The sequence below is a fragment of the Halomonas sp. genome (assembly GCF_014859505.1).
GTDB lineage: Bacteria > Pseudomonadota > Gammaproteobacteria > Pseudomonadales > Halomonadaceae > Halomonas.
Window position 1 is genome coordinate 1 of the sequence record NZ_JACUUD010000017.1, and the last position, 40,841, is coordinate 40,841.

Here is a 40,841-nt window from a genome sequence, read left to right on the forward strand (position 1 = left end):
CTCTGATGGCTACCACAACCCTGGTCCTGCTCCATGGTTTCATGGGTCGCGGCAACGACTGGAACGAGGTCATCAAGCACCTGCCGCCGGCAATCCGCTGCCTCGCCCCCGACCTGCCCGGACACGGCGATGCCCCTCTGGACCCAGCGGATGAACACCTGCCGTTCGACGCCTACTGTGAGCGGGTCTGGGCCGGGCTGACCGAACAATTGCCGGAACACATCGCCCTGGCCGGGTACTCCATGGGCGGGCGCATCGCCGCCTGGCTGGCCGTGAGACATCCCGAAAGGGTCAATGCCCTGATACTGGAAGGTGCCCATCCCGGGCTTGCGTCGAGCGCCGAGCGCCAGGCCCGCCTGGACCATGACGAAGCCTGGGCCCGGCGCCTCGAACAGGGCCCCTGGCCCGATGTCCTGGAGGCGTGGTACCGTCAGCCGGTTTTCGCGTCGCTGGATGACGCCCGTCGCCGGGCCTTCATCGCCGCTCGCGCCTCACAGGATCCACGGCAGCTGGCCCGAGTCCTGCGTGCCGCCAGCCTGGGGCATCAGCCCGCGCTCATCCCCGGGGTGGCGGCGCTGGGTATGCCGTGCCGCTTCATCGCCGGGCGGCGGGATGAAAAATTCTGCGCCCTGGGCGAGCGCTGGTCCCGGGGCTGCCCCGGCCTCGAACTTGTCAAACTGGATGGCCTGGGGCATAACTGCCACGCCGAGGCCCCGAAAACGGTGGCCTACCTCATTCATCGCACCTGCCGCGACACGCAGGCCGTTGCCAAGAGCCGTGACCGTTAATGACTACAGCCACCACCTCCCGGATCATTTCTGCCGCCGACTGGCAGGATCACAGCGGCGCCTTCCAGGATGTGCTCTATCACAAGGCGGAAGGGATCGCCAAGATCACCATCAACCGCCCCCAGGTGCGCAATGCTTTCCGTCCGCTCACCGTCAAGGAGATGCAGCAGGCCCTGGCCGATGCCCGTTTCGACGAGACCATCGGCGTGGTGATTCTCACTGGCCAGGGAGACCTGGCCTTCTGCTCCGGCGGCGACCAGCGGGTACGCGGCGACTCCGGCTACCAGGATGATCAAGGCGTGCATCACCTGAACGTGCTGGATCTGCAGAAAGAGATCCGTTCCTGCCCCAAGCCGGTGATCGCCATGGTGGCCGGTTATGCCATCGGCGGCGGGCATGTGCTGCATCTGATCTGCGATCTGAGCATTGCCGCCGAGAATGCCCGCTTCGGTCAGACCGGTCCCAGGGTAGGCTCCTTCGATGGCGGCTTCGGTGCCAGCTACATGGCCAGCGTGGTGGGCCAGAAGAAGGCCCGCGAGATCTGGTTCCTGTGCCGCCAGTACAACGCCCAGGAGGCCCTGGACATGGGCCTGGTCAACACCGTGGTGCCGCTGGAGCAACTGGAACAGGAGACCGTGGCCTGGTGCCGCCAGATCCTGGAACATTCGCCCATCGCGCTACGCATGCTCAAGTCGGCCTTCAATGCCGGCACCGACGGCCAGGCCGGTATTCAGGAGCTGGCCGGCAATGCCACCATGCTCTTCTACATGACCGGAGAGGGACAGGAAGGGCGCAACGCCTACCTGGAAAAGCGCAAACCCGATTTTGACAAGTTCAAACGCCAGCCCTGATGCCCCTCACGTGGCACAGGACGCCATGATGTCGTGCCAGGTTCCGCTCATCGGACTTACCCTCTGGCGCTATCGGGTTGCCCTGCGCCAACCCCTGTCCCTGGGTCAGTTCACGCTCTTTCATCGAGAGGGCCTGCTTCTGGAATGGCAGGTTGAGGATCAGCGCATCATCTGGTCCGAGGTCAGTCCGCTGCCCGGCTTCAGCACCCATGGCCTCGAGCAATGCAGCCGGCAACTCCAGGATCTCCTCCAGGGGCCTGGCACTCTGGAGCAAAGGCTCGACACGGATCGGCTGGATCGGGCCGAACTCTGCCCCGAGGTACGCTTCGGGCTGGAAAGCGGTCGACTGCAAGGATCGACCCCGCTGGCCCCGGCCCGCGACCTGCCACGCTGCCGGTTGCTGCGCCACGACGCCGACTTGGACACGCTCCCCCGGGACCCCTGCATCAAACTCAAGGTCGGTCGCGCATCAGTGGCGGTGGACGGGCAACGCATCCGGCACTTGACCGGACGCCTGCAAGGCGACCAGCGGTTACGGCTGGATGCCAACCGCAGTTGGACACTCGACCAGGCCCGCAGCCTGAGCGACACGATGGATGCCCGGCGGGTGGAGTTCATCGAGGAGCCCTTGCTGCCCGGCAGCGACTATGCAGGCTGGTTCGCCGCCACTGGCCTGCCCTTCGCCTGGGACGAGACCCTGCGGGAAGCCTCCCCCGAGACCCTGGACAGCCGGCTGGACACCCCCGGACTGGCGGCCCTGGTGATCAAGCCCATGCTCACCGGCCTCGAGCGCAGCCAGGCCTGGGTGTCCGCGGCACGCCGCCGGGGGCTCGTCGTGGTGCTAAGCGCCGCCTACGAGAGCAACCTCACCCTGGACCTCTACGCCCGCCTGGCCGACCACTGGGGGCTGACCGGCCCCCAGGGCCTGGACACCTTCGCCCCCTTTACCCACGCCCTGATCGAACCCATACGCAGCCAGCCCGAACATGCCCGACGGCCAGTGCTGAGGCGTGACGATCTAGATTGTCTGGGACACTGGACATGACCGCAGCACCTAGTGATTTCCTGCCCTGCCTGCTGAGCGAGGCGGCCCGCCGATGGCCCGGGCAAACGGCCCTGATTCGGCCGGGACAAAGCGACCTGAGCTTCGCCCAATGGTCGGATCGGGTCACCGAGCGGGCCCTGTCACTCAGTGAACAGGGCGTGGCACCCAACCAATGGGTCGTTCTCGGCGCGGAGCGCAGCTTGGAGACCCTGGTGGATCTCTTCGCCGTGTTGCGCGCGGGGGCCCGCCTACTGCCGGTGAACCCGGCCATGCCTCCGGCGTCTGTGAAGGCGCTGATGCAGGTTCATGCCATGGCCTGGCGGATCGCCACCCCCGGGGACGCGGTCTTCGCCGGTCCTGGCACCCAAACTGACGCCAACACGCCTGGGCGCCCCTCGGGCCCGGAGCGCACAGGACTTGCACTGCAATTCCCGACGGACGACATCCGCACCGGCGTTCTCACCTCAGGCACCACCGGTCAACCCAAGGTGGCGATGCATAGTTACGCCAACCACGTGCTGAGCGCCAAGGGGGCCAATCGGGCGATCCCCCTGGCCCAGGGGGATCGCTACCTGCTCTCCCTGCCGCTGTTCCACGTGGGCGGGCTCGCCATCCTGTTTCGCTGCCTGCTGGGGGGTGCCTCCCTGGTACTGGGGGAGCGGGCCGAGGACGTAGACCATCTGGCAGCCGCCGGCGTGACCCATCTCTCCCTGGTGGAAACCCAGTTGCAGCGACTGCTGGAGCAGGACTGCGCCCTGCCCCGACTCAAGGCGATCCTGCTGGGCGGCGGTCCGGTGCGCGCCTCCCTGCTGGAGACGGCCCGGTGGCGGGGGCTGCCCTGCTGGATGAGTTATGGCCTCACCGAGATGAGCTCTCAGGTGCTGAGTCAGTCCCCCGAAGGCAGCGTCAAGGTGCTGGACCATCGCACATGCCGGGTGGACGACAACGGCGAGATCCTGGTGCGGGGTGACACCCTGTTCAAGGGCTATCTGCGCAACGGCGAGACGGACCCGGCCACCGACGCCGAGGGGTGGTTCCACACCCGCGACCTGGGCCACTGGAGCGACCACGCCTTCGAGATTACCGGACGACTCGACAACCAGTTCATCAGCGGTGGCGAGAACATCCAGCCCGAGATGGTGGAAAAGACCCTCCATCAGCATCCGCAGGTGGTGCGGGCGATTGTCGTGCCCCGCCCGGACCGGGAATTCGGGCAACGCCCAGTGGCCTTCATTGAGGTGCGGTCAGTCGTGGAAACCGAGGCGCTCAGGAGCTGGTTGCGCGAGCGCCTGCCGCCCTTCATGGTGCCCGTGGCCTTTCAGCCATTGCCCATCCAGACTGGACTCAAGATCAGGCGCCTGGACCTGGCACAGAGGGCCGAGGCCGATGGCGTCGCGGTGCTGTATCCTGACGATCGAACACCCTCTTGAGCGCGCGGCCCATGTGGAAGCGCCCCGTCGACATCGATGCGCTGAATGACGCCAGCCGAGACACCCTGATGCAGTCGCTGGGTATACGCATCACCCAAATCACCGACGACACGGTCTACGGCACCCTGCCCGTGGATAGCAGCACGGCGGGTCAGCGCAGCCAGATCACACTGGCCATGCGGCCGGTGCGGCCGTCGTCGCGGCGGTGGGAGTAGAAGCGCGGCTCGCAGGCGGTGCAGAAGTGGCCGCCGCTGATGTGGGACACGCCCAGGCGCTCGAGGCGCAGGCGCGCCAGGCGATAGAGGTCCGCCATGTAGTGGCCCAGGCGGTAGGGGCTGGGGTCGAAGGCCTCGATGGCCTCGGGGTGCACCCCGACGAAGGCATGATAGACCTCGGGACCCACCTCGAACTGGGCGTTGGAGATCGCCGGCCCCAACCAGGCGAGCTGCTCTTCCGGCGGCACGCCAAGCGCGGCCACCGTGGCTTCCAGCACGCCGCCCGCCAGCCCGCGCCAACCCGCGTGAGCCACCGCCACCCGGGTACCGCGATAGTCGCTGAAGAACACCGGCAGGCAATCGGCGGTGAGCACCACGCAGGCATAGTCGCGGTTGAACGCCACCGCGGCATCGGCCTCGGGCGACGTCGGATCGAAGCGCTGCTGTACCCGCGCGCCATGCACCTGGTTGAGCCACAGCAGCGGCCGTTCTTCATCGACCTGCTTCTGCAGCAGCCGCCGGCACAGGTCCACATGGTCGGCGTTGTCGCCCACGTGGTCCGCCGGATTGAAACAGGCGAAAGCGCCCTGGCTGGGACCCGTCTCGCGGGTGGTGACGAAGGCGCCCACGGAGGTGGGCACCGGCCAATCGGGCAGGATCAGGGAAGGCCGCAGGTCGGGGGCGTCGCTCATCGGCAGGTCCTCGGCGAAGACAGGTCAGCGCATCGTCTCGTGGTCGTGGCGCAGGTAGTCCAGCAGCATCAGAATGTCATCCGGCAGCGGCGAGCGAAAGGTCGCCGGCTCGCCGCTGGCGGGGTGCACGAAGGCCAGCTTGCGGGCGTGCAGCGCCTGGCGGGGAAATTCGCGCAGGATCTCCTTGAGGGGCTCGGCAGCGCCGGGCGGCAGCTTCAGCCGCCCGCCGTAGGTCGCGTCACCCACCAGCGGATAGCGCAGGTGCGCCAGATGCACGCGGATCTGGTGGGTGCGCCCGGTCTCCAGCCGGCAACGCACATGGGTATGGGCGCGGAAGCGCTCCACCACCCGGTAGTGGGTCACCGCCGGCTTGCCGGAGGCCGTCACCGCCTGGCGCTTGCGATCCTTGGGATGGCGACCGATGGGCGCGTCAACCTTGCCACCCGAGGTCATCACCCCCACGCACACCGCGTCATACTCGCGGGAGACGGTGCGCGCCTGCAGCTGCGCCACCAGAGTAGCCTGGGCGGCCAGGGTCTTGGCGACCACCATCAGGCCGGTGGTGTCCTTGTCCAGACGATGTACGATGCCGGCCCGCGGCACGCCGGCAAGCCGGGGAGAGTGGTGCAGCAGCGCATTGAGCAGGGTGCCGTCCGGGTTGCCCGCCGCCGGATGGACCACCAGGCCGGCCGGCTTGTCGATCACCAGTACCTCGTCGTCCTCGAAGACCACGTTCAGCGGGATCTCCTCGGGGGCGAAGCGGGTCTCCTCCTCGATCTCGGTGGCCAGCCGCAGCCACTCCCCCCCGTAGACCTTGTCCTTGGGCCTGGCGGGAGTTCCGTCGAGGGTGAGATCGCCAGCCTTGATCCAGGCCTTGAGGCGTTCGCGGGAGTAGTCGGCGAACAGTTCGGCGGCGGCCTGGTCAAGGCGCAGGCCGGCCATGGCATCGGGAATGCGTTGCTGGGCTTCCAGGGTCTGGGGCATGGTCGATGGGCTGCCAGTCAGCAGGGTGAAGAAAGGGAGGCACCGCCCGGTGACTGCGTTTTGCCGCGCAGTGCTTTATAGTGAGCGAGTCATAGCCGATTCTACCACGGCCCGTCCGCGTTGTTTGCCACGAGGATCACGATGCGCGTTTTCCGACCTACCGCCCGTCTTGCGGCCATGCTGCTCGCCTCCAGCCTGCTGGTGGGCTGCGCCAGCAGCGGTTCCACCGACGAAGAAGAGGACGAGTTCGCCGGCGTTGCCGAGCGCGAACTCTACGAAGAGGCGCGCGACTCCCTGGAGCGGCGCAACTTCACCGCCGCCATCACCCGGCTCGAGGCCCTGGATACCCGTTTTCCCTTCGGCAACCACGCCGAACAGGCGCAGCTGGAGCTGATCTACGCCTACCATGAGAGCGGTGACTGGGAGGCCGCCCGGGCCGCCTCGAGCCGCTTCATCCGCCTGCACCCGAGCCACCCCCAGGCCGACTACGCGCTCTACATGCGCGGCCTGGCCTCCTGGCAGGCGGGGCGTTTCAGCCTCGAGCGTCTGAAGCTGATCGACATCTCCAAGCGCGACCTGGGCGCCTCCCGCGACGCCTACACCGACTTCAGTGAACTGGTGCGCCTTTATCCCAACAGCCAGTATGCCCCGGACGCCCAGCAGCGCATCGTCTACCTGCGCAACCTGATATCCCGCCACGAGCTGCACGTGGCCGACTACTACCTGCGTCGGGGCGCCTACCTGGCCGCCGTGGAGCGTGGCCGCTGGGTGATCGAGAACTATCCCGAGACCGAGGCGTCCCGGGATGCCCTGGCGGTGATGGTCGAGGGTTACCTGGGCCTGGAGATGCGCGACCGCGCCCGGGAAGTGCTCGAGGTGCTGATCGAGAACGCCCCTCGCCACGACCAGCTGCGCGGCCGCACCTTCGAACCCAGGCACGTGCGCGCCCAGTCGCTCTCAGCGTAGTTAGCGCCGAGCAGGATGATGCCGACGTCGTGGCAGGCGTCCACAAGAAACCCCGCCGGGTCTCGACCCGGCGGGGTTTCTGTTTGCGGTCTCGACACCGGCGGCCCATCGCCCACCGGCTTGGCTACACGGCGCTTGCCACCGGGCGCTGCCCGAAGGGCGCTTACTCCCCCGGCTGCCAGCCGTTGACGATGGGGTAGCGGCGGTCGCGGCCAAAACCGCGTCGGGTGACGCGCACACCCACCGGCGCCTGACGGCGCTTGTACTCGCAGCGGTCCACCAGGCGAACAACCTGATAGACCTCCTCACGGTCGAAGCCGGCCTCGATGATCGCCTCGGCGCTCATGTCGCCCTCGATATAGCTCACCAGGATGGCGTCGAGCACGTCGTAGTCGGGCAGCGAGTCGCTGTCCTGCTGGTCGGGCGCCAGCTCCGCCGAGGGCGGGCGCTCGATGACCCGCTCGGGGATCGCCGGTGACTGGGTGTTGCGCCAGCGGGCCAGCCGGTAGACCCAGGTCTTGTAGACGTCCTTGATGGCGTTGTAGCCACCCACCATGTCGCCGTAGAGGGTGGCGTAGCCCACCGCCATCTCGCTCTTGTTGCCGGTGGTCAGCACCATCAGCCCCTTCTTGTTGGAGATCGCCATCAGCAGCACGCCGCGACAGCGCGACTGAAGGTTCTCCTCGGTGGTGTCGCGCTCGGTGCCCTCGAAGGTCTTGGCCAGGGTGCTCATGAAGGCCTCCACCATGGGCTCGATGGGCATCACCTCGTAGGCCACCCCCAGCAGCTCGGCCTGCTGCGCGGCGTCCTCCCTGGAGATGTCGGCGGTGTAGTGGTAGGGCATCATCACCGCGTGTACCCGCTGCGGCCCAAGCGCATCCACCGCGATGGCCAGGGACAGCGCCGAGTCGATGCCGCCGGAGAGGCCCAGCACCACCCCCTCGAAGCCGCTCTTGTTGACGTAGTCACGCAGCCCGGTCACCAACGCGCAGTAGAGGTTCTCCTCGGGCTCCACGTCGGGTTCGGTCTCGCCTGGCTGCGGCACCCACCGGCCCTTCTCCCTGACCAGCTGCACCGGCATCAGGCCCACCTGCCAGTGGGGCGCCTGCACCATCAGCTCACCGGCGGCATCCACGCAGGCGGAACCGCCGTCGAATACCAGCTCGTCCTGACCGCCGATCATGTTGACGTAGACGATGGGCAGCGCCACCTCGGCGGCACGGGCCTCGAGCAGGCGCAGGCGCTCGGCAGGCTTGTCCTGGTGGAAGGGCGAGGCATTGAGGCTGACCAGCAGCTGGGCACCGGCCTCCAGGGCCTGGCGCGCAGGTGCCTCGTCCCACAGGTCCTCGCAGATCATCAGGCCCAGCCTGAGCCCCTTGTGATCGATCACCAGCGGCTGGGTGCCGGCGGCGAAGTAGCGCTGCTCGTCGAACACCTGGTAGTTGGGCAACGCCTGCTTGGCATATTCGCCGAGCCACTCGCCGTTGTAGAGCGCGCCGGCCAGGTTCCAGGTCTGGCCCTCACGGCGTCCCGGGTAGCCGACGATCACCAGCACGTCGCGCACCACCTTCTCGGCCATGCGGGTGCGGGCCACGCGCAGGCGAGTCTCCATGGAGGGGCGCAGCAGAAGGTCCTCCGGCGGATAGCCGGTCAGGAAGAGTTCGGGGAGCACCACGATGTCGGCACCATGCTCGATGCGCGCCTCGCGCACCGACTCGATGGCGCGATCGGTGTTGCCGGGAATATCCCCGACCAGCGGGTCCAGCTGAGCCATCACCAGCGTCAGGTCTTGCATGGGCTTGGAAATCTCTCGAGAATCGACGGATATGCTCATTGTCCCGCAAGGGAAGCCGAGTGGCAAAGCCATCCCGCCCCCACCTGCTAGGTGAATCGACCGGCAACGCCATCCTGCCCCCACAACGCCATCACGCCCCCTACCTGGGAGTCCCGACTGGAATGAATCTATTGATCATCCGCCTGATCATCTTCGCCGTGCTGTTCTTCGCCGGCCTCAAGCTCTACCGCATGTACCGGGAGTGGAAGCTCGACCGCGAGGAATTGCTGGAGAGCGACGACACGCGCCAGGAGGGCGGCCAGATGGTGCGCTGCAGCTGGTGCAAGGTGCATGTCCCCGAGAGCGACGCCCTGCGCGACCAGGGTGAGTGGTTCTGCTCCACCGCCCACCTCGACCGCTACCTTCAGGAGCAGCAGGAGCAGAAACCGGACGAGAAGGAATAGCGCCTCCTACCTAGCCTTCGACAAGCGCCCCTCCAGGGCATAGGGCGCCGGGTCGAGGATCGGCTCGCGGCCCAGCAGCCGATCCACCAGCAGACGCGTCGAGGCCGGCGCCAGCACCAGGCCATTGCGGTAATGGCCGGCGTTGACGTGGAGGTTGTCGATGCCCGGCACCGCGCCGATGAAGGGCACCCCGTCCGGCGAGCCCGGGCGCAGTCCTGCCCAGTGGTGCTCCACCTCGCAGTCGGCCAGGGCCGGAATGATCGCCGTGGCGCTGGCCCACAGCGACTCCCGCGCCTGGGCATCGGTCGTCTTGTCGAAGCCGCACTCCTCCAGAGTGGAGCCGGCCAGCACCCGGCCGTCGGCGCGGGGAATCACATAGCGGCCATCCATCAGCACCACCCGCTGCACCAGTCCCGGCGGCGCCCTGAACAGGATCATCTGCCCCTTCACCGGCCGCACGGGCAGGGCAACCCCTACCGTCTCCAGCAGCCCCGCGGCCCAGGCGCCTCCGCAGACCACCACCTGGCCGCCGGCCAGGTCGCCGCGGGTCGTCTTCACCGCCAGCACCCGCCCCCCGGCCACCTCGAACCCCGTCACCTCGACCTCCTCGCGCAGGGTGACCCGGGGCATCGCCGCCAGCCGCGTCCACAGCGAACGCACCAGCCGCGGGTTGCGGATGCTGCCCAGGGTCGGCATCCACAGCGCCTCCCGGCATCCCGGCGCCGCCTCGGGCTCCCGGGCATAGAGGAAGTCGGCGTCGACGCGCTCGAGCCGCTTGCCCTGCTCTCGGGCCCAGCCCAGGGCGCGCGCCTCATCCTCCACCCTCAGGTAGAGCAGGCCCCGCTGGCGATACTCCGGATCGACACCGGTCTCCTCCCCCAGGCGCTGCGCCAGTTCGGGATAGTACCCCTCCGACCAGCGCGACAGTCGCGAGACCGCCGGGCCGTAGCGCCAGGGATAGAGCGGCGAGACGATGCCGCCCCCCGCCCAGGAGGCCTCCTGGCCGCAGCGGCCACGCTCGACCAGGGTCACCGAGTGGCCCGCATCGGCCAGTTGCAGCGTCGTCATCATGCCGATGACGCCCCCACCCACGACTAGGAATTCGCTCACAGTCATTGTCCGTTTTGTCTGACAGAGGGAACACGGCGCTTGGCTAGGGTGAAGAGACCACCCATGGCTCAGGGGTCCACTCCGGGAGGGCACCATGCGTCTCGTCACGCCTTGCCGTACCATCCGTCACCTGGTCACTTCACGCCGTCGCCAGGCAATGCCTCCCGCGCCGCCCTGGCCGGCACGCCAACAGCAGGGCCTGACGCTGATCGAGCTGATCGTGGCCATCGCCGTGGCGCTTGTGCTGTTTACCACGGCGATTCCCGGCTATCGGCAGTTCACCGCCCGCAACGAGGTGGCTGCCGAGGTGATGCGCATCAAGACGGCCCTGGCGCTGGCCCGCAACACCGCCGTGACGCGACGCCATGTGATCGCCATCTGCCCCGTGGCCAGCCCCGGGGCTACCCACTGCGAGAAGCATGACTGGACGCTGCCCATCGCCATCCTCGACGGCCACGCCACCGCCGGCAACCTCAACGGGGTCAATGTGCTGAGGGTGCTGGAGCCCAGCGGCGGGCCGACCATCACCTTCAACCGTGACTACCCGATCCGCTACCAGTCCACCGGCTGGAGCCGCGGCCACAACGGCACCTTCACCATCTGCGGCCGCCACGGCGATGGCCGGAAGGTGATCGTCAACAACATGGGCAGGGTCCGGGTCGGCAATGACGAGGTCGACGGCCCTGCCCAGTGCTGACGTGGTGCTGCGGCTCAGCTGACCCCCATATAGCGCCCGGGCTTGTGGTTGAGCGCGATGATCAGGTTGAGCGCCACGGCGCCCAGCACCGAGAGCCCTACCCGATCCATGGGCAACAGGGCCAGCGCCACCAGCATGATGACGCCATCGATGCCCAGCTGCACATAGCCGGCACGCCACCCATGGCGGTCCTGCAGGTAGAGCACCAGAATGTTCACCCCGCCTAGGCTCGCCCGGTGGCGAAACAGGATCAGCATGCCGATACCCACCAGACAGCCCCCCATCAGCGAGGCGTAGAGCGGCGCCACCGCCTCGATCAGGATCCAACGGCCGGTCATCTCGGAGAACAGCGACACCAGGCCGATGGCGGCAAAGGTGCGCAGGGTGAAGGACCACCCCATGCGGCGGATGGCCAGCCAGTAGAACGGCAGGTTGATCAGGAAGAACCAGGCGCCGAAGGGCCAGCCGCTGGCGTACTGCAGCAGGAAGGCGATGCCGGCGGTGCTCCCCGTCAGCAGCAGGGCCTGGGTGTAAAGGGTCACGCCCAGGGCCACGAACAGCGTGCCGATCAGCATCGCCATCAGGTCCTCATAGTGGCGATGGGGGTCGGTGGGCCGCTCCTGAAGGTCCATGAAGTGCTCCTTACTGTATGGGTTCGGCGTGCTCGACCATCAGTTGCAGGCTCTCCCGGCCCCGCCAGCGGTTGCGGTTGAGCTTGTAGGCGCAGCGCAGCCGATCACCCACGCCGAAGGCGGGCATCTCGCCGGGGGTCAGCGCCCGGAACCAGATCGCCCGGTGGCTCACCGCGCCCGCCGAGAGCTCCAGCATCAGGTGGATGCCGTCGCCGCCCACCGGGCGCAGCGCCTCCACCACGAAGTCGCCCTGGAACAGCGGCGCCTCGAACTCGCGGCCATATGGGCCCAGCGCCTGAAGCTCGTCCAGGGTCGCCAGGCTCAGCTGCTGCGCCCCCAGCTCGCCGTCGGTGAGGATCTTCGGATAGAGCGCCGCGCCGCCCAACTGCTCGCCCACCGCCTGCAGGAAGGCCGCCTTGAAGACTGCGAGACGCTCCGCGGGCACCCCGACGCCGGCGGCGCCGCGGTGCCCACCGAAGCGCGGCAGCGCCTCCGGGGCCAGCGCATAGGTGCGCTGCAGGGCGTCGCGCAGGTGCAGCCCCTCGATGGAGCGGCCCGAGCCGGTCAGCATGCCCGGCGCCGCGGCCGGGGTCAGCACCAGGGCCGGCCGACCGTAGGCCTGCACCAGCCTGGAGGCGACGATGCCCTGCACGCCGGGGTGGCCGTTCTCCAGAAAGACCACCACGGCAGGCTCGTCGGCGGCCAGGGCCGGCAGCGCCAGCGCCCTCGCCTCCTCGGCCATGTCGGCCTCGATCGCCTTGCGCGACTGGTTATCCTGATCCAGCACATCGAGGTAGCGGCTCGCCACATGATCCTGCTCGGCGAGCATAAAGTGCAGCGCCGCATAGGGGTCGTCGAGCCGCGAGCGGGCGTTGATCCGCGGTCCCATCTGGAAGCCCAGGGTCTCGGCGTCGAAGGGCACGCTGTCGGCCCCCAGGCGCTCGGCCATGGCCCGCCAGCAGGCGGCCTCCATGCGGTTGATCAGCGCCAGGCCGTGGGTCACCACGGCGCGGTTGGCGGGGCTGCCGCCCAGGGAGACGCAGTCCGCCACCGTACCCAGCGCCACATAGGAGAGCCAGGGCGAGAGCTTGGGGGTGGCCTGGGGCAGCACCCCCCACTCGATCAGCACGCCGCGGGCCAGCGACATGACCAGCCAGGCCACCATGCAGCCGGCGATGGTGGGGTCGGGGTAGGCACAGTCATCCCGGGTGGGATTGACACAGGCGTGGGCCGAGGGCGGCGGCCCCTCCACCGGCAGGGCGTGGTGGTCGCTGACCACCACGTCAATGCCCTGGGCGGCCAGGCGCGCGATGCGCGGCTCGTCGCTGCTTCCGCAGTCGGCGGTGATCACCAGGCTCGGACGCGGCGATAGCGCCAGGGTGCGCTCCACCAGCGGCAGGCTGATGCCGTAGCCGTCATGGATGCGGTGGCCGATCAGGCTGTGCAGCTTCGCCTCCGGCACGCCGAAGAGCTCCACCAGGGTGCGCCTTATCACCACGTGGGAGGTAATGCCATCCACGTCATAATCGGTGAGGATGCCGATGTGCTCGCCGTCGATCACCGCCTTGGCAATGCGCTCGGCGGCGCGGCGCCCGTCGGCCAGCTGCTCGGGGTGGGCGAGATGTCGAAGGCTGGGCGACACCAGCGGTGCGATCTCGCCCGTAAAGCCTGCCAGGCGCCCGGCCAGAACCCGCGCCTGCAATTCGGAGAGCCCCTCGCGCTGGGCGCGGGCATAGAGAGCGGCGTCCCGGGGCCGCGGCAGGATCCGCGGCCTCAGGCGCTCACTCAGATCGATGGGATCGATGACGGCGTTCAAGCCTGACTCCTGCAGATAATGCTGGCAGTTGAGAACGCAGAGGCAGCAGCCCGCTCGGGGCTGATCCGGCGACAGGCCTGTTCGGGGGCGCTGTGAATACTTCCCTGTACGCTACTTTTTCCTTCCCTGGAAAAAGACCCCCTCCAGACCTGTCCCCGGCGCCCCTCGCTGCTTGCCGCTTCCGGCTTCAGCGGCGGTTGTCGACCACGAACCGCTGCACCGCGGAGAGCTCCGCCGGCAGCACGGTGTAGCGCTCCTCGCGCTCCAGCAGGTCGTCCATGTGCGGCGGCAGCGGCACACCCGGGAAGCCCGCCTTGACCACCGCCTCGGCGAACTTGGCCGGGTGGGCGGTGGCCAGGGTGATCATCGGCACGCTCGCATCGCCCCGCTCGCGCTCGGCGGCCCGGTAGCCGGTGGCGGTGTGCGGGTCGAGGATCTCCTGGGTACGGTGGTGAGCCTCGCGAATCACCTCGAGGATGGTGGCGTCATCCACGCTGTAGCTGGCGAAGAGCTCTCGCAGCCGGGTCAGGGGCGCATCGGCCAGGGCGGTCGGCTCGGCCTGGAAGCGCTCCAGCAGGGCCGCCACGGCGGCGCCGTCGCGGTCGTAGGCCTCGAACAGCAGCCGTTCGAAGTTGGACGACACCACGATATCCATGGAGGGCGCCAGGGTCGCCTTGAGCTCCTGCTTGGAGAAGTCGTTGGCGGCCAGGGTGCGGTGCAGGATGTCGTTGGCGTTGGTGGCGATCACGAAGCGTTCCACCGGCAGGCCCATGCGGTAGGCCATGTAGCCGGCGAAGACGTTGCCGAAGTTGGCCGAGGGCACGCAGAAGCTCACCTTGCGGTGCGGCGCGCCCAGCGCCACGGCGGAGGCCACGTAGTAGACGATCTGGGCCATGATGCGCGCCCAGTTGATGGAGTTCACCGCCACCAGCCGGGTGCCGTTCAGGAAGGACTGGTCAGCGAAGCTCGCCTTGACCATGGCCTGGGCGTCATCGAAGTTACCCTCGATGGCGACGTTGAAGACGTTGTCGGCCAGCACCGAGGTCATCTGGCGGCGCTGCACCTCCGACACCCGCTGGTAGGGATGGAGGATGAAGATGTCGAGGTTGTCGCAGTGGCGGCAACCTTCGATGGCCGCGGAGCCGGTATCGCCGGAGGTGGCGCCCATGATCACCGCACGCTCGCCGCGCTTATTCAGGAAGTGGTCGAGCAGGCGGCCCAGCAGCTGTAGCGCCACATCCTTGAACGCCAGGGTCGGACCGTGGAACAGCTCGAGCAGGAAGTGGTTGGCGTCGAGCTGGTTGAGCGGGACGACGGCATCGTGGCTGAAGGTGGCGTAGGCCTCCGTCACGAGGCGGCGGAAGGTATCATCATCGATCTCGCCGTTGACGAAGGGCTTCATGACGCGGAAGGCGATCTCGGCATACGACAGGCCGGCCATCTCGGACAGGTCATCGGTCGACAGCTGGGGCACGGTCTCCGGCACGTAGAGGCCGCCGTCGCTGGCCATGCCGGTGAGCACGACCTCCTCGAAGGAGAGCGCGGGCGCCTGCCCGCGGGTGCTGATGTAGCGCATGGGTTATTCCTGCTCGTCCAGGGATTCGACGCGGATCCGCATCACCGGACCGGCGATATCGGCCATGGCCTCGATCTGGCGGATCGCCTCGTTCATCTGCTTCTCGACCGTGCGGTGGGTCATCAGGATGATCGGCACCAGTTCGCCCTCGGTCGCCTCCTTCTGGATCAGCGCCTCGATGGAGATACCCTGCTCGGCCAGGATGGTGGCCACCCGGGCCAGCACGCCGGGACGGTCCACCGCCAGCAGCCGCAGATAGTAGGCGGAGATGATCTCCTCCATGGGCATGATCGGCAGCTGGCTGACGTCCTCGCTGATGCCGCTGAAGGCCAGATAGGGCACCCGGTAGTGGTGGTCGGTGGCGATGTCGCGGGCCACGTCGAGGATATCGGCCACCACCGAGGAAGCGGTGGGCTCGGCGCCGGCGCCGGCGCCGTAGTAGAGGGTCGGCCCTACCGCATCGCCCATGATGGCGATGGCGTTCTTGACGCCGTGCACATTGGCCAGCAGCCGCTCCTTGGGGATCAGCGTCGGGTGTACGCGCAGTTCCAGGCCCTGGTCGGTGCGCTTGGAGATACCCAGGTGCTTGATCACATAACCCAGGTTATCGGCCTGCTCCACATCTTCCGCGGTCACCCGGGAGATGCCCTCGGTGAAGGCCTTCTCGAACTGCAGCGGTACGCCGTAGGCGATGGAGGCGAGGATGGTCAGCTTGTGGGCGGCATCGATGCCCTCCACATCGAAGGTCGGGTCGGCTTCCGCATAGCCCAGCGCCTGTGCCTCGGCCAGCACGTCCTCGAAGGCGCGGCCCTCGTCGCGCATGTGGGTGAGGATATAGTTGCCGGTGCCGTTGATGATGCCGGCCACCCACTCGATGCGGTTGGCACCCAGCCCCTCGCGCAGCGACTTGATGACAGGAATCCCCCCGGCCACCGCGGCCTCGAAGGCCACGATCACGCCCGCCTCATGGGCCGCCGCGAAGATCTCGTTGCCATGCACGGCGATCAGCGCCTTGTTGGCGGTGACCACATGCTTGCCGTTCTGGATGGCGGTAAGAACCAGCTCCCGGGCCACGTCATAGCCGCCGATCAGCTCCACCAGCACGTCGATATCGGGGTTGGTGGCCACCTCGAAGACATCGGCGGTGGTCTGGATGCCGGTGAGGTCGCAGTCGGGGTTGGGCGTGCGATAGGCCACCTGCTCGATGACGATCGGGCGGCCCGCACGCCGGGCAATGTCCTCGGCGTTGCGCGTCAGCACGTTGAAGGTACCGCCACCGACGGTACCCAGCCCACAGATTCCTACTCTCACCGGTTTCAATGTCTCGCTCCTGCTCGCATGATTCTTGAGTGGTCAGGCTTTGTGTTCAGGCCTCCGGGGCGGCCCGGGGGCAGACCCGAGTACCGGCTCCTGGGCCGGCGTCTCTCTGGTATGACTCGTCGGGTCTCAGCCCTCGAGGCCGAGCATGGCGGCCAGTCGCTCCGCCGGCACGTAGCCGGGGACCAGGCGGCCGTCCGGCAGCACGATGGCCGGTGTGCCCTGAACGCCGAGCTCCAGGCCCAGATGATACTGTGCCTCGACCGGATTGTCGCAGTCGGCGGCCCCGGAAAGCGACTCCTGGCGCTTGGCGGTGCTCATCGCCTCGCTGGGGTTAGCGTCGCACCAGATCTGTTGCAGGGTGCGGGCGCCCGGAGCGTTCATGCCGGAGCGCGGGAAGGCCAGGTAGTGCACCTCGATCCCCAACTCGTTGAGCCGCGGCACCTCCTCGTGGAGCTGGCGGCAGTAGGGGCAGGTAGTGTCGGTGAATACCACCACTTCGGCGCGGCTTTCACCGGCGCCGCGGAAGATCACGCGCTCGGCCTCGGGCACCTGGGACAGCCGAGCGGCACGCTCGCCGTTGCGAGCCTGCTCGGTCAGGTTGACCAGCCCCTGGTCGCCGTTCTCGTAGAGGTCGCCGACCAGGAAGTGGCGCCCCTCGGCGTCGCTGTAGAAGCGCTCACCGGTCTCGAGGTGCACCTCGAAGAAGCCCGCCACGGGGGTCTCGCTCACGCTCTGCACAGGCATCGGCTGGCCGTTGACCGCCAGCCGCTCGGCCAGCTGTTCGGCCATGTCCTGGCGGGAGTCGGCCTGGGCCAGCAGCGGAACGGCAAGGGTGGTGGCCAGCAGGCCGCCGAGCAGGGTTCGAAAAGGGATCTTCATCATTCAGCCTCTGGGATGATGGTCGGCATGCAGGCGCTCCAGGCGCGCCTGCGCCACATGGGTATAGATCTGCGTGGTCGAGAGGTCACTGTGACCCAGCAGCAGCTGTACGACACGCAGGTTGGCCCCATGATTCAACAGATGGGTGGCAAAGGCGTGGCGCAGGGTATGCGGCGACAGCGGTCGCTCGATCCCCGCGGTGCGCGCATGAGCCTTGATACGGTACCAGAAGGCCTGGCGGGTCATGCATTGGTCATGCCGCCCCGGGAAGAGTGCCGGCCGGGTGGCATCGCGCATCAGGCCGCCACGCGACCCGCGCAGGTAGCGTGACAGCCACTCTACCGCCTCCTCGCCCAGGGGCACCAGGCGATCCTTGTCGCCCTTGCCGCGCACCCGCACCACCCCCTGACGAAGGTTGACCGCATCGGTGGTCAGGCCGACCAGCTCGGAGACCCGCAGCCCCGCCCCGTAGAGCACCTCAAGCATGGCCCGGTCGCGCAGCCCCAGGTCCGTGGCAACATCCGGCGCGGCGATCAGCCGCTCCACCTCCGCCTCCTCCAGGGTGTTCGGCAGCGCCGGCCGCACCCGCGGCAGGCGCACCTCGGCCAGCGGGTCGCCCTCGATGAGCCCCGACTCCAGCGCCCAGCGGTAGAAACGCCGCAGGCTCGAGAGCAGCCGGGCGTTGCTGGTGAGCCGATAGCCCGCCTCGCGGCGCTCGTCGAGCCAGCCCGGCAGCGCCTCCGGCGCCGGTGCCAGTAGCGCCTCGCCCCGTCCGTCGAGGCGCCCCGCCCAGGCCGAGAGGTCGCGCCGGTAGGCCGACAGGGTGTGCTCGCTGACGCCCTGCTCGAGCCACAGGGCGTCGAGGAAGGCATCGATGCGGGAACCGTTGTCGAGCGAGGTCATGGCAGGTCAGAAACGCACGGCCCAGATGGCACGAGACCCCGCCCCGCGAAGGCGGTGACGGGGTCTCGAAGGGCCGGGCACTGCCCGACCCACCGGCGGTCGAGGCGCAGCCTCAGGCCAGCTTTTCCTTGATGCGGGCGGAACGACCGCTGCGCTCGCGGAGGTAGTACAGCTTGGCCTGGCGCACGTCGCCGCGACGCTTGACGCTGATGGAATCGACCAGCGGGCTGTAGGTCTGGAAGGTACGCTCGACGCCGACGCCGTGGGAGATCTTGCGCACGGTGAAGGCGGAGTTGAGGCCGCGGTTGCGCTTGCCGATGACCACGCCCTCGAAGGCCTGGAGACGCTCGCGGGTGCCTTCCTTGACCTTGACCTGAACGATGACGGTATCGCCGGGGGCGAAGGCCGGAATTTCCTTGCTCATCTGCTCGGTTTCGAGCGCCTGGATCACCTTGTTCTTGCTACTCATGACAACTGACTCCTTGATAACCTGATTCATCAGTCGGCTTGGATGGCCGATGAATCGTGATCCCGGCGCCCGAGCGAGCTCGAGAGCGCGGGAGATGATGGGTGACGCAGGTCCGCGGTGAGGATTGCCCGAAGGCTCGGCCTCTCGCGTCCTGCACCTCCGCCCTGACCTACTCGGTGGACAGGGCGTGTTCCTCGATGAACTCGGCCAGCAACTGGCGCTGCTCCTTGCTCAGCGTCCTGCCCTCCAGCAGGTCGGGGCGGCGAAGCCAGGTGCGACCCAGGGACTGCTTCAACCGCCAGCGCCGGATGGCGCCATGGTCGCCGCTGAGCAGAACCTCCGGCACGCAGTGCCCGTCGATCTCCTCGGGGCGCGTGTAGTGCGGGCAGTCCAGCAGCCCGTCGTTGAACGAGTCCTCGACCGCGGAATCCTGATGACCCAGCACCCCGGGCACCAGCCTTGCCGCGGCGTCGATCAGCACCATGGCCGGCAGCTCACCGCCGCTCAGCACGTAGTCCCCGATCGACCACTCCTCATCGATGTCCGCTTCCACCACGCGCTCATCGATGCCTTCGTATCGCCCGGCCACCACCACCAGGGGGGGACCGGACGCCAGCTCCTGCACGCCAGCCTGGTCGAGTCGCCGCCCCTGGGGCGACAGGTAGACCACCCTCGGGCGCTGCCCGGTGGCCTGCTCGGCCCGCTCACGTGCGGCATGGATGGCCGCACGCAGGGTCTCGACCTTCATCAGCATCCCGGGGCCGCCGCCGTAGGGGCGATCATCCACGGTACGATGCCGGTCGATCGCGTAATCGCGCGGGTTCCAGAACTCCAGCGCGATGCGTTTCTTCTCCACCGCCCGCCCGGTGACGCCGTGGCGGGTGATCGCCTCGAACATCTCCGGGAACAGCGAGACGACGCCGATCCACATGGCCACTGGCTCTTGGGAGCCCTCGACCATCAGAAGTCGGGGTCCCAGTCGACGGTCATCACGCCAGCGTCGAGGTCCACCTCGAGGATCACCTCCTCGGGCAGGTAGGGCAGCAGCCGCTCTCCGCCGTCGACGGCATCCGGGGCCAGGGCACCCTTCACGACCATGACGTCGTTGGCGCCGGTCTCGAAGAGATGGTCGATGCGACCCAGCACGACGCCCTCGCGGGTCACGACCCGCAGGCCCTCGAGCTGGTGCCAGTAGAGTTCATCGGCGTCGAGCTCGGGCAGCTCGGCCTTGGGCAGCAGGATCTCCGCCCCGGCCAGCGCCTCGGCGCCCTCGCGGGTATCACACCCCTCGAGCAGCGCGACCAGGCCCTTGCCGTGACGACGCCCCTGTACCAGGCGCCGACGCTCCAGGCTCTCGCCTGACCTCAACACCCACAGGGGGTAGTCGAGAACGCCCTCCATGGGGCTGGTGTACGAATACACCTTGAGCCAGCCCTTGACACCGAAGGGGCTGGTCAACTTGCCCAGCACCACGTGATCGTCAGCGGGCTGCACGGTAGCGTGTTCGCTCATCGACGACCTCGGCTTTCCTTCGAGCAGGCGGCAAGTCAGGCTCAGGCCTGCTTGCGGGCTTCCTTGACCAGTTCGGCGACACGATCAGAGAGCATGGCGCCCTGGCTCTGCCAGTGGGCAATGCGCTCGAGATCGACGCGCAGGCGCTCTTCCTGACCGCGCGCGATCGGGTTGAAGAAGCCCAGGCGCTCGATGAAGCGGCCGTCGCGGGAATTGCGGGAATCGGTAACGGTCAGGTGGTAGAAAGGACGCTTCTTGGCGCCACCACGAGCCAGACGAATGGTAACCATGGCCTGTTCAGTCCTTCGGTTGTGTTGGATTCGGTCACGACAAGGGCCGCGACGTTCGCGGTCCTGCCAGTGAAGAGGCAGCATTCTACGGAATACAGCCCCGCTTGGGAACCTTTTTCGGGCCTACCGCCTGGGTAACCCGCCGGGGCCACCCATCCCCCCCATGCCGCCGGGGCCACCCGGACCGCCGCCGCCCATCATCCCGGACATGCCGCGCATCATCTTCTGCATGCCACCCTTCTGGCCAGCTTTCTTCATCATCTTCTGCATCTGCTTGTGCTGCTTGAGCAGGCGGTTGAGGTCGGGCACCTGGAGGCCGGCACCGGAGGCGATGCGCCGCTTGCGTGAACCGTTGATGATCTCCGGACGCTGGCGCTCCTGGGGGGTCATGGAGTTGATCAGCGCCTCGAGCTTGCCCAGCTCCTTCTCGGGGCCGGGGCCCTGGGCCATCTCGGCCATCTGGCCCATGCCGGGCAGCTTGCCGAGCAGGCCGCCCATGCCACCCATCTTCTTGAGCTGCTGGAGCTGGTCGCGGAAGTCCTCGAGGTCGAAGCCCTGCCCCTTCTTGACCTTCCGGGCCAGCTGCTCCGCCTTCTTCTTGTCGACGGTGCGCTCGGCCTCCTCGATCAGCGACAGCATGTCGCCCATGCCGAGGATCCGCGAGGCGATGCGGTCCGGGTGGAAGGGCTCCAGGGCGTCGACCTTCTCGCCCATGCCCATGAACTTGATCGGCTTGCCGGTGACGTGGCGCACCGACAGCGCCGCGCCGCCACGGGCGTCGCCGTCGGCCTTGGTGAGGATCACGCCGGTCAGCGGCAGCGCCTCATGGAAGGCCTTGGCGGTGTTCGCCGCGTCCTGGCCGGTCATGGCGTCGACGACGAACAGGGTCTCCTGGGGAGAGACAGCCCGATGCAGCGCCTGGATCTCGGCCATCATCGCCTCGTCGATGGCCAGGCGACCGGCGGTATCCACGATCAGCACATCGTGAAACTGGATCCTGGCGTGCTTCATCGCCGCTTCGGCGATGTCGACGGGCTTCTGGTCGGAGCGCGACGGGAAGAAATCGACCCCGACCTCCTTGGCCAGGGTCTCGAGCTGGTCGATGGCCGCCGGACGGTAGACGTCGGCGGAGACCACCAGCACCTTCTTCTTCTCGCGGTGCTTGAGGTAGCGAGCCAGCTTGGCCACGGAGGTGGTCTTGCCCGCGCCCTGCAGGCCGGCCATCAGCACCACCGCAGGCGAGCCCTTGAGGGTCAGCCCCTCGTTGGCCTCGCCCATGGTCGCCTCGAGCTCCTGCTGGACGATCTTGACGAACTGCTGTCCCGGCGAGAGGCTCTTGGAGACCTCCTGGCCCACCGCACGTTCGCGTACCCGCTCGATGAAGTCCTTGACCACCGGCAGCGCGACATCGGCCTCGAGCAGCGCCCGGCGCACCTCGCGCAGGGTCTCCTTGATGTTCTCTTCGGTCAGGCGCGCCTGACCCTTGATCGACTTGAGTGTCTGCGAAAGACGCTCGCTGAGATTCTGAAACATTGGCCTCTCCAGAGACGACGGCCCGAAAGTGGCGATGATTATACGCGCAGTCGCCACCAGTCTCCATGCGCCGAGCCTCCCGGCGCCCGGCCGCGACGGCAGGGTGACGCATCCGCCGCGCTGTGCGCTGCCCGGGGGATTGGGTATAGTAGCCCCACGCCATGAACACCCACGTCATTCATTCCACCGGCGCACGGAACGCAATCGATGCAGGCGCTCTTACTGGCCACCCTGGCCCTTGTTCTCTATCTTGCCGCCGCCTCCTGGCAGGGCCTGGTGCTGCTGCACAGGGCCTCACCACAGCCGCTGCTGGTGCGCGGCATGGCCCTGCTGGGGCTGCTCTGCCACCTGCCGCTGGCCATCGGCCTGTTCGGTCACGGCGAGCAGGTGCTGCCCGGCCTCTCCACCAGCGTGATCGTGATAAGTGCCGGCGTGGTCGCGATGCTGCTGCTGGTCAGCCTGTTCAAGCCGATCCTCAACGCCGCGGTGGGCATCCTGCCGCTGGCTGGCCTTTCGCTGGTGCTGGCGGCGGGACTCCCTAGCCCCGAGCGCGTCGAGGGGCTGACGCCGGGCATCGCCCTGCATGCCCTGAGCTCGCTGCTGGCCTTTGCCGTGCTGGCCATTGCCGCGGTTCAGGCGGCGCTGCTGGGCCTGCAGAACCGCGCCCTGCGGCAGCACCATATCCGCGGGCTGGTCCAGGCGCTGCCGCCGCTGACCACCATGGAGCGAGTCCTCTTCGAGCTGATCTGGGCCGGCATGGGGCTGCTCACCCTGTCGATCCTCAGCGGCTTCCTGTTCCTCGACAGCATGTTCGCCCAGCACCTGGCCCACAAGACCATCCTCTCCCTGGCGGCCTGGGTGATCTTCTCGGTGCTGCTGTTCAGCCACCACCGGCTGGGCTGGCGCGGCATGCGGGCGGTGCGCTGGACCCTGGGGGGCTACGGCGTGCTGTTGGTCGCCTACTTCGGCAGCAAGTTCGTGCTGGAAGTCCTGCTGGGCCGTGGCTGAGGCCGCGCAGGGCGCCTTGACAGCGCGCGCGCCCCTCCCGTCCAATCGAGCCTGACACGCAACGAGGACCCTTCGACTTGAGCGACGACTTCCCGCTGGGATTGCTGTTCGGCCTGCTGTTCCTGCTCATCTGTCTCTCCGCCTTCTTCTCCAGCTCCGAGACCGGCATGATGTCGATCAACCGCTACCGGTTGAGCCATCAGGCCAACAGTGGCGACTCTCGGGCCCAGCGCGTGGTGCGGCTGCTCGCCAGGCCCGATCGCCTGATCGGCGTGATCCTGATCGGCAACAACTTCGTCAACAACCTGGCGGCCTCCATCGCCACCATCATCGCCATCCACTTCTTCGGCGAGGTCACCGGCCCCGCCGTGGCCACGGCGCTGCTGACCATCACCGTACTGATCTTCGCCGAGGTCACCCCCAAGACCTACGCCGCGGTCAAGCCCGAGCGCATCGCCTTCCCGGCCTCCCGGGTGCTGGAACCGCTGCTCAAGCTGCTCTATCCGCTGGTCTGGCTGGTCAATGCCATCTCCAACGGCCTGCTGCGCGTGATGGGGGTGAAGAACATCGACGGCGGGGCCGACCACCTGACCCGCGACGAGCTGCGCACCGTGGTGCACGAGGCTGGCACCCTGATTCCCCAGCGCCACCAGGCCATGCTGCTCTCGATCCTCGATCTGGAGAACGTCACCGTGAACGACATCATGGTGCCGCGCCACGAGGTGATGGGCATCGACCTGGATGACGACCTGGAAGAGATCCTGACCCAGATTCGCACCAGCCAGCACACCCGGCTGCCGATCTACAAGGGCGATATCAACAACATCATCGGCATGCTGCATCTGCGCAACGCGGCGCGCTTCCTGTCCCGCGGCGAGGTGACCAAGGCAGCCATCGTCCAGGAGGCCCGAGAGCCCTACTTCATTCCCGAGTCCACGCAGCTCCATACTCAACTGCTCAACTTCCAGAAGCAGAAACGTCGCATCGGCATCGTGGTCGACGAATATGGTGACGTTGAGGGACTGGTGACCCTGGAGGACATCCTCGAGGAGATCGTCGGCGAGTTCACCACCGACGTGGCGGGCATGGAGCAGGACATCCACCGCCAGGAGGACGGCAGCCAGCTCATCGAGGGCACCGCCAACATTCGCGATATCAACAAGACCCTCGGCTGGCAGTTGCCCACCGACGGCCCCAAGACCCTCAACGGCCTGATCCTCGAGCACCTGGAGGCCTTTCCCGACGGCCCCACCTGCTTGCAGGTGGGCAACGTGCGCATGGAGATCCTCGAGGTGCGCGACAACCTGGTCACCGCCGCACGCTGCTGGCAGGCCCCGCGCCGCCGCTGAGGGCGGGCCGGAATCAGGGGCGTTCCAGGGCCTCCACCACCCCCGGCTCGGCCCAGCAGTCGGCCTCGGCCTTGAGCTCCCTCACCCGTCGCTCCAGCAGCGCTCGGGTGGCCCGCTCAGAGGGGTGTTGCTCGCCGAAGTGCAGCGCCACCCGGGCGCGGAAGCGCCGCGGTCGACCACTCAGGGCCGGGCCATTGGCGTGAGAGGTCCAGGAGCCCCACAGCCCCGAGAGCCCTGCCGGAACCACCGGCACCGGGTCCCGCGCCAGGATCAGCTCCAGACCACGCCGGAAGGTATGGATCTCGCCATCCGGCGTCAGGCGCCCCTCTGGGAAGAGCATCACCACCTCACCCTCGCGCAGGGCGCAGCTCACCTCATGAAGGGCGCGGCGCACATTGCCCGGGTCGTGGCGCTCCGACTCAACGGGAATCGCCCCCACCAGTCGGAACAGCCAGTTGAGCCAGGGCGAGTCGTAGATCGGCTTGTCCATCAGGAAGCGCAGCGGGCGCCGGCTGGCGCCGCCGATGACCAGGGCATCCATGAAGCTGACATGGTTGCAGACCACCAGGGCCGCCCCCCGGGAGGGGATATGGTCGGCGCCATGCAGGCGCAACCGGTAGACGAGACGCACCGTCAGGTACACCAGACAGCGCACAAAGGGACGCGGGCGGTGCGCCACCCGCCAGACCAGTGCCAGACACAGACCGGCGAGCACTCCCCAGGCCACCACTCCCCACCCCGATACGATCACGTCTTGGCGGGCCTCGTCCTGAGGCCCGCCAGGATGGTGCGGAGCAGCTGGTCGAGCAGTTCCCCCACCTCCAACTGCTGGCCCTGCCAGTAGCCCAGGCGCTCGTTGAGCCCGAGCAGCACCAGGCCGTGGACGCTGCCCCACAGGGTGCGCGCCAGGCGGCGCGCCTCCAGGTCATCCAGCGCCGGCTGATACTCCTTCAGGGTCGCCTCCACGCGCAGAAAGAGTCCCTCGATCATGTCGCTCTGGCGCTGGTCCAGCTCGCCCTCCTGGGCCAGAGGGTAGTCGAACAGCAGCTGCCAGCGGTAGGCATCGCGCTGGGCAAACTGCCAGTAGGCACGCGCCAGGGCGGTGAGCCGCTGCTCCGGAGTGGCTTCGCTGGTCAGCGGCTCGATCACCTCGCGCAGGTGCGCCAGGGTCTCGATGTTGACGTGCTGCAACAGGTTATTGAAGCTGCCGTAGAGCTTGAGCAGGGTGCTGGGCGCGCAACCCACCTCCCGAGCCAGGGCGCGCAGGGAGAGGGTGTGCACCGGATTCTCCTGCAGCCAGGCATCGCAAGCCGCCATGACCTGCGCATGGAGCGCCTCGGGGGCATGCTGTCTGGGACGGGCCATGGTTTCCTCGCGAGCCTCGAACGGGCAGTTGCATGACAGGACCGACGCGAAGTCGCACCGGCCCGGTGATCAAGGATAGCGCATTTCGAACACTGTTTTCGATACCCGCGCGCTCCTCTCCCGCTTTCCCTTGCTCTCCTTCCCGCACACAGGACACCCCGCCCTTTCCTCCACCCCTCCGCTTGGTTACCCTGAACGGCCCATCCCCTGCGGAGCGCCCATGGCCGGACGACTGCATATCGCCCCCCTCGACCTCGCGCGCCTGCTGCCGGAACTGACCGTCGACGCTCCACTCGTGACCAGTCCCAACCTGGCCCCGCGCCGCATGCTCTCGGCCATTCGCCTGGAGGCCGGCAGACCGCGTCTGGGCCGGCTGTTCTGGGGGCTTACCCCACCCTGGCTGGAGGTGCTCGACCACGCCCCCCACTGCGCCCGGGCCGAATCGCTGGAATCGCGCCCCATGTTCCGCGAGGCCTTCCAGGCGAGGCGCTGCCTGGTGCCGGCCAGCGGGATCTACGTCTGGAAGACCCAGCCGCGCTTCAAGCAGCCCTTCCTGATCACCCGCGTCGACCGCGGCCCGCTGCTGCTGGCAGGGTTGTGGTGCCGCTTCCATACCAGCCTGGCGGAGCATACCGACTCCCTGGCGCTGATCACGGTACCGACCAATGGGCTCCTGGCGCCGCTCAGCGACCGCCTGCCGGCGGTGATCGACCCCGCCCGGGCGCGACGCTGGCTCGACCCCGAGACGCCCCTGGAGGAGGCCCGCGCCCTGCTCGCCCCCGCCCCGCGGGAACTGTTGGGCGCTTTCCCGGTATCAAGACGTGTGAACAACCCCGCGAATCAGGACGCCGCCTGCGCCCACCCGGTCGGACCGATGCTGCGCCAGCCCGACTGATGCCCAGATCCACAGGAGAGACGATGTTCCCTACCCCGACTGCCCGATGCTGCGGCCTGGCCGCTGCCGCGGCCCTGCTGATCGCCGGCCCCGCCGCGGCCGAGCGCCCCCTCGAGGCGGACGCCGTCGCCGAGGTAGCCACGCCGCTGGTCAGCCCCCATGACAGCCGCGACTACCGGGTGCTGACCCTGGAGAATGGCCTCACCGCCCTGCTGGTCAGCGACCCCGAGGCCGACAAGGCCGCCGCCTCCATGAACGTCTCGGTGGGCAGCGCCCAGGACCCCGAGGACCTCGCCGGCCTGGCCCACTTCCTCGAGCACATGCTGTTTCTGGGTACCGAGCCCTTCCCGGAGTCCGAGGCCTACCAGAGCTACATCACGCGCCACGGCGGCAGCCATAACGCCTTCACCGCACCCCAGGACACCAACTACTTCTTCGACATCGACCCCGACGTCCTGGAGGGCGCCCTGGACCGCTTCAGCCAGTTCTTCGTCTCGCCGCTGTTCAACGCCGACCAGCTGGAGAGCGAGCGCAACATCGTGCACTCCGAGTACATGGCACGCATCCGCGACGACGCCCGCCGCGAGAATGACGTGCTCAACGCTCTGCTCAACCCCGAGAACCCCACCACCGGCTTCTCCGTGGGCAGCCGCGAGACCCTGGCCGACCGCCCCGAGGGCGAGCCGAGCCTGCGCGAGCGGGTGATCGATTTCTACGAGCGCTACTACGACGCCAACGTCATGCACCTGGCGCTGGTGGCGCCGCAGACCCTGGACGAACTCGAGACGCTGGTGGCGGAACGCTTCGCCGACATCGCCAACCGCGGGCTCGCCGCCCCGGAGATCACCGAGCCACTGGTGATCGACGACAGCCTGCCCCAGCGGGTTGCGCTGCAGTCGGTGCGCGACAGCCGCCAGCTGCGCCTGCTGTTCCCGATCCCCGACCCCCTCGCCGAATATCGCCACAAGCCCGCCGACCTCATCGCCCACCTGCTGGGCCACGAGGGTGACGGCAGCCTGCTGGCGGTGCTGCGCCAGGCCGGCTGGGCCGACGGCCTCTCCGCCGGGATCTCTCGCAGCGACGGCCACCACGCCCTGTTCAGCGTCAACGTCAGCCTGACCCCGGACGGCGCCGAGGCCCGCGACGCCATCGAGGCGACCCTGTTCGCCGCCATCGAACAGCTCCGCGCAGGAGGCCTCGAGGCATGGCGCTACGACGAGAAGGCACGCCTCGCCGAGCAGGAATTCCGCTTCCAGCAGCATGGCGCGCCTCGCCAGGAGGCGATGCGCCTGGCCATGAACCTCTCGCGCTTCCCGATGGAGGACGTGCAGTACGCCGCCTACCGCATGGACGGCTTCGAGCGCGAGCGCAGCGAGACCTACCTCGACGCCCTGCGCCCCGATAACCTGATCCGCCTCTACAGCGCCCCGGACGTGGAGGGCGAAGACACCTCCCCCTGGTTCCACGCCCCCTGGCGGGAGGACGACAGCGGCGAAGCCACGGCGCTGTCCGGCCTGGCCCTGCCCGCCCCCAACCCCTATATCGCCGAGGACCTCGACCTGCTCGACGATCAGGACGAGCGCCCGCGGCAGCTGGTGGCGGAGCCGGCCTTCGACCTCTGGCACATGGCCGATGCCACCTTCAACACCCCCAAGGTGGAGTGGCGCTTCAGCCTGCAGCACCCCGGTGCGGCCAGCTCCGCCCGGGAGGCCGCCCTGGCGCGCCTGCTCGCCGGCTGGCTGGATGACAGCCTCAACGAGGCCTTCTACCCGGCGCGCCTGGCCGGCCAGCACTTCGAGGCCTATGCCCACGCCCGCGGCATCACCCTATCCTTCTCCGGCTGGCGCGACCGCCAGGAGCAGATGATGGAGCGGGTACTCGAGCAGTTGCAGGTCGGCGAGGTGGACGACGCCAGCGTGGCGCGGGTGCGCTATCGCCTTCAGCGGGAGTGGCGCAACGCCCCCCAGGCGGCACTGCATCGTCAGGCCGGCCGCACCCTCGCCGAGGCGCTGGTCCGCCCCCAGTGGCCCAGCGCCGACCTGCTGGAGGCGAGCCGGGAGCTGACCGCGGATGACCTGCGCGACTACCGCGACGCCCTGCTCGCCGAGCTGCGCCTGGAGGCCATGGCGGTGGGCAACCTGGGTGCCGACGAGGCCGAGACCCTGGGGCGACGGGTCGCCGAGCGCCTGGCACCGAGCCTCGACGCCTCCGCCATTCCCGATCTCACGCCGCTCAAGGCCGACAGCGAGCTGCCCAGCCTGACCCCGCACACCAGCCGCGAGGAGTCGGTGGTGCTGCGCTACCTGCAGGGCCCCGACCGCTCACTGGCCAGCCAGGCCCGCCTGGCGGTGCTCGGCCAGCTGATCGACACCCCCTTCTACCAACGCCTGCGCACCGAGGAGCAGCTGGGCTACGTGGTCAACGCCGGCTACTCGCCGATGCTGGACGCCCCGGGGCTGGCGCTGCTGGTGCAGTCGCCGGACACCGAAAGTGCTTCGATCGATGCGCGCATCGACGCCTTCCTGGACGGCTTCGAGGAAAGCCTGGCGGCGCTGGACGACGAGGCCCTGGCGCCCTATCGCCGGGCGGTCCACGACCGCCTGACCCAGCGCGACACCAGCCTGGCCGGCCGCGCCGGCCGCCTGTGGCAGGCCATGTCCTTCGGTGACACTGACTTCGACCGCCGCGAGCGGCTCGCCGAGCGGACCCTGGCGGTCGACGCCGACGAGCTGCGCGAGCTGTGGCCTGACCTGCGCCAGGCGGCGGTGGCCCGGGTCGCCTTCGACCCGGGTGACAAGCCCGACGACGTACTGGCCCTGGCCCGGCATCTGGAGCCGCTGCCGGAAGTCGAGGAATGAAGAGTGAAGGGTGAGGAGTAACGCAAGATAAGCGAGAGGCACCTGTGGGAGACCGGCTGTGCCGAGCGAATGGCGGCGCAGCCGCCCGGCGGTGTTACGGCCTGTGCCGAGGCCACCACCTTCGCCCCGCAGAGAGAGGGCCTGAGGGGCGATACCTCAGTCGAAGGCCTGGGGCGGCACGATCGCCTCGACGTGCATCACCAGCTCCTCGAGGACCTGGCGGTCGCGGTCGCTCAACGCCACCTGATTGAGTCGCTCGATCTCCCGGGCGAAGCCCTTTAGGGTAAGGCCGGCCACCGCCGAGTCGTTCATGCGCGCCCAGCGATAGGCCTCCCACTGGGCCAGCTCCTCGCCCTCCAGGGTCTCGGGGTAGCTGCGCGCCCGATAGCGGAACAGCATCTCCTCCAGGCGCGGGTCCTGGAAGGCGAAGCGTGCTCCCACCAGGTCCCAGGGGTCGGCGTCGCGCACCCGCTGCATCTGCTGGCGGTCGGCCGGGGAGAAGAAGCCCCCGGCGTAGAGCATCAGGTCGGGGTCCTCGGGGCCCGTCGGCGGCGGGTCGGCGAACACCTCGCTCACCCGGCGCGCCACTTCGGGGTGGGCGGCGAGGCGCTTCCAGTGCTCGCGACAGGCGACCACGTCCAGCCCGAGGCGGGCGACGATCTCGCCATACTCGCCCTGCTGAGGACCCTCCACGTCCTTGAGGGCGCTGGCGGGGAAGAGCACCGGGCACCTGTTGATGTGAATCACCTTGAGGGGAATGCGCTCCTCACCCTCGGCCAGGTCGTCGTTGCTGACGAAGACCCGCTGGCGGATCTGCTCGGCGGTGAGGTCGAAGAGCGGGGTCGGGTCCATCGAGAGGTCGTAGACGATGACCCCATTGGAATTGGTGGGATGCTCGGCCAGTGGCACCACCAGGGCGGCGCAGCCGCGGCTGGCAGGATAGCGGCGCGAGATATGCAGCACCGGCTTGCGACCCGGCACGTCGAGCAGCCGGGCCACCGAACGCTTGCCGCGCAGCCCCAGAAGATAGTCGAAGAGCCTCGGATTGACCTCGCGCAGCCGCTTGGCCAGGGCGATGGTGGCACGCACATCGGCCAGGGCATCGTGGGCGCCCACGTGGGCGATGCCGTTGGCGGCGGTCAGGTCCTCGAGGCGAAAGCTCGGCGCGCCGTCCTCGCGGCGAGGCCACTCGATGCCTGACGGGCGCAGGGCATGGAAGGCACGCACCACATCGATCAGGTCCCAGCGGGAATTGCCGTTCTGCCACTCCCGGGCGTAGGGATCGATCAGGTTGCGATAGAAGAGGTGGCGGGTCACCTCGTCGTCGAAACGCAGGCTGTTGTAGCCCAGCACGCAGGTGCCGGGCGCACTCATCAGCGCCTCGATCTGACCGGCGAACGCCGCCTCGGGCAGGCCACGACGGCGCGCCTGCTGGGGTGTGATCCCTGTGATCAGGCAGGCCTGGGGATGGGGCAGATAGTCGTCGGCGGGCTTGCAGAACCACTCCACCGGTTCGCCGACCTCGTTGAAGTCGGCATCGGTGCGGATCGCCGCGAACTGGGCCGGGCGGTCACGGCGCGGGTCGGCACCGAAGGTTTCGTAGTCGTGCCACAGAAAGGTCAGCGGGGCAGCAGGCGGCGCCATGGGCAGACTCTCCGACGGTCAGGCTGGATGGAGGCCACAGCCTAGCACAGCACCGCTCGTCGCTCAGCCCGGCGAGCCCTTCGGCAGGGTGACGTTGAGCTCCAGCACCGAGCAGTTGTCCTCGCTGTCCAGGCTGATGTTGATGGCGTCGTCGTCCACCTGGACGTAGCGACGGATGACCTCCAGCAGCTCTTTCTCCAGCATCGGCATGTAGTCGGGCTGGCCACGCTGAGTGCGCTGGTGGGCCACAATGATCTGCAGCCGCTCCTTGGCGACCGACGCGGACTTCTTGCGCTCTCGCTTCAGGAATTCAAGCAGTTTCACCGGCGAACTCCTCCAAACATGCGGCTGAGCAGGCTCTTCTTCTGGTACTCGTGGAAGCGCAGGGGCACGTCCTCGCCGAGCAGGCGCGCCACCGTATCGGTGTAGGCCTGGCCGGCATCGCTTGCGGCGTCATGGGTCACGGGCACCCCCTGGTTGGAGGCGCGCAGCACCGCCTCGGACTCGGGGATCAGGCCGATCAGGTCGATAGCCAGGATCTCGCGAATGTCGTCGAGATTGAGCATGTCGCCCAGGTCGACCCGCTCCGGGTTGTAGCGAGTGACCAGCAGGTGCTCCTTGATCGGCTCCTCCCCGCGCTCGGCGCGTCGGGTCTTGGAGGCCAGCAGGCCGAGGATGCGGTCGGAGTCTCGCACCGAGGAGACCTCGGGATTGGTGACCACGATGGCCTCGTCGGCGAAGTACATGGCCAGCTGGGCGCCGCGCTCGATGCCCGCCGGGGAGTCGCAGAGGATGTAGTCGAAGTCCTTGCTCAGTGTCTCGAGTACCTTCTCGACCCCCTCCTGGCTCAGGGCGTCCTTGTCGCGGGTCTGGGAGGCCGGGAGGATATGCAGGTTGTCGACCCGCTTGTCGCGGATCAGCGCCTGGCTCAGCCCGGCCTCGCCCTGGATGACGTTGACCAGGTCGTAGACCACCCGGCGCTCGCAGCCCATGATCAGGTCGAGGTTGCGCAGCCCCACGTCGAAATCGATGACCACGGTCTTGTTGCCGCGCAGCGCCAGGCCGGTGGCGATGGCTGCCGCGCTGGTTGTCTTGCCGACGCCTCCCTTCCCGGAGGTCACAACGATGATCTTGGCCAAGAGTCGCTTCCTGTCTGTCGTCAGATGGTAAAGAAATGACCGCCTCGGTCGCGTCCAGCCTAGGCCAGCGAAGTGATGCCGAGCTGGTCTCCCTCGAGACGCACCTGCACCATGGCACCGAGCAGGCGCGGGTCGATGTCCTCGAGTCGCTTGTAGTTGCCGGCCACCGACAGCAGCTCGGCGTGGAGTTCACGGCAGAAGATGCCGGCCAGTGGGTCGCCGTGGATACCGGCCAGGGCTCGGCCGCGCAGGGCGCCGTAGACATGCACGCTGCCGGCGGCCAACACCTCGGCGCCGGCATTGACCGCGCCGACGACCACCAGGTCGCCCTCCGGGGCGGTGATCTGCTGGCCGGAGCGTACCGTGCCCCGGAAGATCCTCCCGCCGCTGGCCACGCCCGGAGGTGACGACAGGGCGACCTCTTCGTCGGCGCTCTCCTCGACGTCCGTCGAAGGCACGCTCTCGAGGGCCCTGGGGCGGCTCGCCTCGAGGGGCGGGAACCAGCCCAGGCCCAGCGCCCAGGCCGACTGCTTGACCGGCTCGGCCCCGCCGCGCACCGCCACCGGCAGCAGCTTGTGGGCACGGCATACCGCGCAGATGCGCTCCAGGGCCAGGTGAGGCTCGTCGAGCTTCTCGACGCTGAGCACAACCGGGGTATGCTGGAAGAAGGCCGGGGACTGGCTGAGCTTGCCGGCAAGCTGGTGACGGATCTGCTCGGGGTCGGCGCTGGCCAGCTCCATGACCGTCATCGGCAGCATGCCGCCCTTGAAGGTGAAGGCCATGCCGTCCCTGTCCACTTTGAGGCTCATTGCCGAACTCCACATGGATGTTGGTCGGGGTACGCCACCAAAGCTAAGCGAGTGCCGCGCCCCCTGCAACTGATCATACGCCCAGCAAGCCCCCACTGTCAGTGTCTCCAGGTGGCCACAACACGGGCTTTTCCCCAGCGGCACCGCATGCTTAGATACCCTCCATGCCCAAGACCGGCGAGGCGCCTGACGGCCCTGCCCGGCACCACCCGACAATAATCTATCGGCGCGTCCCGGTGTGTGATGCGCCCTTCATCAGGATCGCCCATGTCAGGACTCCTTCGTCGTCTGTTCACCCCGCGCTGGCGGCATTCCGACCCCCAGGTGCGGCGCCAGGCCATTGCGCGCCTCGACCTCGCAAACGACGAGCAACGCCAGGCCCTGGAGCGGCTCGTCCGGGACGAGGACCCGTCCGTCAGGTCCACGGCGCTGGCCCGCCTCGACGACCCCGAGCGGCTGCTCGTCCTGGTCGACGAAGGCGGCGCCTCCGAAGAGCTCTCCCATCGGCTGATCGCCCTGCTCGCCGGGGGCACCGGCAGCCTGGAGCTGGGCGCACGGATCGCCCTCATCGAACGGCTCCGCGATGCCGACCTCCTGACCGAGCTGTGCCTGCAGGGCGACAACCAGCAGCTGCGCCTGGCCGCCCTGGCCAGGCTCGAGGGCGAGGAGGCGATGATCCGCCAGGCCTGCGACAACGGCATCGCCGCCGTGCGCCACGCCGCCGCCGCGCGGGTCGAAAGCGAGGCCGGACTGGCGCTCCTGACTCAGCAGGCGCGCCGCGACCGCCAGGTGATGCGCCAGGCCCGGGAGCGCCTCAATCGCCTGCGGGCCGACGCCGCCCAACTGGCCGCCGCTCGTGAGCGCCGAGAATCGCTGCTCGCCGACCTGGAGCGCCACGCCACCGCTCCCTGGGAGCCGCTCTATGCCGGGCGCTTTCGCCACCTGATGCGCGAGTGGGCGTCCCTGCAGGATCTGCCCGACGCCAGCCAGGAGCGGCGCTACCACGATGCCGGCCTGCGCTGCCGCAAGGTGATCAGCGACCACGAAGCCCAGCAGCGGACCAGCGAAGCCGCCGAGGCACGCCGCGCGGACGCCGAGCAGGCCAGAGAGGCGCTGGTGGAGGCCCTCGAGGATGGGATCGAGGCCCTGGGTCGCAGCGAGGTGGTCATGACTCAGGACATCGCCAGCCTGCGTGCCCAGAAGCAGCTGCTGGCCCACCGCTGGCAGGCGCTCTCCGACCAGCACCTGGCCGATCAGGCGCTACGCCATCGCTACGACGCCGTCCGCGAGGGCTTCGAGTCCATCAGCCAGGCCTGGGTCCGCCTGGAGGAGCGCGCCGATGAGATCGAGCGCGCCCTGACCGACGGCGATGACGAGCGCCTCGCGGCGCTCCTTGGCGCCCTCGCCTGGCCCGCGGACCTGGCCCCCGCCCCGCTGCTGCGCCGAGCCCGGGAACGCCTGGCGCAGCAGGACGCCCCGGCCGAAGACCACCCGGCGCAACTGGAACGCTTCATCGCCGATCTCGACGACCTGGAGAGCCTGCTGGAGAGGGGCGCCTTCAAGGGCGCCAGCCGCCTTCACCAGCGCCTGCGCCAGACCGCCGACACGCTCGACGCCGGCGCTCGCCAGCCCCATATGGCTCGCCTCCGTCAGCTGGGGGCTAGGCTTGCCGAACTGCGCGACTGGCGCAGCTTCGTGGCCGGCCCCAAGCGCGACCAGCTGGTTCAGGCCATCGAGGCCCTGGCCGAGGATATCAGCCTCCACGACACCGGCCTGGATCGTCGACATCGTCAACTGGTCAAGGAGTGGAAGTCCCTGGGCGACGCCGCCGCCAACCGCGAGCAATCGGCCCGCTTCCGGACCGCCTCCGACCATATCCACACGCGCCTGGCCTCCTGGCGGGAACGCCTCGATGCGGAGCGACAGGCCAACCTGGCCACCCGCGAGACCCTCTGTGAGCAGCTCGAGACGCTGCTTGAGCAGCCCGCCGAGGCGGCTGACCCTGATGCCCTGCGCGAGATCCGCGACCGCGCCCGGGATCAGTGGCGACGAGCCGCCCCGGTGCCCCGGGACGAGGCCGAGGCCATCGGGCGCCGGTTCGGCCGGATCCGCCATGCGCTACAGGCGCTGATCGACCAGCGCGCCCAGGCGGTCGCCGAGACCAAGCGTGACCTCATCGAGCAGGTGCGTGCCCTGCTCGGCCAGGCGATTCCCGCTGCCCGGCGCGCCGAGACGGTGAAGGCGCTGCAGCAGCGCTGGCGTGAGCTGGGCCGAGCCCCGAGGGGAGAAGAACAGGCGCTGTGGCGCGAGTTCCGTGCCCTGTGCGACCAGGTGTTTGCCTCCCGGGAGGCCGAACGCGACGACCGCGTCCGCCAATCCCGGGAACGCCAGGAGGCCATGCAGACACTGATCGAGCGCATGGACGCCTGGCAACCCGCCAGCAGCGCCGATGAGGCTGAACTCGACGCCGCCGTTGCCGAGGCCGCGGCGCTGGAGCCCCTCCCGGGCGGGCGTCGCACCGAGGGCATGCGGCGTCGCTGGTCGGGCATCGTGCGCGCCCGCAGAGAACGCCTCGAACGCCTGGCCGTGGTGGAAGAGATCGAGCGCTGGCGGATCGTGCAGCCGCTGCTGCTCGCCCATCTGGAGGCCGATGCCGAGCGCCTGGCCGGTGGCGAGTCCCGCGAGGTGGCACTGCCCGAGGGGCTGAGCCTGGAGGACGACATGCGCGGCGCCCATGCCCGCCGCAATGCGGCACGCCAGGAAATCCCTGCCGATGATGAGATGGCAGAGCGATTGGCCAGGGTGCGAGTGCATCTCTCCCTGCTCGCCGTGGGCAGCGTCAGCCACCGCGACGACCCGCTGCGCCTGGCGATCCAGGTGGAGCGCCTCAACGAGAGCCTGGGCCGCGAGCTCTCGAGCGCCGAGGAGGTCCACGGCGTGCTGCGCGAACTGCTGGCCACCGGCCCGGTAGCGCCTTCACTGTGGAGCCGCGAGGTGGGAGAGCTGGACCGCATGCTGGAGCGCCTGACACGCCTGCCACCGCCCTGATGCCGGCCACCTACCCATGACGACGCAGGAGCGCGAGGGGTCACCTCGCGCTCCTGCATTCGGGGGCGTACCCCCTGCCCGGTCGGCAGGGGCCACGGAAATTCCGGGCTATCAGCCCATGAACTGGCCGCCGTTGATGTCGATGTTGGCACCGGTGATGAAGCCGGACTCCTCGTGGGCCAGGTAGGCCACCAGGCGACCGATCTCTTCCGGCTTGCCGTAGCGCTTGACCGGGATGGTCTCGCGGATGGACTCACGCACCTTCTCGGGGATCTTCATGATCATGTCGGTGGCGATATAGCCCGGCGACACGGTGTTCACGGTGATGCCCTTGGTGGCGGTCTCCTGGGCCAGCGCCATGGTCAGGCCGTGCATGCCCGCCTTGGCGGCGGAGTAGTTCACCTGCCCGAACTGGCCCTTGCGGCCGTTGATCGAGGAGATGTTGATGATCCGGCCGTACTGCTTCTCCAGCATGGTATCGAGCACGCTGCGGCAGGTATTGAAGACGCTGTTGAGGTTGGTATCGATGACCTCGTGCCACTGCTCGGGTGTCATCTTCTTCATGGTGCCATCGCGGGTGATGCCCGCGCAGTTGACCAGCACACCGATCGGGCCATGCTTCGCCCCGATCTCCTTTACCCCGTTGACGCAGGCATCAAAGTCCACCAGATCCACCCCGGCGATATCGATGTTGCTGTAGCCATCCGCCTGCTGGGCTTCCAGCCAACTCTTGGCCTTTTCCGGATTGTGGTAGCCAGCGACTACCTGATAGCCCTCATCGGCCAGCGAGCGGCAGATGGCACTGCCGATACCGCCGGTCCCACCGGTCACCCAAGCAACGATTGCGTTGTTGGCCATTGTAACCTCCCTGATTGTCATGACGCTGTGGCCAGGCCACATCGGCCGGCACACCAATTATTCTCTGAAGCGTTGCCCGTTTGATGACAACTCCGGTGAGTATGGACCACGAAGTGGTGCCGGGACGAGCGTTTGAACCCCGCCCCTTGACTAAAGGGGTAATCCCTGTAGAATGCGCTTCACGTTGATGCGGGGTGGAGCAGTCTGGTAGCTCGTCGGGCTCATAACCCGAAGGTCATCGGTTCAAATCCGGTCCCCGCTACCAAACATAGAAAAAGTCAGAACCGACAGGTTCTGGCTTTTTTGTGCCCGATGCCCCGTCATCGGTTCGCTCCTGTTTCAAGGTCGGCGGTCCCCGCTACCAAATATGGAAAAAAGTCAGAACCAACAGGTTTTGGCTTTTTTTGTGCCCGGTGCCCCGTCATCGGTTCGCTCTTGTTTCAAGGTCGGCGGTCCCCGCTACCCAATATCAAAAGCAGCCAAAACCGAGAGGTTCTGGCTTTTTTGTAGCTGACGATGGCGTCGGCCGGAGTGCCGTGCAGCACCTCCCAGAGCGAGGCAGGGCATGCTGCGGCTGGAGGATATCAATGTGAGCCTGCCGGTGGTCTTCGACCTTCTCTATCGCGAGATCGCGAGGGCAACACCCAGCGAGTGGCCGAGCGGCTCGGCGTGACCCCAGACCACCGTCAGCCACACGCCCAAGCGTCTGCGCCGGCTTCCGAGCTTGAGCAGCGCCAGCATGTCCACCCAGGAGTCCGCCGGGGTCTCGGTGTTGTCGAAGCCCAGCAGCACGCTGATGATCTCGTTATTGTCAGGCGGGCTGACCGAGGCCCAGGATCTCGCGCGCCTGCTGCCAGGTGGCCACCGGACGCTCGTACTTCTCGCACAGCGCTACGGCACGCTCGACCAGGGCCGCGTTGGAGGGGGCCAGGGTGTCGCGGTCGATGCGCACGTTGTCCTCGAGGCCGGTGCGGGTATGGCCGCCGGCGGCGATGGACCACTCGTTGAGCTTGAGCTGGTTGGAACCGACACCGGCGCCGCACCACTGGGCATCCGGCGCCAGGCGCTTCAGGGTCTCGATGTAGAAGTCGAAAGTCGGCTTGTCGGCGGGCATGGCGTTCTTCACGCCCATCACGAACTGCACGTAGAGCGGCGCCTTGAGCTTGCCCTGCGTCGACAGGTTCACCGCCTGGTGGATGTGCGACAGGTCGAAGGCCTCGATCTCGGGCTTGATGTCGTACTTGAGCATTTCACCGGCCAGCCACTCGACCAGTTGGGGCGAGTTCTCGTAGACCCGGTTGGGGAAGTTGTTGGAGCCCACCGACAGGCTCGCCATGTCGGGCCTGAGCGGCAGCATGCCGCCACGCTCCTCGCCGGCCCCGGAGCGGCCGCCGGTGGAGAGCTGGATGATCATGCCCGGGCAGTGCTTCTTCAGGCCTTCCACCAGGCGCGCGAACTTCTCCGGGTCGGAGCTGGGGGTCTGGTCATCGTTGCGCACGTGGCAGTGGGCGATGGTCGCCCCGGCCTCGAAGGCCGCCTGGGTGCTCTCGATCTGCTCCTCGACGGTGATCGGCACGGCCGGGTTGTTTTCCTTGCGCGGCAGGCTACCGGTGATGGCGACACAGATGATGCAGGGGTTGGACATGGTGACCTCATTCCACGCCGTGGCGTGACTGGTTGAGTGGTTCTTGTGTGTTGTGGCCGGGCGGCACGCCTAGGCCTGTTCGATCACCGCCAGCAGCCTCTCGGCGAAGAGGCCGGGAAGATCCCAGGTCAGCACCCGGTAGCGCGGCAGCAGCGCCGGCAGGACGTCGTCCCATACCGCTTGACTCATGCCCAGCGGATGCGCCAGCACCACCAGAGGGTTGTTTTCACTGCCGAGCAGCCGATAGGCGACGCTGCGGCCCTTGATGCTCAAAAATGCCATAGGAAAACTCCGCTAATACCCGCTCAATCAAGAGAGCAGCCCCTGGTCCGCGCACCTTGCATATGGTGCTCAGGCCGAAGTGCTCGCTGCTCATGGGCCGCGCTCTCCGCCAGGCGCGCGCAGGACATGCTCAGCGAGCGGCCAGGTCGAATGAATGTTGACAAAGTTCGTATAGCGAACATAGTTTTGCATTGCGAACAATTTAACCCGCTTTTCGCCCACCGTCAAATTCCGGGCCACTTCAATGGCCAACATAAAGCCGCATGCCGAACCAGAGTTCGCCATGCGGCTTTATGATAGAGTGCCGAAAGATGGTCATTCCAAGGAGAGAGAACTGATGCCACAAGACGAAAGGGATGACGCACTGGCGCCCGATAACCGCGATTTTGTCACCGCCCTGGCCAGCGGCCTCGAGGTGATCCTGGCCTTCGACGAGGCGCATCCGCGCATGACGCTCAGCGAGGTGGCCGCCCGTACCGGCATGAACCGCGCCCGTGCCCGGCGCTTCTTGCTGACCCTGCATGCGCTTGGCTACGTACGCAAGCAGCAGCGCTATTTCGAGCTGGCCCCCCGGGTGCTGCAGCTCGGCTACGCCTTCCTCTCCGCCAACGACTATCGCAGCGTGATCCAGCAGGTGCTGGAGGATATCACCGAGGCCTGCGGCGAATCGTCATCGCTGGGGGTGCTGGACAGCGACGAGGTGATCTACGTGGCCCGCTCCTCCTCGCGCCACCGGCTGATGGCCATCACCCTCTCGGTGGGCACCCGCCTGCCGGCGGCCCATACCTCCATGGGTCGCGTGCTGCTGGCCCAGCTGCCGGACGAGGAGCTCGACGCCTGGCTCGAGCGAGCGGTGCTGGAGAAGCATACCGAGAAGACCATCACCGACAAGGCCGAGCTCAGGAAGTGCATCCTGAAGGTGCGCCAGCAGGGCTACGCCATCGCCGACCAGGAGCTCGACTCCGGGCTGCGCTCCATCGCCGTGCCGGCCTTCGACGCCAACGGCAAGCTGCTGGGCGCCATCAACATCAGCACCAATGCCGCCCGGATCAGCCACGAGACCCTGATGGAACAGTACCTGCCGCTGCTGCAGGAGAAGTCACGGCTCATTCGCACCAGCATCAGCTGAGACTCTCCCCCGCTCCAAGGAAGGCAACACCGTGCTGGAGATACTGGCCATTACCTGCCGATCTTCCTGCTGATCGGCAAGCAGTATGGCCAGGGCGAGGTCAGCGCCGCGGGCCTGATGGTCAGCACTCAGGCCTCCTTTACCTCCCTGGCAACCCGGTGACCCTGCGCACCGGCATCGAGGCCATGGCCGCGGGGGCACTGGCCTGGCTGGCCCGCTGAAGCCAAGCTCATACGCCACCATGCAGAAAGGCCGCCCAGGGGGCGGCCTTTCTCGTCGGTGATGCCGAGTGTGACGGCGCTGGCCTCAGCACTCGATGGCGCTGACGGCGAGCCCGCCCCTGGAGGTCTCCTTGTACTTCGCCTGCATGTCGGCGCCGGTGTCGCGCATGGTGCGGATCACCTTGTCCAGGGAGATGAAGTGCTCGCCGTCGCCGCGCAGCGCCATCTGGGCGGCGTTGATCGCCTTCACCGAGGCGATGGCGTTGCGCTCGATGCAGGGCACCTGAACGAGGCCGCCCACCGGGTCGCAGGTCAGCCCCAGGTTGTGCTCCAGGCCGATCTCGGCGGCGTTCTCCACCTGGGCCACGCTGCCCCCCATCACCTCGGTGAGGCCGGCGGCGGCCATGGCGCAGGCGGAGCCCACCTCGCCCTGGCAGCCCACCTCGGCGCCGGAGATGGAGGCGTTCTTCTTGCACAGGATTCCCACCGCCCCGGCGGTGAGCAGGAAGTTCACCACGTCGCGCTCGCTCGCCCCCTTCCGGAACTGCATGTAGTAGTGCAGCACCGCGGGAATGATCCCCGCCGCGCCGTTGGTGGGGGCGGTGACCATGCGCCCGCCGGCGGCATTCTCCTCGTTGACCGCCA

The 40,841-nt window shown here is 68.0% G+C and carries 39 protein-coding genes and 1 tRNA gene; 14 read left to right on the top strand and 26 right to left on the bottom strand.

Annotation, left to right across the window (positions count from 1 at the left end):
- The 4 genes from menH to menE form a co-directional block, all read left to right on the top strand.
- Positions 1-788: 2-succinyl-6-hydroxy-2,4-cyclohexadiene-1-carboxylate synthase (menH, locus tag IBX53_RS04215; RefSeq protein ID WP_290905805.1), on the top strand; the 788-nt coding region annotated here is incomplete at its 5' end.
- A complete protein-coding gene (menB, locus tag IBX53_RS04220; protein ID WP_290905808.1) occupies positions 788-1,639 on the top strand; it encodes a 1,4-dihydroxy-2-naphthoyl-CoA synthase in 852 nt (283 codons plus the stop codon). The genes menH and menB, both read left to right, overlap by 1 nt.
- 28 nt (positions 1,640-1,667) lie before the next feature.
- Positions 1,668-2,684, top strand: a complete 1,017-nt coding sequence (menC, locus tag IBX53_RS04225) for an o-succinylbenzoate synthase (protein ID WP_290905811.1) — start codon at positions 1,668-1,670, stop codon at positions 2,682-2,684.
- Positions 2,681-4,114, top strand: coding sequence for an o-succinylbenzoate--CoA ligase (menE, locus tag IBX53_RS04230; protein ID WP_290905814.1), 1,434 nt, complete (start codon positions 2,681-2,683; stop codon positions 4,112-4,114). Before menC ends, menE begins: the two co-directional genes overlap by 4 nt.
- A gap of 151 nt (positions 4,115-4,265) precedes the next feature.
- On the opposite strand, the gene pgeF is transcribed toward menE, so the two are convergent.
- Positions 4,266-5,021 carry a peptidoglycan editing factor PgeF gene (pgeF, locus tag IBX53_RS04235; protein ID WP_290905817.1) on the bottom strand — a complete coding sequence of 252 codons (756 nt, stop codon included), beginning with the start codon at positions 5,019-5,021 and terminating at the stop codon, positions 4,266-4,268.
- A gap of 24 nt (positions 5,022-5,045) precedes the next feature.
- Complete coding sequence (gene rluD, locus IBX53_RS04240; RefSeq protein ID WP_290905820.1) at positions 5,046-6,005, bottom strand: 23S rRNA pseudouridine(1911/1915/1917) synthase RluD; 960 nt, start codon at positions 6,003-6,005, stop codon at positions 5,046-5,048.
- A gap of 141 nt (positions 6,006-6,146) precedes the next feature.
- Between rluD and IBX53_RS04245 the strand changes: the two genes are divergently transcribed.
- Positions 6,147-6,971, top strand: a complete 825-nt coding sequence (locus tag IBX53_RS04245) for an outer membrane protein assembly factor BamD (RefSeq protein WP_290905823.1) — start codon at positions 6,147-6,149, stop codon at positions 6,969-6,971.
- Between the two features lie 163 nt (positions 6,972-7,134).
- Here the strand turns inward: IBX53_RS04245 and IBX53_RS04250 are convergent, their stop codons facing one another.
- A complete protein-coding gene (locus IBX53_RS04250; protein WP_290905826.1) occupies positions 7,135-8,766 on the bottom strand; it encodes an NAD+ synthase in 1,632 nt (543 codons plus the stop codon).
- Between the two features lie 161 nt (positions 8,767-8,927).
- Here IBX53_RS04250 and IBX53_RS04255 point away from each other — a divergent pair, with 161 nt between their 5' ends.
- Positions 8,928-9,209, top strand: a complete 282-nt coding sequence (locus IBX53_RS04255) for a PP0621 family protein (protein ID WP_290905829.1) — start codon at positions 8,928-8,930, stop codon at positions 9,207-9,209.
- A 6-nt stretch (positions 9,210-9,215) separates the two neighbouring features.
- On the opposite strand, the gene thiO is transcribed toward IBX53_RS04255, so the two are convergent.
- Positions 9,216-10,319, bottom strand: coding sequence for a glycine oxidase ThiO (gene thiO / locus IBX53_RS04260; protein ID WP_290905832.1), 1,104 nt, complete (start codon positions 10,317-10,319; stop codon positions 9,216-9,218).
- Between the two features lie 94 nt (positions 10,320-10,413).
- On the opposite strand from thiO, the gene IBX53_RS04265 reads away from it, so the two are divergent.
- Complete coding sequence (locus IBX53_RS04265) at positions 10,414-11,016, top strand: GspH/FimT family pseudopilin (protein WP_290905835.1); 603 nt, start codon at positions 10,414-10,416, stop codon at positions 11,014-11,016.
- A gap of 14 nt (positions 11,017-11,030) precedes the next feature.
- On the opposite strand, the gene IBX53_RS04270 is transcribed toward IBX53_RS04265, so the two are convergent.
- The 11 genes from IBX53_RS04270 to ffh all read right to left on the bottom strand — a co-directional run bounded on the left by IBX53_RS04270 (position 11,031) and on the right by ffh (position 21,946).
- Positions 11,031-11,648 (bottom strand): YitT family protein, encoded by a 618-nt coding sequence (locus IBX53_RS04270; protein WP_290905838.1) that lies wholly within the window; start codon positions 11,646-11,648, stop codon positions 11,031-11,033.
- 10 nt (positions 11,649-11,658) lie between these two features.
- Positions 11,659-13,464: a DHHA1 domain-containing protein gene (locus tag IBX53_RS04275; protein WP_290905841.1), complete on the bottom strand. Its 1,806-nt coding sequence runs from the start codon at positions 13,462-13,464 to the stop codon at positions 11,659-11,661.
- Positions 13,465-13,651: 187 nt separating this feature from the next.
- The gene (gene thrC, locus IBX53_RS04280) at positions 13,652-15,040 is read right to left on the bottom strand and encodes a threonine synthase (RefSeq protein ID WP_290905844.1); all 1,389 of its coding nucleotides are present in this window, start codon (positions 15,038-15,040) and stop codon (positions 13,652-13,654) included.
- A 3-nt stretch (positions 15,041-15,043) separates the two neighbouring features.
- Positions 15,044-16,360 carry a homoserine dehydrogenase gene (locus tag IBX53_RS04285; RefSeq protein ID WP_290905847.1) on the bottom strand — a complete coding sequence of 439 codons (1,317 nt, stop codon included), beginning with the start codon at positions 16,358-16,360 and terminating at the stop codon, positions 15,044-15,046.
- Positions 16,361-16,486: 126 nt separating this feature from the next.
- Complete coding sequence (locus tag IBX53_RS04290; RefSeq protein ID WP_290905850.1) at positions 16,487-17,242, bottom strand: DsbC family protein; 756 nt, start codon at positions 17,240-17,242, stop codon at positions 16,487-16,489.
- Positions 17,243-18,142, bottom strand: a complete 900-nt coding sequence (xerD, locus tag IBX53_RS04295; RefSeq protein WP_290905853.1) for a site-specific tyrosine recombinase XerD — start codon at positions 18,140-18,142, stop codon at positions 17,243-17,245. It lies immediately after the preceding gene.
- A 112-nt stretch (positions 18,143-18,254) separates the two neighbouring features.
- Complete coding sequence (gene rplS, locus IBX53_RS04300; RefSeq protein ID WP_290905855.1) at positions 18,255-18,611, bottom strand: 50S ribosomal protein L19; 357 nt, start codon at positions 18,609-18,611, stop codon at positions 18,255-18,257.
- A 169-nt stretch (positions 18,612-18,780) separates the two neighbouring features.
- A complete protein-coding gene (trmD, locus tag IBX53_RS04305) occupies positions 18,781-19,542 on the bottom strand; it encodes a tRNA (guanosine(37)-N1)-methyltransferase TrmD (protein WP_290905858.1) in 762 nt (253 codons plus the stop codon).
- Positions 19,543-19,571: 29 nt separating this feature from the next.
- The gene (gene rimM / locus IBX53_RS04310; protein WP_290905861.1) at positions 19,572-20,123 is read right to left on the bottom strand and encodes a ribosome maturation factor RimM; all 552 of its coding nucleotides are present in this window, start codon (positions 20,121-20,123) and stop codon (positions 19,572-19,574) included.
- 41 nt (positions 20,124-20,164) lie between these two features.
- Positions 20,165-20,413, bottom strand: a complete 249-nt coding sequence (gene rpsP / locus IBX53_RS04315; protein WP_290905865.1) for a 30S ribosomal protein S16 — start codon at positions 20,411-20,413, stop codon at positions 20,165-20,167.
- 123 nt (positions 20,414-20,536) lie between these two features.
- Positions 20,537-21,946, bottom strand: a complete 1,410-nt coding sequence (gene ffh, locus IBX53_RS04320; protein ID WP_290905869.1) for a signal recognition particle protein — start codon at positions 21,944-21,946, stop codon at positions 20,537-20,539.
- A 207-nt stretch (positions 21,947-22,153) separates the two neighbouring features.
- On the opposite strand from ffh, the gene IBX53_RS04325 reads away from it, so the two are divergent.
- Together IBX53_RS04325 and IBX53_RS04330 are read left to right on the top strand one after the other, a co-directional pair.
- Positions 22,154-22,954, top strand: coding sequence for an inner membrane protein YpjD (locus IBX53_RS04325; RefSeq protein WP_290905872.1), 801 nt, complete (start codon positions 22,154-22,156; stop codon positions 22,952-22,954).
- Positions 22,955-23,031: 77 nt separating this feature from the next.
- The gene (locus IBX53_RS04330; protein WP_290905875.1) at positions 23,032-24,303 is read left to right on the top strand and encodes an HlyC/CorC family transporter; all 1,272 of its coding nucleotides are present in this window, start codon (positions 23,032-23,034) and stop codon (positions 24,301-24,303) included.
- Between the two features lie 13 nt (positions 24,304-24,316).
- Here IBX53_RS04330 and IBX53_RS04335 read toward each other — a convergent pair whose 3' ends face one another.
- Both IBX53_RS04335 and IBX53_RS04340 read right to left on the bottom strand, forming a co-directional pair.
- A complete protein-coding gene (locus IBX53_RS04335; RefSeq protein WP_290905917.1) occupies positions 24,317-24,982 on the bottom strand; it encodes a 1-acyl-sn-glycerol-3-phosphate acyltransferase in 666 nt (221 codons plus the stop codon).
- Positions 24,983-25,050: 68 nt separating this feature from the next.
- Positions 25,051-25,668 carry a TetR-like C-terminal domain-containing protein gene (locus IBX53_RS04340; RefSeq protein ID WP_290905878.1) on the bottom strand — a complete coding sequence of 206 codons (618 nt, stop codon included), beginning with the start codon at positions 25,666-25,668 and terminating at the stop codon, positions 25,051-25,053.
- A gap of 220 nt (positions 25,669-25,888) precedes the next feature.
- On the opposite strand from IBX53_RS04340, the gene IBX53_RS04345 reads away from it, so the two are divergent.
- Positions 25,889-26,563: an SOS response-associated peptidase gene (locus tag IBX53_RS04345; protein WP_290905881.1), complete on the top strand. Its 675-nt coding sequence runs from the start codon at positions 25,889-25,891 to the stop codon at positions 26,561-26,563.
- A 23-nt stretch (positions 26,564-26,586) separates the two neighbouring features.
- On the top strand, positions 26,587-29,421 hold the full coding sequence (locus IBX53_RS04350) for an insulinase family protein (RefSeq protein ID WP_290905884.1): 2,835 nt from the start codon (positions 26,587-26,589) through the stop codon (positions 29,419-29,421).
- A 156-nt stretch (positions 29,422-29,577) separates the two neighbouring features.
- Here IBX53_RS04350 and sbcB read toward each other — a convergent pair whose 3' ends face one another.
- The 4 genes from sbcB to minC form a co-directional block, all read right to left on the bottom strand.
- Positions 29,578-31,065, bottom strand: a complete 1,488-nt coding sequence (gene sbcB, locus IBX53_RS04355) for an exodeoxyribonuclease I (RefSeq protein ID WP_290905892.1) — start codon at positions 31,063-31,065, stop codon at positions 29,578-29,580.
- 63 nt (positions 31,066-31,128) lie between these two features.
- A complete protein-coding gene (minE, locus tag IBX53_RS04360) occupies positions 31,129-31,389 on the bottom strand; it encodes a cell division topological specificity factor MinE (protein ID WP_290788379.1) in 261 nt (86 codons plus the stop codon).
- Positions 31,386-32,204, bottom strand: coding sequence for a septum site-determining protein MinD (gene minD / locus IBX53_RS04365; RefSeq protein WP_290905895.1), 819 nt, complete (start codon positions 32,202-32,204; stop codon positions 31,386-31,388). The genes minE and minD overlap by 4 nt, the downstream gene beginning before the upstream one ends.
- A gap of 59 nt (positions 32,205-32,263) precedes the next feature.
- Positions 32,264-33,013, bottom strand: coding sequence for a septum site-determining protein MinC (gene minC / locus IBX53_RS04370; protein WP_290905898.1), 750 nt, complete (start codon positions 33,011-33,013; stop codon positions 32,264-32,266).
- A 267-nt stretch (positions 33,014-33,280) separates the two neighbouring features.
- Between minC and IBX53_RS04375 the strand changes: the two genes are divergently transcribed.
- Positions 33,281-36,061 carry a DUF349 domain-containing protein gene (locus tag IBX53_RS04375; RefSeq protein WP_290905902.1) on the top strand — a complete coding sequence of 927 codons (2,781 nt, stop codon included), beginning with the start codon at positions 33,281-33,283 and terminating at the stop codon, positions 36,059-36,061.
- A gap of 111 nt (positions 36,062-36,172) precedes the next feature.
- Here IBX53_RS04375 and phbB read toward each other — a convergent pair whose 3' ends face one another.
- On the bottom strand, positions 36,173-36,919 hold the full coding sequence (phbB, locus tag IBX53_RS04380) for an acetoacetyl-CoA reductase (protein WP_290905903.1): 747 nt from the start codon (positions 36,917-36,919) through the stop codon (positions 36,173-36,175).
- Positions 36,920-37,107: 188 nt separating this feature from the next.
- Between phbB and IBX53_RS04385 the strand changes: the two genes are divergently transcribed.
- Positions 37,108-37,184, top strand: a tRNA-Met gene (locus IBX53_RS04385).
- Between the two features lie 353 nt (positions 37,185-37,537).
- Here IBX53_RS04385 and IBX53_RS04390 read toward each other — a convergent pair.
- The 3 genes from IBX53_RS04390 to IBX53_RS04400 form a co-directional block, all read right to left on the bottom strand.
- Positions 37,538-37,711: a hypothetical protein gene (locus IBX53_RS04390; protein ID WP_290905905.1), complete on the bottom strand. Its 174-nt coding sequence runs from the start codon at positions 37,709-37,711 to the stop codon at positions 37,538-37,540.
- A 19-nt stretch (positions 37,712-37,730) separates the two neighbouring features.
- On the bottom strand, positions 37,731-38,564 hold the full coding sequence (locus IBX53_RS04395) for a 3-keto-5-aminohexanoate cleavage protein (protein WP_290905907.1): 834 nt from the start codon (positions 38,562-38,564) through the stop codon (positions 37,731-37,733).
- Between the two features lie 69 nt (positions 38,565-38,633).
- A complete protein-coding gene (locus tag IBX53_RS04400; RefSeq protein WP_290905909.1) occupies positions 38,634-38,846 on the bottom strand; it encodes a hypothetical protein in 213 nt (70 codons plus the stop codon).
- Between the two features lie 337 nt (positions 38,847-39,183).
- Between IBX53_RS04400 and IBX53_RS04405 the strand changes: the two genes are divergently transcribed.
- Complete coding sequence (locus tag IBX53_RS04405) at positions 39,184-39,975, top strand: IclR family transcriptional regulator C-terminal domain-containing protein (protein ID WP_290905911.1); 792 nt, start codon at positions 39,184-39,186, stop codon at positions 39,973-39,975.
- 306 nt (positions 39,976-40,281) lie between these two features.
- Here the strand turns inward: IBX53_RS04405 and IBX53_RS04410 are convergent.
- Positions 40,282-40,841, bottom strand: a 560-nt coding sequence (locus IBX53_RS04410; RefSeq protein WP_290905914.1) for an L-serine ammonia-lyase, incomplete at its 5' end; no start/stop codon positions are given.

Coding starts and splice junctions, on each gene's coding strand:
- rimM (WP_290905861.1), bottom strand. CDS start 20,123: ATGAGCGAACACGCTACCGTGCAGCCCGCTGACGATCACGTGGTGCTG.
- IBX53_RS04395 (WP_290905907.1), bottom strand. CDS start 38,564: ATGTCCAACCCCTGCATCATCTGTGTCGCCATCACCGGTAGCCTGCCG.
- rluD (WP_290905820.1), bottom strand. CDS start 6,005: ATGCCCCAGACCCTGGAAGCCCAGCAACGCATTCCCGATGCCATGGCC.
- phbB (WP_290905903.1), bottom strand. CDS start 36,919: ATGGCCAACAACGCAATCGTTGCTTGGGTGACCGGTGGGACCGGCGGT.
- menC (WP_290905811.1), top strand. CDS start 1,668: ATGTCGTGCCAGGTTCCGCTCATCGGACTTACCCTCTGGCGCTATCGG.
- rpsP (WP_290905865.1), bottom strand. CDS start 20,413: ATGGTTACCATTCGTCTGGCTCGTGGTGGCGCCAAGAAGCGTCCTTTC.
- IBX53_RS04345 (WP_290905881.1), top strand. CDS start 25,889: ATGGCCGGACGACTGCATATCGCCCCCCTCGACCTCGCGCGCCTGCTG.
- menB (WP_290905808.1), top strand. CDS start 788: ATGACTACAGCCACCACCTCCCGGATCATTTCTGCCGCCGACTGGCAG.
- minC (WP_290905898.1), bottom strand. CDS start 33,013: ATGAGCCTCAAAGTGGACAGGGACGGCATGGCCTTCACCTTCAAGGGC.
- IBX53_RS04400 (WP_290905909.1), bottom strand. CDS start 38,846: ATGGCATTTTTGAGCATCAAGGGCCGCAGCGTCGCCTATCGGCTGCTC.
- IBX53_RS04405 (WP_290905911.1), top strand. CDS start 39,184: ATGCCACAAGACGAAAGGGATGACGCACTGGCGCCCGATAACCGCGAT.
- IBX53_RS04270 (WP_290905838.1), bottom strand. CDS start 11,648: ATGGACCTTCAGGAGCGGCCCACCGACCCCCATCGCCACTATGAGGAC.
- IBX53_RS04245 (WP_290905823.1), top strand. CDS start 6,147: ATGCGCGTTTTCCGACCTACCGCCCGTCTTGCGGCCATGCTGCTCGCC.
- IBX53_RS04350 (WP_290905884.1), top strand. CDS start 26,587: ATGTTCCCTACCCCGACTGCCCGATGCTGCGGCCTGGCCGCTGCCGCG.
- trmD (WP_290905858.1), bottom strand. CDS start 19,542: ATGTGGATCGGCGTCGTCTCGCTGTTCCCGGAGATGTTCGAGGCGATC.
- IBX53_RS04250 (WP_290905826.1), bottom strand. CDS start 8,766: ATGCAAGACCTGACGCTGGTGATGGCTCAGCTGGACCCGCTGGTCGGG.
- IBX53_RS04265 (WP_290905835.1), top strand. CDS start 10,414: ATGCGTCTCGTCACGCCTTGCCGTACCATCCGTCACCTGGTCACTTCA.
- xerD (WP_290905853.1), bottom strand. CDS start 18,142: ATGACCTCGCTCGACAACGGTTCCCGCATCGATGCCTTCCTCGACGCC.
- IBX53_RS04340 (WP_290905878.1), bottom strand. CDS start 25,668: ATGGCCCGTCCCAGACAGCATGCCCCCGAGGCGCTCCATGCGCAGGTC.
- IBX53_RS04290 (WP_290905850.1), bottom strand. CDS start 17,242: ATGATGAAGATCCCTTTTCGAACCCTGCTCGGCGGCCTGCTGGCCACC.
- IBX53_RS04375 (WP_290905902.1), top strand. CDS start 33,281: ATGTCAGGACTCCTTCGTCGTCTGTTCACCCCGCGCTGGCGGCATTCC.
- ffh (WP_290905869.1), bottom strand. CDS start 21,946: ATGTTTCAGAATCTCAGCGAGCGTCTTTCGCAGACACTCAAGTCGATC.
- IBX53_RS04325 (WP_290905872.1), top strand. CDS start 22,154: ATGCAGGCGCTCTTACTGGCCACCCTGGCCCTTGTTCTCTATCTTGCC.
- pgeF (WP_290905817.1), bottom strand. CDS start 5,021: ATGAGCGACGCCCCCGACCTGCGGCCTTCCCTGATCCTGCCCGATTGG.
- thrC (WP_290905844.1), bottom strand. CDS start 15,040: ATGCGCTACATCAGCACCCGCGGGCAGGCGCCCGCGCTCTCCTTCGAG.
- rplS (WP_290905855.1), bottom strand. CDS start 18,611: ATGAGTAGCAAGAACAAGGTGATCCAGGCGCTCGAAACCGAGCAGATG.
- menE (WP_290905814.1), top strand. CDS start 2,681: ATGACCGCAGCACCTAGTGATTTCCTGCCCTGCCTGCTGAGCGAGGCG.
- sbcB (WP_290905892.1), bottom strand. CDS start 31,065: ATGGCGCCGCCTGCTGCCCCGCTGACCTTTCTGTGGCACGACTACGAA.
- IBX53_RS04255 (WP_290905829.1), top strand. CDS start 8,928: ATGAATCTATTGATCATCCGCCTGATCATCTTCGCCGTGCTGTTCTTC.